At 60.6% G+C, this 51089-nt stretch carries 44 protein-coding genes and 1 tRNA gene (1 of these 45 running past the window's edge); 27 read left to right on the plus strand and 18 right to left on the minus strand.

Going from position 1 to position 51089, the window contains the following annotated elements; all coding sequences use genetic code 11:
• Together DW899_RS02720 and DW899_RS02725 are read left to right on the plus strand one after the other, a co-directional pair.
• On the plus strand, positions 1-700 hold the final stretch of the coding sequence (locus DW899_RS02720; RefSeq protein ID WP_117799927.1) for an elongator complex protein 3. Its footprint begins 1205 nt before the window's first position; only the last 700 of its 1905 coding nucleotides appear in the window; its start codon lies beyond the left edge, outside the window; it ends in the stop codon at positions 698-700.
• A complete protein-coding gene (locus tag DW899_RS02725; RefSeq protein WP_117629643.1) occupies positions 701-1576 on the plus strand; it encodes a spermidine synthase in 876 nt (291 codons plus the stop codon).
• A gap of 185 nt (positions 1577-1761) precedes the next feature.
• On the opposite strand, the gene DW899_RS02730 is transcribed toward DW899_RS02725, so the two are convergent.
• From DW899_RS02730 to DW899_RS02770, 9 genes are all read right to left on the minus strand, one after another.
• On the minus strand, positions 1762-4206 hold the full coding sequence (locus DW899_RS02730; protein WP_117629644.1) for a DEAD/DEAH box helicase: 2445 nt from the start codon (positions 4204-4206) through the stop codon (positions 1762-1764).
• Between the two features lie 116 nt (positions 4207-4322).
• Positions 4323-5627 (minus strand): ATP-binding protein, encoded by a 1305-nt coding sequence (locus tag DW899_RS02735; RefSeq protein WP_117790672.1) that lies wholly within the window; start codon positions 5625-5627, stop codon positions 4323-4325.
• Entirely contained in the window at positions 5620-7359 is a 1740-nt protein-coding gene (locus DW899_RS02740) for a TerB N-terminal domain-containing protein (RefSeq protein ID WP_233539879.1), read from the minus strand. The genes DW899_RS02735 and DW899_RS02740 overlap by 8 nt, the downstream gene beginning before the upstream one ends.
• Positions 7360-7446: 87 nt before the next feature.
• The gene (locus DW899_RS02745; RefSeq protein ID WP_172622415.1) at positions 7447-8163 is read right to left on the minus strand and encodes a DUF554 domain-containing protein; all 717 of its coding nucleotides are present in this window, start codon (positions 8161-8163) and stop codon (positions 7447-7449) included.
• A 118-nt stretch (positions 8164-8281) separates the two neighbouring features.
• On the minus strand, positions 8282-9712 hold the full coding sequence (locus DW899_RS02750; protein WP_117799928.1) for a hypothetical protein: 1431 nt from the start codon (positions 9710-9712) through the stop codon (positions 8282-8284).
• An 18-nt stretch (positions 9713-9730) separates the two neighbouring features.
• Positions 9731-10009 (minus strand): hypothetical protein, encoded by a 279-nt coding sequence (locus DW899_RS02755; RefSeq protein ID WP_117629647.1) that lies wholly within the window; start codon positions 10007-10009, stop codon positions 9731-9733.
• On the minus strand, positions 9993-10592 hold the full coding sequence (locus DW899_RS02760; protein ID WP_089573324.1) for a hypothetical protein: 600 nt from the start codon (positions 10590-10592) through the stop codon (positions 9993-9995). The genes DW899_RS02755 and DW899_RS02760 overlap by 17 nt, the downstream gene beginning before the upstream one ends.
• Before the next feature lie 90 nt (positions 10593-10682).
• A complete protein-coding gene (locus DW899_RS02765) occupies positions 10683-11192 on the minus strand; it encodes a hypothetical protein (protein ID WP_117629648.1) in 510 nt (169 codons plus the stop codon).
• Complete coding sequence (locus tag DW899_RS02770) at positions 11189-11485, minus strand: hypothetical protein (protein WP_089573322.1); 297 nt, start codon at positions 11483-11485, stop codon at positions 11189-11191. The genes DW899_RS02765 and DW899_RS02770 overlap by 4 nt, the downstream gene beginning before the upstream one ends.
• A gap of 345 nt (positions 11486-11830) precedes the next feature.
• On the opposite strand from DW899_RS02770, the gene DW899_RS02780 reads away from it, so the two are divergent.
• Genes DW899_RS02780 through DW899_RS02790 form a run of 3 tightly spaced genes read left to right on the plus strand, consistent with a single transcriptional unit; the run spans position 11831 to position 15456 of the window.
• Positions 11831-13432: an FAD-binding oxidoreductase gene (locus DW899_RS02780; protein ID WP_117799929.1), complete on the plus strand. Its 1602-nt coding sequence runs from the start codon at positions 11831-11833 to the stop codon at positions 13430-13432.
• Positions 13433-13434: 2 nt separating this feature from the next.
• Positions 13435-14250, plus strand: a complete 816-nt coding sequence (locus DW899_RS02785; RefSeq protein WP_117563500.1) for an electron transfer flavoprotein subunit beta/FixA family protein — start codon at positions 13435-13437, stop codon at positions 14248-14250.
• A complete protein-coding gene (locus DW899_RS02790) occupies positions 14251-15456 on the plus strand; it encodes an electron transfer flavoprotein subunit alpha (protein ID WP_117629651.1) in 1206 nt (401 codons plus the stop codon).
• On the opposite strand, the gene DW899_RS02795 is transcribed toward DW899_RS02790, so the two are convergent.
• Entirely contained in the window at positions 15453-16265 is an 813-nt protein-coding gene (locus DW899_RS02795) for an HD domain-containing protein (protein WP_117776077.1), read from the minus strand. The genes DW899_RS02790 and DW899_RS02795 overlap by 4 nt on opposite strands.
• 162 nt (positions 16266-16427) lie before the next feature.
• Between DW899_RS02795 and DW899_RS02800 the strand changes: the two genes are divergently transcribed.
• The 4 genes from DW899_RS02800 to DW899_RS02815 all read left to right on the plus strand — a co-directional run bounded on the left by DW899_RS02800 (position 16428) and on the right by DW899_RS02815 (position 19903).
• Positions 16428-17084, plus strand: coding sequence for an AzlC family ABC transporter permease (locus tag DW899_RS02800; protein WP_255413157.1), 657 nt, complete (start codon positions 16428-16430; stop codon positions 17082-17084).
• Positions 17074-17397, plus strand: coding sequence for an AzlD domain-containing protein (locus DW899_RS02805; RefSeq protein WP_117799930.1), 324 nt, complete (start codon positions 17074-17076; stop codon positions 17395-17397). Before DW899_RS02800 ends, DW899_RS02805 begins: the two co-directional genes overlap by 11 nt.
• A 150-nt stretch (positions 17398-17547) precedes the next feature.
• Positions 17548-18570: a 2-keto-3-deoxygluconate permease gene (locus DW899_RS02810; protein WP_117799931.1), complete on the plus strand. Its 1023-nt coding sequence runs from the start codon at positions 17548-17550 to the stop codon at positions 18568-18570.
• A 190-nt stretch (positions 18571-18760) separates the two neighbouring features.
• A complete protein-coding gene (locus DW899_RS02815; protein WP_158566555.1) occupies positions 18761-19903 on the plus strand; it encodes a diguanylate cyclase in 1143 nt (380 codons plus the stop codon).
• Positions 19904-20002: 99 nt separating this feature from the next.
• Here DW899_RS02815 and DW899_RS02820 read toward each other — a convergent pair whose 3' ends face one another.
• Both DW899_RS02820 and DW899_RS02825 read right to left on the minus strand, forming a co-directional pair.
• A complete protein-coding gene (locus DW899_RS02820; RefSeq protein WP_117799933.1) occupies positions 20003-20938 on the minus strand; it encodes a DMT family transporter in 936 nt (311 codons plus the stop codon).
• A gap of 99 nt (positions 20939-21037) precedes the next feature.
• Positions 21038-24784: a phosphoribosylformylglycinamidine synthase gene (locus tag DW899_RS02825; protein WP_117799934.1), complete on the minus strand. Its 3747-nt coding sequence runs from the start codon at positions 24782-24784 to the stop codon at positions 21038-21040.
• 184 nt (positions 24785-24968) lie between these two features.
• On the opposite strand from DW899_RS02825, the gene DW899_RS02830 reads away from it, so the two are divergent.
• Positions 24969-26531, plus strand: a complete 1563-nt coding sequence (locus DW899_RS02830; RefSeq protein ID WP_117799935.1) for a cation:proton antiporter — start codon at positions 24969-24971, stop codon at positions 26529-26531.
• Between the two features lie 280 nt (positions 26532-26811).
• Here DW899_RS02830 and DW899_RS02835 read toward each other — a convergent pair whose 3' ends face one another.
• Both DW899_RS02835 and DW899_RS02840 read right to left on the minus strand, forming a co-directional pair.
• Positions 26812-27561, minus strand: a complete 750-nt coding sequence (locus DW899_RS02835) for an SDR family NAD(P)-dependent oxidoreductase (RefSeq protein ID WP_117799936.1) — start codon at positions 27559-27561, stop codon at positions 26812-26814.
• A gap of 214 nt (positions 27562-27775) precedes the next feature.
• A complete protein-coding gene (locus DW899_RS02840) occupies positions 27776-29119 on the minus strand; it encodes a homoserine dehydrogenase (RefSeq protein WP_117799937.1) in 1344 nt (447 codons plus the stop codon).
• Between the two features lie 499 nt (positions 29120-29618).
• Here DW899_RS02840 and DW899_RS02845 point away from each other — a divergent pair, with 499 nt between their 5' ends.
• The 5 genes from DW899_RS02845 (at position 29619) to DW899_RS02865 (ending at position 34480) form a co-directional block, all read left to right on the plus strand.
• Positions 29619-30806: an ABC transporter substrate-binding protein gene (locus tag DW899_RS02845; RefSeq protein WP_117799938.1), complete on the plus strand. Its 1188-nt coding sequence runs from the start codon at positions 29619-29621 to the stop codon at positions 30804-30806.
• Positions 30807-30945: 139 nt separating this feature from the next.
• Positions 30946-31827, plus strand: coding sequence for a branched-chain amino acid ABC transporter permease (locus DW899_RS02850; RefSeq protein WP_117582912.1), 882 nt, complete (start codon positions 30946-30948; stop codon positions 31825-31827).
• Between the two features lie 9 nt (positions 31828-31836).
• Complete coding sequence (locus tag DW899_RS02855; protein WP_117640571.1) at positions 31837-32916, plus strand: branched-chain amino acid ABC transporter permease; 1080 nt, start codon at positions 31837-31839, stop codon at positions 32914-32916.
• Positions 32906-33766, plus strand: coding sequence for an ABC transporter ATP-binding protein (locus DW899_RS02860; RefSeq protein ID WP_089573307.1), 861 nt, complete (start codon positions 32906-32908; stop codon positions 33764-33766). The genes DW899_RS02855 and DW899_RS02860 overlap by 11 nt, the downstream gene beginning before the upstream one ends.
• A 12-nt stretch (positions 33767-33778) precedes the next feature.
• Positions 33779-34480: an ABC transporter ATP-binding protein gene (locus DW899_RS02865; protein ID WP_035137222.1), complete on the plus strand. Its 702-nt coding sequence runs from the start codon at positions 33779-33781 to the stop codon at positions 34478-34480.
• A gap of 510 nt (positions 34481-34990) precedes the next feature.
• On the opposite strand, the gene DW899_RS02875 is transcribed toward DW899_RS02865, so the two are convergent.
• The 3 genes from DW899_RS02875 to DW899_RS02885 are packed head-to-tail and all read right to left on the minus strand — an operon-like array spanning position 34991 to position 36208.
• Entirely contained in the window at positions 34991-35254 is a 264-nt protein-coding gene (locus DW899_RS02875) for a hypothetical protein (RefSeq protein WP_089573305.1), read from the minus strand.
• Between the two features lie 14 nt (positions 35255-35268).
• Complete coding sequence (locus DW899_RS02880; RefSeq protein ID WP_117655177.1) at positions 35269-35901, minus strand: DUF1700 domain-containing protein; 633 nt, start codon at positions 35899-35901, stop codon at positions 35269-35271.
• Complete coding sequence (locus DW899_RS02885; protein WP_187362357.1) at positions 35888-36208, minus strand: PadR family transcriptional regulator; 321 nt, start codon at positions 36206-36208, stop codon at positions 35888-35890. Before DW899_RS02885 ends, DW899_RS02880 begins: the two co-directional genes overlap by 14 nt.
• Before the next feature lie 284 nt (positions 36209-36492).
• Between DW899_RS02885 and DW899_RS02890 the strand changes: the two genes are divergently transcribed.
• Together DW899_RS02890 and DW899_RS02895 are read left to right on the plus strand one after the other, a co-directional pair.
• Entirely contained in the window at positions 36493-37170 is a 678-nt protein-coding gene (locus DW899_RS02890; RefSeq protein WP_117799939.1) for a copper homeostasis protein CutC, read from the plus strand.
• Positions 37171-37173: 3 nt separating this feature from the next.
• A complete protein-coding gene (locus DW899_RS02895; protein WP_117799940.1) occupies positions 37174-37971 on the plus strand; it encodes a DUF4931 domain-containing protein in 798 nt (265 codons plus the stop codon).
• Between the two features lie 30 nt (positions 37972-38001).
• Here DW899_RS02895 and DW899_RS02900 read toward each other — a convergent pair whose 3' ends face one another.
• On the minus strand, positions 38002-39000 hold the full coding sequence (locus DW899_RS02900) for a bile acid:sodium symporter family protein (protein WP_117799941.1): 999 nt from the start codon (positions 38998-39000) through the stop codon (positions 38002-38004).
• A 276-nt stretch (positions 39001-39276) separates the two neighbouring features.
• On the opposite strand from DW899_RS02900, the gene recJ reads away from it, so the two are divergent.
• The 10 genes from recJ to DW899_RS02950 all read left to right on the plus strand — a co-directional run bounded on the left by recJ (position 39277) and on the right by DW899_RS02950 (position 50909).
• Positions 39277-42564 carry a single-stranded-DNA-specific exonuclease RecJ gene (recJ, locus tag DW899_RS02905; protein ID WP_117799942.1) on the plus strand — a complete coding sequence of 1096 codons (3288 nt, stop codon included), beginning with the start codon at positions 39277-39279 and terminating at the stop codon, positions 42562-42564.
• Between the two features lie 15 nt (positions 42565-42579).
• Positions 42580-44940, plus strand: a complete 2361-nt coding sequence (locus DW899_RS02910) for a bifunctional (p)ppGpp synthetase/guanosine-3',5'-bis(diphosphate) 3'-pyrophosphohydrolase (RefSeq protein ID WP_117799943.1) — start codon at positions 42580-42582, stop codon at positions 44938-44940.
• 84 nt (positions 44941-45024) lie between these two features.
• Positions 45025-45708 (plus strand): MBL fold metallo-hydrolase, encoded by a 684-nt coding sequence (locus DW899_RS02915; protein ID WP_117799944.1) that lies wholly within the window; start codon positions 45025-45027, stop codon positions 45706-45708.
• Between the two features lie 195 nt (positions 45709-45903).
• Positions 45904-46770, plus strand: coding sequence for a class II fructose-1,6-bisphosphate aldolase (gene fba, locus DW899_RS02920; protein WP_117799945.1), 867 nt, complete (start codon positions 45904-45906; stop codon positions 46768-46770).
• 250 nt (positions 46771-47020) lie between these two features.
• Positions 47021-48454, plus strand: coding sequence for a transglutaminase-like domain-containing protein (locus DW899_RS02925; protein ID WP_117799946.1), 1434 nt, complete (start codon positions 47021-47023; stop codon positions 48452-48454).
• A gap of 39 nt (positions 48455-48493) precedes the next feature.
• A tRNA-Leu gene (locus DW899_RS02930) sits at positions 48494-48580 on the plus strand.
• Positions 48581-48828: 248 nt separating this feature from the next.
• Positions 48829-49398, plus strand: a complete 570-nt coding sequence (gene infC / locus DW899_RS02935; RefSeq protein WP_006234423.1) for a translation initiation factor IF-3 — start codon at positions 48829-48831, stop codon at positions 49396-49398.
• Positions 49399-49430: 32 nt separating this feature from the next.
• Positions 49431-49622, plus strand: a complete 192-nt coding sequence (gene rpmI, locus DW899_RS02940) for a 50S ribosomal protein L35 (protein WP_006234422.1) — start codon at positions 49431-49433, stop codon at positions 49620-49622.
• 46 nt (positions 49623-49668) lie between these two features.
• Positions 49669-50028 carry a 50S ribosomal protein L20 gene (gene rplT / locus DW899_RS02945; RefSeq protein WP_022094123.1) on the plus strand — a complete coding sequence of 120 codons (360 nt, stop codon included), beginning with the start codon at positions 49669-49671 and terminating at the stop codon, positions 50026-50028.
• A gap of 272 nt (positions 50029-50300) precedes the next feature.
• Positions 50301-50909 (plus strand): helix-turn-helix transcriptional regulator, encoded by a 609-nt coding sequence (locus DW899_RS02950; RefSeq protein WP_117799947.1) that lies wholly within the window; start codon positions 50301-50303, stop codon positions 50907-50909.
• Positions 50910-51089 lie beyond the last annotated feature (180 nt).

Below are 51089 nucleotides of genomic sequence, written 5' to 3' on the forward strand. Positions count from 1 at the left end.
GGTCAAGGTCTACCCGTGCGCGCTCATCGAGGGCTCGCGCCTGGTGGGCTGTTATGAGCGTGGCGAGTGGCGCCCCTATACCGAGGACGAGCTGCTCGATGTGCTGGCAAACGACATCGTGGTGACGCCGGCGTTCTGCCGCATCAGCCGCATGATTCGCGACTTTAGCTCCGACGACATTATGGTGGGCAACAAGAAGCCCAACCTGCGTCAGCTCGTCGAGAACCGCTTGGCGGCTCGTGGAGAAGGCGCGACGGTGCGCGAGATCCGCTATCGCGAGATCAGCACCGCGGGCGCCGACCTGGACGAACTGTCTCTTGATGAGGTCGCTTACGAGACGCCGGTGACGCGCGAGCGCTTTTTGCAGTGGGTGACGCCGCGGGGCAAGATCGCGGGCTTTTTGCGCCTGTCCCTGCCCGATCGCGCCTTTGTCACCGCACATGCGGACGAGTTGCCGACGACGCCGGACGAGGCGATGATTCGCGAGGTGCACGTGTATGGCATGGCGGCGCGCGTGGGGGATCAAGGCCAGGCGGCGCAGCATCACGGTTTGGGGCGTTTGCTCGTAGAGCATGCATGCGAGATTGCCCGGGATGCGGGTTATGCGCGCATCAACGTGATTAGCGCGATTGGCACACGCGAGTACTATCGCCATCTTGGATTTTATGACCATGGCCTTTATCTGCAAAAGGAGCTCTAGATGAACAAGCCGAGTGTTTCTGCCGGCGTCGTTGCCGGCGTTGCTCTGGGAGCCGCGGCGCTTGGTGCGGCCGCTGTCGCTGTTCGTGCTGCCTGTCTGCAGGTTGCGCGAACTCGCAATGGGTTGGCGCGCGTGAAGCGCATGCACGATGAGAGCGGTGACGAGGTCCGTGTGCTCGTGCAGGGCGGCGTCTACCAAAGCGCGAGCTACGTTGGCGAGCGTTGGGCAGAGCCCGTCTTTACGTACTATCGCGCGTTTGATGACGTGTTTGAGGCCGAGGGCGCAATGCGTGACGCTTATGGTCACGGTATCGACCGCATGCTTATGCTGGGCGGTGGCGGGTTTGCCTATCCTAAGTTCGCTCTGATGTCGCACGAGGGCTTGCGCATGGACGTTATTGAGTATGACGGAGAGATTACGCGCCTGGCGCGCCGCTGGTTCTACCTAGACGAGCTGGAGCGCGCGGTGGGTGACCGCTTGCGGGTGATTACCGCTGAGGCTCGCTCGTATCTGGGCGTGACGAGCGTGGGTCATCGTCGCTACGACGTGGTCGTGAGCGATTGCTTTGGCGGTGCCGAGCCCGTGCGCGAGCTGGCAACCGTTGAGGCGTTGCGTTTAGTGCGGGGTAGCTTGAACCCGGGCGGCATCTACGTGGCTAATATTGTGAGCGCGAACGAGGGGAGCGACGTGACGTTCCTGCGCGATTGCGCCGCCACGGCGCTCGAGGTGTTCGACCACGTTTGGGTGGTCCCATGTGGCGATACGGAGTTCGGCGGCGAGGAAAACCACCTGCTCATTGTCAGCGACGGCGACTACGCCTTTGCCGAAGCCGTGCCCTTCGACGCCGACTTTCTCGGCGCTACCCTCCATGACTAGCGCGTTTCCCTGCGACCAGTCTTTCTGGGACGGGGCTTTTTTAGCTACGGGCATGATTTTTCTGGGACGGGGATTATAAAATCATTAGGTACAGAATGATTTTTTAATCCCCGTCCCAGAAAAATCATGCTGCCGGCGCCTGGCCAAGAAGTAGCTCAACAAGCCCCGTCCCAGAAAGACTGGTCTCAGGCGTGGTCGCGCCAGCTGCGGACACGCTGCTTCATGCCCTCTATGTCGAGCACGCCTTCGGCAAAGCCCTTGCGCACGAGCTCTTCGGGAACAAACTCGTCGTAGCGGTCAAAGTAAGGCACCTCGCCAGGATAGACGAGCTCGATGGGATCGAAGTCCTTTTCGGCCTCGGCGGCGAGCACCTCAAAGAACGTCTCCTCGTCGGCCTTCATCTTAAACTGCATAAAGTACGGGCGTGACGGGTCGAGTCCGCGAAGGCCCAGCTCAGCGGCGCATTTGATTTTAAGCATGCGCTCGAGTGCTAGGAAGGCGTAGCTGCCCAACCAGGGGAAGAGCACCCAGGTGTCGCCACCCAGATTGATGAGCGGCTTAGTTCCCGCGCCCGAAATCTCGGCGGTATGACGAGCCTGCGCCAAGCGAGCCCGTGCGTTACCCATAAGGTACGGATATGCTGCGTGCTCAGTGAGCGCTTGGCGCATACGCTCGAGCACATGCGTGTTAATGTCGCCGGGGCAGTCGCCAAAGTAGGCCGGCACCCGGCCCTTGACCTGCGTGGCAAAGACAGTGTGGCGCTTCCAGTCCACTTCCTCGACAATCCAGCAGTGTCCGGCGATGGCGATGCGCTCACCGGGCGGGGGCGGATTAACGATCGTGCCCAGCTCGGCCGATTCGCTCCGGACGGTAAACTCCTCGTTTTCCTGGAACACGGCGTAGAACTTAAAGTTGTTGATGATGCGCTCGCCCGCGAGACCCACGATGAGCCCGCCACCTTCGGTGACCTGGATATGGTCGATCTTAATGAGGTGACGTAGCAGCACACGGTAATCGTCTGCCGAGACACGGTGGAAATAGCTGAGCGTGAGCACGCGCTGGGCAAGTTCGGCCGGCGTGAGCTCGCCGGTGCTGGCGAGGGTCGACATAGTCTGGTGATAGAGCAGGCTGTAGGGGAGACGATCGAGCTCGGGTGGCTCGACCCACTTTTCCTCGCGATAGAGTTGTACGAGCGCGATACCCTGCAGGAGCTTCCAGGGAATGGTTTCGGGCATCATCGTGCGCGGCTCGGGCTCTTCCTCGCGCATGACAAACCACATCTCGGGCGGAAGATCGCGACGGCCTGTGCGCCCCATGCGCTGCAAAAAGGAGCTGACGGTAAACGGCGCGTCAATCTGGAAGGCGCGCTCCAGGCGGCCGATATCGATACCGAGCTCCAGCGTAGAGGTGGTGACGGTCGTCTGTGTCTGTTCCTCGTCGCGCATGAGCTCTTCTGCCGTCTCGCGCAGCGATGCCGAAAGATTGCCGTGGTGGATGAGAAAGCGGTCGGGCTCGTGCCGGCTCTCGCAGTAGCTACGCAGCATGGAGCATACGGCCTCTGCCTCCTCGCGCGAGTTGGCAAAGACCAGGCATTTGCGGCCGCGGGTGTGTTCGAAGATATAGCCCATGCCGGGGTCGGCGTTGTCGGGCGCCGTGTCGGTGGGGTTGAGAAGCGCCTGCTCGGTCGCTCGTGGGATGTCGACTTCGCCCTCGGGGGCCGAGGAAGTTTGGCGGTCCTTGGGAGCGGCCTTGCCCCGTGCCCGCTCACGACGTTGATGGCGCTCCTCTTGTGTGAGCTGTCCGCTGTGACGCATGTCTTGGGCGCCGGCGGGCAGCGCCGCGGATGCCGCTGCCTCGATGCGCTCGCACGCGAGTACTTCGGCCTCTTGAGGACCTGTGCCCATGAATCCCCGCTGCTGAGCCTGGGGGCCCGAGTTGTAGAAGTGCTCCATGGAGATGCGCCACACGCGGCGCGGTTCCTCAAAGCGGGGGATAACGCAGTCGCGCCCCGTTCCCTGCGAGAGAAAGGCGCCCGTGCGCTCGGGGTCGCCGATGGTGGCCGAAAGGCCAATGCGGCGGGGCTGCACGCCTGCCATGCGCGAGAGGCGCTCGATAAGACAGAGCGTCTGCCCGCCGCGGTCGCCGCGCATGAGCGAATGGACTTCGTCGATAACCACATAGCGCAGGTCGCAAAACATGCGCGGGATCGCCATGTGCTTATGGATCAGGAGTGCCTCGAGCGACTCGGGCGTAATCTGTAGGATGCCGCTCGGTTTTTTGATGAGTTTGGCCTTGTGTGATTGCGAGACATCGCCATGCCAGTGCCAGACGGGGATATCGGCTTCTTCGCACAGGTCGTTGAGGCGGAAGAATTGGTCGTTGATGAGCGCCTTGAGGGGGCCAATGTAGAGGGCGCCCACGCTTGCGGGCGGGTTCTCCCAAAACTCGGTCAGGATGGGAAAGAAGGCTGCCTCGGTTTTGCCGGAAGCCGTGGATGCCGTCAGGAGCACATTGTCCTGTGTGTTGAAGATGGCATCTGCCGCCGCAACCTGGATAGAGCGCAAGCTCTCCCAATCGTGGGAGTAGATGAAGTCTTGGATAAACGGGGCGTAGCGGTCAAAGGCGTTCACGGGGCCTCCTTTCAACAACGAATCTCTCAACGCGGCTGGCAACGGCTTGCTGCATTACTGCTTCAACGTTTGCCCAGATAAAACCTGCCAAAATAAACCTGTCCCTTTTTGGTGGGTTAGATGGTGAACTCGGCGAAGTTGCGGTCGCCGCCTGCGGTGCCGGTGTCGCCTGTTGCGGTTGCCGGCGCCAACGCGTCGCCGCCGACGCTTTGCAGCAGCTCGGCCACGTTGGCGTCGGGGTTTTGGCATAGGATGTCGAGCAGCTCGATAAAGTCACGAATGACTTCACGCGGCGTCAGATGCGTGTCGGCTCCCACGCGACCGAACTCGATCTTGAGGAAGTCCACCAAGTCGTTCTCGGTAAGCGTGGGCGTCCAGCCAAAGTAGCCGGCGTGAATTTGCATGAGTTTTTCGATCAGCACCAGCAGCTCCTCGTAGGTGAGTGGCTGCAGGCGGATGATGGGCGCGAGCATGTCCTTAAGGTCTTCGCGCGCAAAGCGGCCCTGAGCGAGTCGGCTGCGCAGGGCCTCGTAGGAGAACACGCCGCGGCGGCGGTCTTCGATGGAGGTTGGCGTGCCGCCCATGATCATGCCTAGGTACTGCGCCTTGCCCTGGAGCGTGTCGTTGTACATGGTCAGGATCTTCTCGTAGTTGTATTGGCGCGTGATGGCGTTGGGAATCTTATACAGATTCACGAGCTCGTCGATGAGCACCAGCATGCCCTTGTAGCCACTGCAGACCAAAAAACGCGCGATGAGTTTGACGTAGTCGTACCAGTCGTCATCGCTGATGATGGTTGAGGAGCCCAGCTCGGCGCGTGCCTCGCTCTTGGTGCGGTATTCGCCGCGAATCCATTTGGTCACGCGGCTCATGGTCTCTTCGTCGCCCCCGGATGCGGCCATGCGATAGCGGCGGAGCATGCGGGTGAAGTCGAAGCCGTGGACCATCTCCTCGAGCGGGGCCAGTTGGGCATTGACGACCGATTCGTCGACGTCGGCACACGAGGCGACCCAGCGATCCAGAATAAGGTTGAGCGCACCGCCCTCGGGGCGCGTCTTGGTCGATATATTGCGGATGAGCTCGCGGTAGGTGGCAAGGCCCTGCCCCTGACCGCCCTGCAGGCGTCGCTCGGGCGACAAGTCGGCATCGGCGACGACGAATCCCTCGCCCATGGCGTGCGTGCGGATGGTCTGGAGCAAAAAGCTCTTACCGGCGCCGTAGCGACCGACTAAAAAGCGGAAGCTCGCGCCGCCATCGGCGATGAGACTTAAATCGGTGAGCAGGGCGCGGATCTCGACCTCGCGCCCTACGGTGATGTAAGGAAGGCCGATGCGCGGGACCACGCCGCCCTTGAGCGAGTTGAGAATGACGGCAGCGACGCGCTTGGGCACGCGGGGTGCTGCGGATGCGGTATCACTCATGGTCTAGGTATCCTCTCACGTCTGCTTCGTAGTCCTCGATAATCTGCGGCCCTGCCGCGCCGAATTCGATAACGGTGTCTCCCACCAGGTCAAAGAGCGCCTCGTTGATGGTATCGACAAGCATGTCCTCACTCTTGCCCGACTGCGCCACCGCCGATGCCGTCTGCGCTGCGTTTTGCTCGAGTAGTGCTCGAAGATAGGCGTCTGCGGCGGGATCGAGTGCGGACGCGGTGTCAGCGGACGTGGGTGCTGGTGCGAGGAGCGGGGCCACGACGCCAAACTGCTCGGTGGAGATGGTCGGCTCGCTAGCCTCGTCCTGCTGCATGGTCGTCGCGACTGGTTCGGCGATCGTGCCGGCCACGGGCTTGGCTTCCCGTCGTTCGGCAACTGTCACCTCGGCATCCGCAAGCGTGCCGTCCTCGCGTTCCTCGTCGATCAAAAGCGCTTCGCGCGTTTGTGCGGCAGCGCTCCGAATGTGCCCCAGCTGGCTCAGATCGATATCGATCTTGACGGGCTGGTGTGCGGCGTCCCACGAAAGCCATGCCACAATCTCGTCATCGATAATCTTGGCCAGATATTTGGGGACCTTTTCTTCCTTAAGGGGATGGGCAGGGTCCAGGGCCAGGCGCAGGCGTTGGTCGCAGGCGCGCATCATCTCGCCAAGTTTGCTGCTCTTTTGTCTGCTGCCGTGAATCCGCATGCATTCCCAAAAACCGTTTTGGCAACGGTAGATATGGATGGGGTCCAGACGGTATTCGCAGTCCTCGTGGCGCTCGGGCGCAAAGAATACGGCCGAGGCAAACATGGTGTAGGGCATGGCCGTCTCCTCCCCAAATAAACTTGCCACGATGCCGGTCTTTCGGTGCGTGTCATAGTAGCGCGCCATGCGGACATACACGGCGCACGCCACGTGGCGCAGATCACGGTGGTGGCTGCGGTCGAGCCGCGAGCTACTTAGGTTGTACGTGGAGAGGGCGTTGATGGCGGCCATGAGTCGCTCCTCGCGCACCTCATCGGGCGGAAGGGGGAGCGTGGGCTCGGAGGTTTTGCGACGCTTAGGGGTCTGGCCGGACGGTGCCGGTACAAGGTCTCGTGCCGCGCGCCGCAGTTCGATAAGGGCGTTATCGAACATGACGGTTTTAGAGTCGCGAAGCAGCTTGGGGTCGAGCCCGTGGAACACGGCGTAATCTTGCAGCCACACGCGCGCAAACCGGTCGATGCCGGGCTCGAGGGCGCGATAGACATCCCAAAAAGCCTTGATCTTGTTAAAACCATCGAGTGGATTATCTACGCCAATGCCGCAGATCAGCTCATAGAGATACAGAAAGGCAAAGGACGTAGACGTTTCCTCGACGGTTCCGCGGCGCACTTGGGCACGCCAGGTAAAGTAGCCGCGCAGTTGCCGGTCGCTCATGGCGTTGTAGGTGGGAAAGTACGACTTAAAGGTGCCGTTGTAGGGACAGTCGTCCTCAAAGTCGGCCATCAGCAGGCCCTGGCGGTAAAAAAGCTCGGCTTCCGAAAGCCAGCGGCCCGCACCGCCCTTGGGGTCATCCTGCCAGCGCGATATCTCGCGCATTTTACGGTACTGGTCGGGGAGGAAATTCTGCATCTGTCGGCCGGTTTTGAGAATCGGCTCGTCTGCGTAGGTTTCGTTTGAGAAGCGGGCGGACTGATGGGTCCGGGCCTCGGCCATAATGCGCTCGATGAGCATCTTGATGTCCTGGTCGGCCACCGCTCCTCCTCTCGAACGCAGCTACGGTGACCTCATATCATAGCACAGCATCAAACAGATGTTCGAGATACCGCTGCGTTGCTAGATTTAGAACAGGAGGGCGTATATGACGGCGATGACGACGGAGGGAAGCATATTGGCCGTGCGGAAGGTCTGAGGACGGATGAGGTTGACGCCGACGCAGAAGATGAGCATGGAGCCTACGAGCGAAAGGCTGTTGAGGGCTGCTGTGGTCATGATGGGGGAGAGCGCGCCGGCAAACAACGTGATCGTCCCCTGGAACACGGCGACGGGCAGGGCGGAGAAGATGCAGCCGCGGCCAAGCGAGGCCGTCATGGTGCAGACGATGATGCAGTCCAGTGCGCCCTTGAGGGCAAGCGTTGACCAGTCGCCGAGCAGGCCGTCCTGGATCGATCCCACAATGGCCATGGCGCCGATGCACACGGTGAGTGAAGTCGAGACAAAAGCGTTGGTGAACTCGTTATCGCCCTCACTGCCAGTCTTGCGCTTGAGCCATTCGCCAAGGTTCTCGATGGCGGCCTCCAAGTTGATGGCCTCGCCGATGAGCGAACCGAGCGCAAATGAGACGATGAGCATGGTGGTACCGGTGGTCGCTAGCGCCTTTCCATCGATGATGAGCATCTTTTGCATGGTGCCGCCCAGGCCGATAAACAGGACGCACAGCCCCGATGCTTTCATGAGCGTGTCTTGGATGCGCGGTGTAATGAAGCGGCCGCCCGCTAATCCCAAAAGACCGCCCGCAACTAAAAGCGCAACGTTGATGATTGTTCCCAAGCCCGGCATGAGCCCTCCTGTATTGATGCCAACGTGGCAATCGTAGCAGAACGAAATGCGAGGCACATCGCGACTCATCTAATACGTTATATAAGTGGTATTAGGAATGATGCGCAGCATTTAAGCCTCAGGTGGTTGTCGGGACATAGGGGTAGTAGTCAAAGCGCAGTGTCATAAGCCGCTGCGGGGATTCAATAGCCGCGGCGATGATATTGGCATCGCGGGCACGATCAAACCCTTCGAGTTCGATCTGATACGAGACGTCTTGCATAATGTCCAGACGTCGCCAGGCTAGAAGTGTGTCGCCATCGAATTCCAAGGTCTTGCCTCCGTCTGGGGCAACGGCGTATAGACGCAGTTTAGCGGTGGTTGCAGGGTCGACAACCGTGACCTTTTTAATTTCGTTTCGAGTATTCTTGGCGCCCAACAAGGTGAGCAGTGTTGGGGCCACGACCTCGCCCGATGGCAAAAAGACGACTTCGATGGATTCGGGAAATGCGATGATGGCCGACTTGCGGACGGGCTGATTGGCGGCGGCAACTTCGATGTTTGCAGCATCGATGACCTCTGTGTGGTCGAGGGCGGCAAGCACGCAGCAGTTACCTTCATCGATCTCCTGAGGATCAGCAAGTCCCAGACTGTCCGCGAGCTCGGGATCGTTTGGACCGGTAGCGGGCTCATTCGGTGCTTCGAAAGAAGCTGGGACGCTGTTTGTCGGCGACGGCGTGTCGCCCGCACCTGCTTCTTTGTCCGTGCTCTCTTCTTGTATGGTTGCGTTGATGGGTTCGTCGTTTGAGGGGAGCGTCTTGGCGTCAAGCGCGGAGGGGACAATCCCGATGGCTCCGGATCCGTTCCACTCCATTTCGAGAAGCGCCGGGTCGGCAAGAATGCGTTGCCTGCTTTGCGCGTGGGCATCGATTTCAATAGGGCCTGCCTCTATCCCTCGTGTAAGGCTGAGTGATCCGGCTGGCTTCTCGAAATGAGCGTCTGTGTCTTTGGTGCTGACGGCGTAGAACAGCAGGGATGCTTCTCCCGCCGCGATGGCATCGGTGCCCGCCTTGGTCAGCCGCAGCGATGCCGTGAATGAGAGGGTGGGCTGCACATCGTCTGCATTCGCGGCGGCGCAGCCCAGACATATACCGCCTCCTTTCTCGAAAAACGCACCGTCGAAGGCGACCTTCGCTCCGTTCGCCGAGTCATCGACCGAAGCGATATCGATGCGCAACCCCAAATCGCACGGATCGCCATCTGCATCGAGCACAATCGAGCGCCATGTGCAGACGGCGCACCCCGCCTGGGAGCCGTTTGCCTTGTTCGAACGATTGATATCCACGACTATCGAGCCGTCCGTATTACGACGAAGGCATCCCGAGGTTGAGATTGCGGCCTGTGCGAACGAAAAACGCTTGCACGCAATGGCGCTCGACGGATTTGGTGCGGAGCTTAGGGCTGCTGGTAAGGAGTCTGCCATGACGGGAGTCGCCCAAGCGGCGACAGGCGTTCCGGTTGCGAGCGCGCCGCAGAGTGCGACGACGGGCAAAAGGTTCTTCGATGCCATGGGGTCTCCTTAGCTAATTTAGTGCGGCCTGTCCGTGTTTCGTTTCTGGCTGCGTTTGATGTGCAGACCGAGGCCGGCGGTTCCCGCACCTGCTGCCGTGGCGCCTGCTGCCAAGAGCCATCGTCTGTCGTCTGTCTGTGCCAACGGTTCCTTGCAGTTGCCGCGGTCGAGCTCCGAGAGGTCGACCGTCACTTGCGTGGCGGCCTGCGCCTGTTCTTGCTGGGCAAAGGCCATGGCTGGCCCAAACGCTAGGATACTGACGGCGGCCAGGGCGACGGCCTTATGCCGTGTGCGCACCGGGCTCGACCGTCCAGGTGATCGTTGCAACCTGATCGCCTTCGCCGGTTACGCGGAAGATGTCGCGCGTGACGCGGGCGACGTTTCCGCTTGTCTTGAGCTTAATTTTGTCCGTGCCGCCGGCAATGCCCTGGTAGCCCATGTCGAAGGCTGCATTCTTGGAAAGATCGAGGCCCGTCTCCTGCATTGCGGCGCTGGCGTTCTGGAGTGCGCCGTCGGGGCCGACCTTAAAGTCGATGGAATTCTGCGCGGTTCCGGCCTTGGCGTCGGCGGCAATGGTCCAGGTGTTCATGGCGTCGATCTTCATGTTGGTGACATGGATGCCGTAGGCCGAATGATTGTCGATGGTGGTCGCGTCTTCTGAGGGGCCCTGAAGCGTGCCGTCGGCCTTGGCGACGAAGGGAATAACCGTCGGAACTTTGAACTCTACGTTGTCGATCTCGGTCCTGACCATTACTTTCGTGGTTCCAACGCGCCCGGCTGCCAGAGCTGGCGTCGGGGCGGCGCCCATTGCGAGCGCGAGCGCGAGCCCTGCGCCCACGACGAGCGCTCTGGCTCCGTTCATGTTCCTGGTGATGTCCATGGTCGTTCCTTTCTATTCGCCGCGGGCCGTCCCCGCGATGATTGGACGAATGCTGGTGAATTGCGTGCGGTGTCGCGTCGGCCGAAAAAGCTAGTTCTCGGCTTGCTCAACCCGTACCTTGACACGTGTCGGATTGCCGTGGCTGTCGAGGGTCTTGGCATCGAGTGCCTGGATCTCGATGTATGCCTCGCCTTCTTTGATGTCGCCGGCGGGGCACGTCTCGATTGTCTTGCCGGTCTCGACCACACCGGATTCGTACATGGTCTCGTCGTTTTGGATGACGCGGAATCGCTGGGGAAATTTATTGTCTTGGACGTTTTGCACGTTGACGCGCAGCTTGCCGTCCTCCTGTAGCTGAGCGACCGGCGCGACCGAAATCGTCATCATGTTGTCGCGGACGATGGCATCGAGCTCATCTTGGATTTCTTGTCGCGATTTACCCTCTGCCGTCGTGACTGAGGCGCCCGCTTCGGGCACGGGCTGCGACTGCCAGGCGTATAGCCCTACGGCGATGAGGGCGCAGGCGATAGCCAGGCAGACAACGACGAGTTTCTTGCGACGCCCCAGTCCTGCGAGGCGGGGCGGCTTCTTCGCACTCATGCGGCGTCCTTGGTGGTGTAGACACGTGCGAACGTGGACGGGTCCGCTCCAAAGAGCATGTGAAGCATCAGGCGGCGCGAGTAGATGAGCTCGTCAAAGTCGTGAGGGAGCTCGATGTCGTGGATACGCGCGATGTGGTGGGCGAGCGCCGAGAACGACTCGGGGTCGCAGATAACATCGGTGGTGACGTGGTAGACCGCCGTATCGGGGAACGCCTCTTCGTCGAAAGGCAGGAGATAGGGATCGTCGTCGACCTCGATGGCGACGCCGTACTGGGGCCAGTAATATGCCATGGGAACCTCCCTGCTTCTGGGGCCAAAACTTCTATCGGTTTTGGCTGTCGACGCCGACCGTATCAGCCGCTACTTGACCAATTTCTGACCAAATGCTTGACGGTTTGACATCTCCGCAGGTAAAAGGTGGAAAAATTACTTCAACTTTTTTCGAGCGACAATCGAGCGGTCGGCGACGGCGGGGCGATATGTGTCAAAAGCATCGTCTGCCGAGGAAGCCTTGCCGTTCGCCGAATTGCACAAACGTAAAAATCGCCAATTATGGAGACGGTCTCGAACACGTCGACGAAACGATGCGGTAACATCTCCCTGCAAACACTGTAGTTAGCTAAAGGGGGAGTTCGCGTGTCTGCAACCATTAAACCCTTCACCGATGAGTTCGAAGAGTATGGCCGCGATGAATCTCGTGCATCGGGCGAAGCATCGAGCATCTCGTTTCCGACAACGGAAGACGAGGTCCGTGCCATTTTGGAAACGCTCCATGCCGAGCGTGTCCCGGTAACGGTTCAGGGCGCCCGAACCGGCCTTGCCGCCGGTGCCGTGCCCCACGGTGGGCATATCCTCAATACTTCCCGTATGAATCGCTACTTGGGCCTTCGCCGCGATGAACAAGGCCAATTTCTGCTGCGCGTGGAGCCGGGCGTTGTGCTCTCGGAGCTGCGTAAGCAGCTGAGCAAGAAGGTACTGCCGACCGCTGGTTGGGACCAGGTATCGCTTGAGGCCTACGAGGAGTTCCAAGAGTCCCCCGAGCAGTTCTTTCCCACCGATCCCACCGAGGCATCTGCCTGTCTGGGTGGCATGGCGGCATGCAACGCCTCCGGCGCCCGCAGCTACGCTTACGGCCCCATGCGCCCGCATATCACGGGACTCCACGTCGCGCTGGCTGATGGCGATTTGCTTGAGCTTCAGCGCGGCGAGGCTTTTGCCCAGGGCCGCCACCTGTCGCTCGTGACGGCAGAGGGTCATACATTCGAGCTTGATCTTCCTGACTACACCATGCCCAAGACCAAAAATGCCTCGGGGTATTTTGTTGCGGACGATATGGACGCCATCGATCTTTTTATCGGTGCGTGCGGCACGCTCGGCGTCATTACCGAGCTCGAGATCGCCCTGCAGGCGGCACCTTCGGTCGTATGGGGTGTGAGTTGCTTTTTCGATAGCGAAGACAAGGCCGTGTCCTTTACCGATTCCGTGCGTCCCGTGCTGTCCCATGCCGCCGCTATTGAGTATTTCGATGCTGGCGCCCTGGATATCCTGCGTCGCCAGCGCGAGCAGTCGACAGCGTTTGCCTCGCTGCCGGCGCTCGACGACGAGGCAAAGGTCTGTGTCTACGTGGAGCTCGACTGCGATGACGAGGCGCAGGCGACCGAGGAGCTGTACCACTTGGGATGGGTGCTGGAGCTTGCGGGCGGCCGCGACGATGCGACATGGGTCGCCCGCAACGAAGTCGATCGCGAGTGCCAGCGGTTCTTCCGCCACGCGGTGCCCGAGAGCGTCAACATGCTCATTGACGAGCGTCGCCGCACCGACCCCACCATTACCAAGCTGGGATCGGATATGTCGGTGCCCAATGCACGCCTTGCCGATGTCGTGGCCCTCTATCGCCGCACGCTGGCCGAAAGCGGGCTTGAGTCTGCTGCCTGGGGACACATCGGGAACAACCATCTGCATGTGAACATCCTGCCGCGCGATGCGCAAGACTACCGTCGTGGTGGAGAGCTCTTTGCCCAGTGGGCTTCCGAGGTCACGGCCATGGGCGGTGCCGTTTCTGCCGAACACGGCGTCGGCAAGATCAAGGCGGGCTTCTTGGAGACGATGTACGGCCACGAGGCCATGGTCGAGTCGGCGCGTCTCAAACTCCAGCTTGATCCTGCCGGCCAGCTGGGTCGCGGCAACCTGTTTACGGAGAAGCTCTTGGATGAACTCGTCCAGAAAGGGGGCGCGTGAAGATGAGTGATTTCCATATGGTGGTGTGCGTCAAGGCGGTGCCCGGAAGCACCGAGGTCAAGATGGACCCCAAGACCAATACTATCGTGCGTGATGGCAAGCAGGCGGTCGTTAATCCCTTCGATGCAAGTGCCCTCGAATGTGCGCTAGCGCTGAAGGACGACTTTATCGGCTTTGGCATGGACGTGCGTGTGACGGTGGTGTCGATGGGCATCCCCGCGACCGAATCGCTGCTGCGCGACTGCATCGCCCGCGGTGCCGACGACGCGCTGCTGCTGACCGATCGCGCCTTTGCGGGCGCCGATACCCTAGCCACCACCTATGCCCTCAAATGCGGCATCGAGGCACTCGATGAGGACTTTGACCTGCTCATCTGCGGCAAGATGGCAGTGGACGGCGATACGGCCCAGATCGGCCCCGAGCTGGCCGGCGCCTTTGGGGTCCCCTGCGTGACCGACGTGAGCTGTGTGCAGAGCGCGGGATTTACGACGTGTGGCTCGCTGGCGCTCGTTCACGGCTGCGATGCCGGCGAGGAGACGGTGTACCTGGAGATGCCGTGTGCGATGACGACCGCCAAGGAGATTGGCCAGCTGCGCATGCCGAGTATTGCCGGTATTCGCGCGGCCGAGGATGCAGACGTGCGTGTGGCCAGCGCTGCCGACGTAAACGCCGATCCCTCGCGTTGCGGCCTTGCCGGATCACCGACGCAGGTCGTGCGCTCGTTTGTGCCCGACCGTGACCAAACGTGCGAGGCCGTTGAGGGAACGGCGTCCGAGCAGGCGGTAAAACTTGCCAAGATTATTGAGGGGATGGCATAGATGAGCGGGCTGATTATCGATAGCGAAGCCTGTATCGGCTGCGGTCGCTGCGTTCGCGCCTGCGCCTCGGGCGGCATTGTGGTGGAGGGTGAGCGCCCCAATCGCTGTGCCCGCGTAACCGACGGCTGTATCCTGTGCGGTGGGTGCGTCGACGCCTGCCCCGTCAACGCCATCTCGATTGAGCGCGACGAGGCCGCCGGCGCGGCAGACCTTGACGCATATCGAGACATCTGGATCTTCGTGCAGACTGACGAGCACGATGCCGTTGCATCCGTGGCCTTCGAGCTCATGGGCAAGGGGCGCGAGCTTGCCGATGCCCGCGGCTGCCGTCTGGTGGCACTGGTCGGCATGAGCCCCGAGGGCTCACTCGGGGACCTGGAGCATCTGATTTGCGCCGGTGCGGACGAAGTTCTGGTCTGTCGTGACGAGCGCCTGCGTCAGAACGACGCGGAGGTCTACGCTCGCTTGATCTGCGATTTGGTAGCCGAGCGCAAGCCCGAGGCCATTCTGTACGGCGCGACCGCCTTTGGTCGCGAGCTGGCGCCCGGTGTGGCCGTGCGCTTGCAGACGGGTCTTACGGCCGATTGCACGGTGCTTTCTATGGATACGGAGACGGGTCTGCTGCAGCAGACGCGCCCGGCGTTTGGCGGCAACCTGATGGCCACCATTATCTGCCCCAACCACCGTCCTCAGATGGCAACGGTGCGCCCCGGCATCTTTAAGGCGCCCGAGTTTGACTATAGCCGCTCCGGCACGATTACCCAGGTAGTGCTTGCGGATGACGTTAAGGCCCGCGTCGAGATCTCGATTCCCGCCGAGGAGTGGGGACAGCAGGCCTCAATTGCCGATGCCGAGCGTCTGGTCGTGGTGGGCCGCGGCATCGGCTCCAAGAAGAATCTGCCCCTGATGCGAAAGCTCGCCGATGCCCTGGGTGCCGAGCTTGGTTGCACGCGTCCCATTGTGGAGGCAGGCTGGTTGGAGTATCGCCACCAAATTGGCCAGACGGGTGTATCGGTCTCGCCCAAGCTCCTCGTGAGCATCGGTGTCTCGGGCGCTATCCAGCATCTCGCCGGCATCGGTGGGGCGGAGTGCATTGTCGCCATCAATGAGGACCCGGATGCCCCCATCTTTGGTGCCGCCCAGTACAAGGTCGTCGGCGATGCCGTTGAGATCGTCGAGGAGCTGCTGGCTCAGCTTGAGCGCTAAGCGCGCGTCAGCCAGTCGCGCATCTCGTCCTTTAGGCGGCTCCAGGTTGCCTGCGTGGCGGGGTCGGTAAAGGGCCGCGTAATGCCAAAGGGCGCGTCGAGCAGGCGGTGGATATCGCCCTGTTTGCGCGCCAGCGCGCGGCTCGCTGGATAGACGAGCTCAAACATAAAGCAGATGAGTCCCACCAGGTAGTCTGCGGGCTCATCGCGCTCATCGCGTGCGACGCAGCGGTGCTCGTCAAAGGCGGTAAGCGCCGGTGTCGAGAAGTGGCTGGCGAGAAACGTGTCCTCATCCACCTTGAGGATGGTGTCGACGGTGCTGTCGGCGATGGTGCGCATAATGTCGATCTTGTCGCCATCGCGCACGATCTCGCAGAAGCTCCGTGTACGGGTGTCGAGTTCCGTGGGCAGGCGAAAATCACTGTGGTGGGCGATGCTCGCGCGGATCAGTTCGTCCTCTGCCGGGTCATCGATAAAGTCGCGGATGCTCGTTACGGCGGGTGCATCGGCGGGATTCTCGCCAAAGAGGACCTCGATGCCCAGCGCTGCATGGCTCATGCTCTCGGCGTCCTTAAAGGTGTCCCAGTGCCGCAACTGCTCAAAGCGGCCCATATCGTGTAGCAGGCCGCAAAGCCATGCCAGGTCAATATCTTCTGACGACCAGCCCTGCTCGCGCGCTACGGCATCGCATGCCTCGGCCACGTGGTACGTATGCTCGATTTTGAGCGCGATGCGTGGGTTGGTGGCGTCGTAGGCATCGGTGTAGCTTTTGAAGGCCGCGCGCGCCCGGTCTCGATCGATAGCTGTCATAATGACTTCCTAAAAAGTTGTGTCTTTCGATCCGGTGGCAATTGTAGGTGAACTTTATTGCCACCGGTTGATATTTCTGCTGCGTTGCAAGGCGCGCTGCAGACGACTTACCAGAATGGGAGTGGCATGGTCCTTAGGATCTTTAAAATCGTCTGGCCAGTGATGCTTACCTATATTGCAATAGGCGCGCCGTGCGGAATGATCATGGGGCAGACGGGAATGGAGCCCTGGATGGTCTTTGCTCTGAGCAGCACGTTTGTGACGGGCAGCGGCCAGTTTATGATCTGCAATCTTTGGCTGGCGGGCGTGCCTGCAGCATCGATCGTCGCGAGCGTTGCTGCCATCTCCTCGCGCTTTGCGCTTTACTCGGCATCGATCGCGCCGCATCTGACGGGTGCCTCGAAGCGTCAGACGCTGGCTGTTGCCGCGACACTTACCGAGGAGGCATATGGCATCTCGCTTGCCAAGTTGGTTGAAGGGGAGGATTGGGGCCCGCGCGAGTCCTTCGTGCTCAACGTGATCCTTATCGCAACATGGGGCGTTTCGTGTACGATGGGCGCCATCGTCGGCGCCGTTGTCGATGTTCCCACCGCCATTGCAGCCTTTGTCTGCACCTCGCTCTTTATCTGCCTGCTCTTTTCGCAGCGGCTGTCGCGCGGCAACGTTGTCGCGGCGGTTTCGGGCGCGGTGTCCGTCGCCGTATGCAAGTTCTTGGGCCTCACGAATATTGCCGTGCCGGCAAGCGTCGTGGCCGGCATTGCCATTGCGTTGGCGTGCGATGCTGTATTTGACGGAAGAGGTGCCCGCGATGCCCGTTAACGAGTTCTTGGTTCTGTGGCTGTCGTCGTGGGCTGCTATCGCGTTCTTTCGCATCGCGCCGGCGTTTGCCTTGCGCGGGAGAACGCTGTCGCCCCGCATTACCGAGGCCCTGGGTTATATCCCGCCCGCTGCCTTTGCCGCGCTGGTCGCCAACGACTTGGCGAGCCCCGGCGCGTTCGACGCGGGACCCTGGCCTGCCTTGGTTCCCTGGATTGCGGCTGCCGGCGTCGTGGCCGTGGCGGTCAAGACAAAATCGATGCTTTGGTGCTGCGTCTCGGGCATCGTACTCTATATCGTCTTGAGCCTTATATAGGGGTGGCGTCGCGGGCGCCGAATCTCGTTCCATCCCAACTTGTCGAATTTTTCACCGAGCTGGTCTATTTCTTCTGGTACCATGGTCAAACTTTACTGTAGCAAAGCGTGACGTGGGCTTTTGTACCCCGTCAGCGGAAATGGGGGTTTCATGGCACAGGAAGCGACCGCCAACGAGCAAAAGAAATTCAAGGTCCCGCGCATCCCGGGCGACATCATGATCTATCCGATGATCGTCGGTCTTTTGCTCAACACCTTCTGCCCGCAGGTTTTTGAGATCGGCGGATTCTTTACGGCTGCCTGCCGCGGTGGCTCCAATACCATCGTCGCCGCGATCCTGCTGTTTGTGGGCGCCGGCATCAGCTTTAAGTCCACGCCGGGCGCTATCAAGACCGGCATCGTCGTGCTGATTCCCAAGCTGGTCGTCGCAGCGGCTCTCGGCCTGGGCGTGGCATATTTCTTTAACGACAACTTCCTGGGTCTGAGCTCCGTGTCTATCATCGGCGGCATCACGTTTTGCAACATGGCGCTCTATACGGGCATCATGGGCGAGTTCGGCGATGAGTCTGAGCAGGGCGCCGTCGGTATCCTGTTCTTTACGGCCGGCCCCGCCGTCACGATGATCATCCTCGGTGTTTCCGGCCTCGCCAACATTCCCATTGGCACCATTATCGGCTCCATCTTGCCACTCGTTATCGGCATGGTTCTGGGCAACCTGTTCCCGTTTATCAAGAACCTGCTGGTTCCCGGTGCCAATCCCGCGATTGCCGTCATCGGATTTCAGCTCGGTGCGTCCATGAGCCTGTCGAGCTTTATCACCGGCGGTATTTCCGGCATCTTGCTGGGCCTTGTCACGCTGTTTGTCGTCGGTCCCATCACCTTTGCGTTCGAGCGTCTGTGCGGCGGCAATGGCAAGGCCGCTGTGGCTTGCTCCACCATTGCCGGCACGGCTATGACCACACCGGTTGCCCTCGCCGAGGTCGCACCGCGCTACGCCGAGCTTGCGCCCACCGCGTACGCTCAGATCGCCACCGCCGTTATCATCACGGCGGTCATGGCTCCGATTCTGACTGGCTGGGTCGACAAGAAGTTCTGCCAAGGCAAGGAGGATTTGTCGCCTGTCGGTGTCGAGGCCATCGAGGAAGCCGTCGCGACTGACATCGATGGCGAGTAGCAATCGATACCTATCAATGATGCCGGCGTGTGCAATTCGCGCCGTATGGGCGCCCGAACAGAAACTGTTTTGCAGTGATGTTCGGGCGCTCTGCTATTATCCCCTTTACCCCTGCGGAGTAAAGGGGTGTTTATTGCCCTGATTCGAATTGGGCGATTCTGACCACTTGGGTATTGAAGGGATGGCGCTAGTGGTTAAGGCACTTAAGATTGAGATATTCGTGCTATGCATGATTGTTCTTATCGGGCTTGCCGTGCGAAGTCGTCGCTCCTTGTTCTCGAGCACCCAGCAGCTATTGTTTAGCATGCTTGGCTACACCTCTGCCGCGTACATATTATTCGATATGATCTGGACGCTTTCGGACGGTGTGGACGGCACGTTGGGCATTGCTGCCAACTGGATTTCCAACGCGGTTTCGTTTTCGCTCTTTGCTATCGCGTGTCTCATTTGGTTTATCTATTCCGAGACGGTGCAGGGTTCTCGCCTTTTGACCTCGCGCTATAGGGTGGTGCTTGTAGCGTTGCCTACGGCTCTGGTGGTCGTGCTGGCGTTTACCAGTTACTGGACGCACGCCCTGTTCTATATCGATTCGCAGGGCGTGTATCGTCGCGGCTTTGCCTATATGATCCAGCCCATCGTCAGCTACTGTTACGTTATACATACGTCCCTGCATGCATTTGTGCAATCTCGCAGGGTCGAGAGCCTGCAGACGAAGGCCATCTATCGAACCTTGGCATTTTTCGCCATTCCGGCCCTGGTGGGCGGTACCTTTCAGGTCGTATACTCGGTGCCCGGCCTTTGTGTCGGCATAATGATTAGCATGTTGCTGCTCTACATCATCTACCAGGAGCAGCTCATCTCGACCGACCCGTTGACTGGACTTAACAATCGCAACCGTTTTGAGACCTATATGCTGTCGCTCTTCTCAAATGTGGATCAGGCCGAAGATGTATATCTGCTTATGATGGACGGCGACGGCTTTAAGCAGATTAACGATCGCTATGGGCATGTGGAGGGCGACCACGCTCTTCAGGTCATATCCGCTGCGCTCAAAGAAGTCTGCTCGGCGTCTGGCGGCTTTATCGCACGTTATGGTGGCGATGAGTTCGTGGTGCTCCAAAAGGCAGTGGCGGAACAGGATATCATGCATCTGTGCGCGACAATCAACGATGAGCTCGCGCGCGCCGAGGTTCCGTATCTGTTGCGGATGTCCATCGGCTACGCACGGGTTGGTGATGGCGTCGATACCTGGCAAGACTTGCTTCGCGCTGCCGATGCGGAGCTCTACCGTGTCAAGGCCGAGAAAAAGAAAGCTGGCATCCAGATACGCTAGATAAAGGGGTGCAAGCTTGCGTGCATGGCGGCCCTCGGCTCTCCGATGTACTCCATTAAGCTAAAGTGTGCGAACATCCTCCCTAAAAAGGTGAGCTCGCTAGGCCTTTTTGGGCCTGTTGACGATGATGATGCCGCCGCAGACCAACAGCAGGGCAACAAGTACGGTAACAGGGCTCGTGCCAGCGCCCTCGCCGAGCAGCAGAGCGCTCAACAGTACGCCAAAGACTGGATTCATAAAGCCAAAGACCGACACACGGCTGACGGGGTTGACGGCAAGCAGGCGCGACCATAGCGAGTACGCGACGGCGGAGATGAGTGCCATATAGATAATGAGCGCGATGGCGGGGATGATCGCGGTGGGGGAGAGCGCGCCGCCCATCAAAAACCCGATGGCGGTGAGGACCAGGCCGCCGACCAAGAACTGCCACCCGGCAAGCAAGACACCGTCGTGCTCGCGCGAGAAGATGCCGATCAGGCAGGTCGACAGGGCACCCGCGACGGTGGAGGCCAGGATAAAGCCCTCGCCGTCGAGCGTAAAGCCAAAGGTGCCGTCCGCGCCCGAAAGGTTGACGAGCGCGACGCCGGCAAAGCCCAGTGCACAGCCGAGCACCTTGGCCGTACTGAGCTTTTCGGTGCGAAACGCCAGGGCGGCAAAGAGGATTGCGAGGAAGTTGGCGCTGGCCTCGATGATGGAGCTCGACATGGCACTGGCGCGCGAGAGTCCCAGGTAGAAAAAGAAGTACTGCCCGATAGTCTGGAAGAGTGACAGGATGCAGATGGGCTTGATATCGCGTACCTGTGGGACGAGCGGGCGGCGCTGAGCTGTGCTCATACCGACGATAACCAGGATGCCGGCAAGCGTGAAGCGCAAACCTGCAAAGAGTAGCTGCGAGGCGCTATCGTGCGCCGGGATCCCAAAGAGTGCGTAGCCGATCTTGATGCAGGGAAAGGCCGATCCCCAGAGTGCACAGCAAACAAGACAGCCCAGGATGAGTCCGGGCAGGGTGGCGAGATACGGCTTGCGGCTTTCCATGATGTCCTTCCTACATGCGCGAAGCAAAAAAGAACCCGCCACCGGATGTGTCGGTGGCGGGTGTTGTTACCCGAGGGGATTGTACCCGATGGGAAAGGTTTAGGCGAAGTAGGCTACGCCGCTCTCAAAGATCGGCATGAACTTATCGCCGGGGACATGCTCGGGCACGTTGCGGTACAGGTTGTCGCCGCGACGCTCGGCATGGCCCATCTTGCCCAGGACGCGGCCGTCGGGGCTCGTGATGCCCTCGATGGCGAGTGCGGAGCCGTTGGGGTTGATGGAAAGGTCCATGCTCGGCTTGCCGTCCTCGCCCACGTACTGCGTGGCGACCTGGCCGTTGGCGATCAGCTGGGCGAGCACCTCGTCGTCGGCGACAAAGCGGCCCTCGCCGTGGCTGATGGCGACGGTGTAGGGGTCGTCGAGGCTGCACTGCGACAGCCACGGGGACAGGTTGGACGAGATGCGGGTGCGCACCAGGCGGCTCTGATGGCGACCGATGGTGTTGAACGTCAGCGTGGGCGCATCGGGCGTGGCGTCGACGATGTCGCCGTAGGGCACCAGGCCGAGCTTGACCAGAGCCTGGAAGCCGTTGCAGATGCCCAGCATCAGGCCGTCGCGGGCCTTGAGCAGGTCGCGGACTGCCTCGGTGACCTCGGGAGCGCGGAAGAACGCCGTGATGAACTTGGCGGAGCCATCGGGCTCGTCACCGCCCGAGAAGCCACCGGGGATCATGACGATCTGGCTTGCACGGATGCGGCGGGCGAGCTCGTGGGTGCTCTCGGCGACGGCCTCGGGCGTGAGGTTGTTGATCACGAAGGTGTCGGCCTCGGCACCGGCGGCACGGAAGGCGCGGGCGCTGTCGTACTCGCAGTTGTTGCCGGGGAACACGGGGATGATTACGCGCGGGCGGGCGATCTTGGCGCCGCCGTACACGTGGATATCCTTGGCGCGGAAGTCGATGGTCTCGACCTCGGCGGTCTCGCCGGTGCTGCGGTAGGCGAAGACGCCCTCGATGCCGCTCTCCCAGGCCTCCTGGAGCTCAGCGAGCTCGATGACTTCGGAGCCGGTGTCGATGACATAGCCCTCGACGGTGGTACCCAGGGGCTCGACGACAACGCCGTCGGCGACCTCGGGCAGCTCGGCGTCCTCGGCGAGCTCGACGATAAAGCTGCCGTAGAGCGGGGTGAAGAGGCTCTCCACGTCCACGTCCTCGGCAAGCTCGATGCCGATCTGGTTGCCGACGCACATCTTAAAGAGGCTCTCGGCGCCGCAGCCGTAGCCGGGCGTGGAGACGGCCAGGGCGTCGCCGTTGGCGGTGAGCGCCTCGACGGCGTCAAACGCGGCGAGCAGCTGCTGAGCGTCGGGGCGGTAGTCCTCACCATAGGTGGCGGGGGCGATGCGCACGACGCGATGCGTCAGACCCTTGAACTCGGGCGAGACGGCACGGGCGGCCTTGCCCACGGCCACAGCGAAGCTGATCAGGGTCGGCGGAACGTTGAGCTCACCGGCCTCGTCCTCAAACGAGCCGCTCATAGAGTCCTTGCCGCCGATGGCACCGGCACCCAGATCGACCTGGGCCATAAGGGCGCCCAGGACGGCTGCCATGGGCTTGCCCCAGCGCTCGGCCTCGGTGCGCAGACGCTCGAAGTACTCCTGGAAGGAGAGATAGGCACGCTTGTGCTCAAAGCCGGCAGCCACGAGCTTGGCGATGGACTCAACCACGGACAGGTAGGCGCCCGCAAACTGGTCGGCCTCCATCAGGTAGGGGTTGAAGCCCCATGCCATAGCGCTCGCCGTGGTGGTCTCGCCGTCCACGGGGAACTTGGCAACCATAGCCGAGCTGGGGGTGAGTTGCGTCTTGCCGCCAAAGGGCATGAGCACGGTCGCGGCGCCGATGGTGGAGTCGAAGCGCTCGGAAAGGCCCTTGTTGGAGGCGACGTTGAGGTCGGTGACCAGCGAGGTCATACGCTCGGCAAGCGTGGTGCCGGCCCAGCTGGGCTGCCACACGCTGCGGGCGCACACGTGGGCGACCTGGTGCTTGGGCGCACCGTTGGAGTTGAGGAACTCGCGGGACAGGTCGACGATGGCGACGCCGTTCCAGGCCATGCGCATGCGCGGCTCGGCGGTAACCTCGGCGATAACGGTTGCCTCCAGGTTCTCCTCGGCGGCGTAACCCATGAACTCATCGACGTCACCGTCGGCGACGGCGCAGGCCATACGCTCCTGGGACTCGGAGATAGCGAGCTCGGTGCCGTCCAGGCCGTCGTACTTCTTAGTCACGGTGTCCAGGTCCACGTACAGGCCGTCGGCAAGCTCGCCCACGGCGACCGAGACGCCGCCGGCGCCAAAGTCGTTGCAGCGCTTGATCAGACGGCAGGCGTCGCCGCGGCGGAACAGACGCTGCAGCTTGCGCTCGACTGGGGCGTTGCCCTTCTGGACCTCGGCGCCCGAGGTTTCGATGGACTCGGTGTTCTGGGTTTTGGAGGAGCCGGTGGCGCCGCCGATGCCGTCGCGGCCGGTGCGGCCGCCCAGCAGGATGATCTTGTCGGTGGGGGCGGGGCACTCGCGACGCACGTGGTTTGCCGGGGTGGCGCCCACGACGGCGCCGACCTCCATGCGCTTGGCCACATAGCCGGGGTGATAGAGCTCGTTGACCTGGCCGGTGGCAAGGCCGATCTGGTTGCCGTAGCTGGAGTAGCCGGCGGCGGCAGTGGTCACGAGCTTGCGCTGCGGCAGCTTGCCCTCGAGCGTCTCGGAAACCGGGACGGTGGGGTCGCCGGCGCCGGTGACGCGCATGGCCTGGTACACGTAGCTGCGGCCCGAGAGCGGGTCGCGGATGGCACCGCCCACGCAGGTGGCGGCACCGCCGAAGGGCTCGATCTCGGTCGGGTGGTTGTGGGTCTCATTCTTAAAGAGGAACAGCCAGTCCTGGTCCTCGCCGTCGACATCGACTTTTACCTTGACGGTGCAGGCGTTGATCTCCTCGGATTCGTCGACATCGGTCATGACACCGGTCTTCTTAAGGTACTTGGCGCCGATGGTGCCCATATCCATGAGGCAGACGGGCTTGGCGTCACGACCGAGCTCGTGGCGCATCTCCATGTAGCGGTCGAAGGCCTGCTGCACCACGGCGTCGTCGATCGTCACGTCATCCAGGACGGTACCGAAGGTGGTGTGGCGGCAGTGGTCGGACCAATAGGTGTCGATCACGCGGATCTCGGTGATGGTGGGGTCGCGATCTTCATCGCGGAAGTACTGCTGGCAGAAGGCGATGTCCGCCTCGTCCATGGCAAGACCGCGATCGGAGATAAAGGCGGCAAGACCGGCCTCGTCGAGCTCGCGGAAGCCGTCAAGCACCTCGACGGGCGCAGGCTCGGGGGTCTCCATGTACAGCGTCTCGGGCAGGTCGAGCGAGGCGATGCGCGCCTCGACGGGGTTCACCACGTAGTGCTTGATGGCCTCGATGGCGGCCTCGTCCAGGGCGCCCGAGATTATATAGACCTTGGCGGAGCGTACGGCGGGGCGCTCGCCCTGGCTGATGGGCTGCACGCACTCGCTGGCGGAGTCGGCGCGCTGGTCAAACTGGCCAGGCAGGAATTCGACGGCAAAGACGGCGCCGTCGCTTGCGGGGAGCTCGTTGTAGGTCACATCGACCTGGGGCTCGCTAAAGACGGTCGGCACGCAGGAGCGGAACAGCTCCTCATCGATGCCCTCGACGTCGTAGCGGTTGATGATCCTCAGGGCCTCGATGCCCTTGATGCCGAGAATCTCGGTCAGCTCGTCCTTGAGCTGCTGAGCCTCGACGTCGAACCCGGGTTTCTTCTCCACGTAGATACGAGAGACCATTGGTTCCTGCCTTCCTGATCGGTTGGGCGTACGGTGCGGTATGCGGCAGCGGTCGGTTTGCGGGGCAAGCCTCGCGGTCGCCTTGAGCCACATACTTTTAAACCTCACTATGATACGACAGCTCGTGGCGCGTTGAGGACGGCGAGGGTGCTACAGTGGAGCGCAAACAAGAGAAAGGCATCACATGGCATTTGTTTCGCTCGCCATCATCGCACTCGTGGCCTTTGCAAGCCCCTTCATCGCCTCGGCGATTCCCGGAAAACCCGTTCCCGAGACGGTCTTTTTGCTCGTGTTTGGCGCGGTGCTGGGACCTCATATGCTCGGCATTATCCATGTGGATGCCGAGGTCTCGCTCGTGTCCGAGCTCGGCCTGGCCTTTTTGTTCCTGCTTGCCGGTTTTGAGATCGATCCCAAGAACATCACGGGCATCGAGGGGCGTTACGGCATGGCGACGTGGGTCGTCACGTTTGGCATCGCCTGGCTTGCCGTGCGCTTTACCCCGTGGTTCTCGGTCAGTCATTTTGATGGCATCGCCGTGACGCTGGCGTTGACCTCGACGGCGCTTGGGGCGCTCATGCCCATCTTGCGCGAGCGGTCGCTTGCCGGGACGCGCGTCGGCGATTCGATTCTTGCCTATGGTACGTGGGGCGAGCTCGGGCCCGTGCTCGCCATGTCGGTGCTGCTGTCCGCCCGTACGGGTGTCGAGACGCTGTTGATCTTGGGACTGTTCGCCGTGGTGTGCGTGCTGCTTGCCGTGGTCCCCAGCCGCTCCAAGCGTATCGGCAGCCGCTTCTTTGCCTTTATTCAGGAGCGCGCCGATACGACTTCTCAGACGTTCGTGCGCCTCACAGTGCTCATCCTGGTCACGCTCGTGGCGTTTTCCGCCATTTTTAGCCTCGATATCGTGTTGGGCGCTTTTGCCGCGGGCTTTGTCCTGCGCTATATCATCCCCGAGGGCAACCATACGCTCGAGCTTAAACTCGATGGCCTTGCCTATGGCTTTTTAATCCCGGTGTTCTTTACCGTGTCGGGTGCCAAGATCGACCTGACGGCTGTAGCATCGCGCCCTGGCCTGCTCGTGGGCTTTATCGTGGCGTTGCTGGTTATCCGCGCCGTGCCCATTGTCGTCTCCATGAGCATCTGCCCTAAGACGCGCGATGTTTCTGCCCACGGCCGCATTACCGTAGCGCTCTACTGCACCACGGCGCTGCCGATTATCGTCGCCGTGACGAGCGTCGCTGTCAATGCCGGCGCATTATCGCAGGGCGTTGCTTCGGTTATGGTGGCGGCCGGTGCCATCACGGTGTTCCTGATGCCACTGCTCGCGCAGCTCTTCTACCGCGTGGTCGATGCCGCGCCGGTCGCCGCCGTGGCGGAGGTTGCCGAGCATCCTTCCGATGCGCTCAATATCCTGCGCGCCCATCACGACCTTGCAAGTCTTCTCGCCCGCGAGCACGAGCTATTGACGTCGCATGGACATGGTCGCTCGCTCGACGGTATGCCCACGATTGATTCCATTGCTGACCGCCTTTCGGCCGAAGCGGCGAGCGAACGCATCGATGCCCGTATTGTCGATGCCGCCCATTTGCTGGCCGAGAAAACCTATGGCGATGAGATCGACCCGTCCAAGCTGACTGCGCGCGAGCGTCGCCGCCTAGAGCGCGCCAAGCTCGCCGTTCATGAGTACCGCCGCCGCATGCTGGAGCTCTACGCCCGCGATGAAGCCCAGGACGACGACGGCAGGTAGCCAACGTCGCCGCGGAAAATGCATCCCGGAATTGGCGCCCAGAGTGGGATGCGGTTTCCGCGAGGGGACCGTTTCGGAAAGCGTGTCCCAGAATCCGCGCCCAGAATGGGACGTAGTTTCCGAAAGATGGGCCTGAGGGAAACTGCGCCCCGTTCTGAGCTGAAATACCGGGACGCAGTTTCCCCTATAAACAGAGCAAGGCGCGCTGCCTGCGGTTGATGCAGGCAGCGCGCCTTTTGCGTTGGGCCTCGTTGAGGTTTGAAGTCGTGGCTTGCGACCTTTAGGAGCGGGCGGCTCCGTCGACGGGGAGCACGGCACCCGTAACATAGGAGGACATGTCGCTCGCCAGGAAAACAAAGGCGTTGGCGACATCCTCGGGCTCGCCCATGCGACCCAGCGGAATGGTGGCGATGATGGGCTTAATAACCTCTTCGGGCAGGTTGGCGACCATATCGGTCTTGGTTACGCCAGGCGCGACGGCATTGACGCGGATGCCCATGGGGGCGAGTTCGCGCGAGAGCGACTGGACCATGCCGTTGACGGCAAACTTGGACGTGGGATAGCCGACGCCGGAGGGCTGGCCATACTTGGCGACCATCGAGCTCGTGGTGGTGATGGTGCCGCCGTGGCCGGCCTCGGCCATGATCTTGGCGGCAGCCTGGTGGCCGTTAAAGACGGCGACGACGTTGAGGTCCATGACCTTTGCAAACTCCTCGGCCGTGTAGTCCAAAAGGGGAGAACGCTGGGAGATGCCGGCATTGTTGACGACCGTGTCCAGGCCGCCCATATCGGCGGCAGCCTGGGTAAAGGCCTCGGTTACGGCCTCGAGCGAGGTGAGGTCGCAGGAGCGGCCCCAGACCTTGGCCTCGGGATAAGCGGTCGTCAGTTTCTCAACGGCAGCGTCGGCAGTCTCCTGGCGCGAGCCAAAGACGGTGACGGCAGCACCTTCCTCGATAAAACGGCAGGCGATGGCATAGCCGATACCGCGCGTGCCTCCGGTGATGATCGCTTTCTTGCCCTCGAGCAACATGGTGCTTCCTCTCTTTGCGGGCGGATATACGCAGTACAGCGTAGCGGTAGCCGGAATCGGTCGCGTTTGCATATCGGTGAACGGTAGCCCGCGTTACCGATGAGCGGCTCGCGCAAATATGCTCTGCCGTTGTGCTTAGGGCAGGTGACAAAAGGGCTCCCGTCCCACGTCGGACGGAAGCCCTCAAAGTGCGTATTGCTGGGCGAGCGTTGGGTTAGTTGGCCATGACGCCTTCGGTCCAAGCCTCGACGTCCTCGATGCGCAGGACGTTGGCGACCTCGGCCACGCAGTCGACGCTGGCAAGCTCGGCGGCGGCAGCCTGGACGTCCTTCTCGAGCGCGCGGTGCGTCAGGAAGATGACCGAGCAGGCATCGCTGACGCCCGACTTGCCGTCCTCGACCTGGTTGATGAGCGAGATCGAGATGTTGTGCTTGGCAAAGATATCGACCGTCTCGGACAGGGCGCCCACGCGGTCGGCGACCTTCAGGCGCACATAGTACTTGGTCTGGAGCTCGTCCATGGGCTTAAAGGCGAGGTTGTGGCCATAGGGCTCAATCTCGGGCAGCGGAGCCACGCCGCGGCTGATCTGCTCGGAGAGCGACAGGATATCGCCCACGACGGCGCTCGCGGTGGGGAAGGAGCCTGCGCCGGCACCGTAGAACATGGTCTCGCCCACGGCGTCGCCTACCACGTAGACAGCGTTCATGGCGCCGTTGACCTTGGCGAGCATGTGGTCGGCGGGGATCAGCGTGGGATGCACGCGGACGTCGACGCCGGCGTCGGTGTTGCGGGCGATGCCCAGCAGCTTAATGGTGTAGCCGAGCTCGCGGGCCTGGGTGATGTCCTCGGCGCCGATGGTGCGGATACCCTGCTGGTACACATCGTCGGTGGTCACGCGGGTGCCAAAGCCGATGGAGGCGAGGATTGCCGTCTTGCTGGCGGCGTCGAAGCCGTCGACGTCTGCGGACGGGTCGGCCTCGGCATAGCCCTTGGCCTGTGCGTCGGCGAGCACATCGGCGTAATCGGCGCCCTCGGCGTCCATGCGCGACAGGATGTAGTTGGTGGTTCCGTTGAGGATGCCGGCGATGGTCAGGATCTTGTTGCCCACTAGGTCGTGCTCGAGCGTGCTGACAATGGGGATGCCACCGCCGCAGCTGGCCTCGCACTTAATCTGCACGCCGCACGCGCGCGCCTTTTCGGCGAGCGTCTCGACGTGACGGCCCAGCAGGGCCTTGTTGGCAGAGACGACGTGCTTGCCGTTCTCGAAGGCGGTGGTGAAGATCTCGGTTGCGGGATGCTCGCCGCCGATCAGCTCGACGACGATGTCGACGGCGGGGTCGGTGACGACGTCGTGCCAGTCACTCGTGAAGGCCTCGCGCTCAATGCCTGCCGCCTCGGCCTGCTCCCAGGCAAGCGCGCAGGCGCGGGTCAGCTTAAGGTCGATGCCGTAGGCTGCCAGGTACTCATCGTGGTGGCTCTTGATCAGACGGGCCACGCCGCCGCCGACGGTTCCCAGACCGATCAGACCGACGTTCACGGTGCGCAGGGATTCGCTCATAGATAGCTCCTTCGTGCATCTTGTGGATGAATTAACTGCTTATAGGTTGAGTGCATTCTAGCGTGAAGTGCGGGCGCGTGCTTGCCAGGCAGCCGGAGCTGTGCAAAACGCTACCCCCGAAACGCTGCGGAAATATTGGAAACACGCTCGCTACAAACGAACTCCCGTAACAAAATTGTCAACGTTTGCGCCATAAGGTTTGCCCTGTACCGCAAGACGGACGCGTCGCGGCCAGCGAAAAAAGGGGGGACACCATGTTTATTGAGAGCGGGGAACGCTTGTAACAGAATGGAAACATTACTTTTACATAATAAAGTGGCATTACTGCATAAAGTAGTAGGAATACGCAGAACTATGGATAAATGAACAAATCCAAAGAAAAGTTGAAATAATCGCCACTTTTCCTAACTAAAGCGTCTACTATTTTGCGAACGCCGAACACGGCGAAGGATGGCCTGTCGGGCAGCCAAAACCCGACGAGATTTGAGAGGAGAGCCGCATGTCGAGCCTCACCGGTAAGTCATTGAACCCTGTTATGAATCGCAGGAGCGTTATCGCGAGCGCAGCAGGTCTGGGGGCGATGTCCATTCTAGCTGGCTGCTCCTCCAACGGCGGCGACAGCGGTTCCGCTTCGGGCGACGCTTCGTTTAAGATCGGCACCATCGGCCCGCTGACCGGCGCCAACGCGTCCTACGGCAAGTCCGTTACCCAGGGCGTCGAGCTTGGCTGCAAGGACTTCTCCACCAAGGAGCTGCCGCTTGCCAGCAAGGCCGAGGACGACCAGGCCGACGGCGAGAAGGCCGTCAACGCCTTGAATACCCTGCTCGACTGGGGCATGCAGGCCCTCGTCGGCCCGACCACCACGGGTGCGTCGGTTGCCGTTGCCGCAGAGTGCGGTAACGACCCCAAGACGTTCATGATCACCCCGTCCGCGTCCTCTGAGGATGTCACCGACGGCAAGGATTGCGTCTTCCAGGTATGCTTTACCGACCCCAACCAAGGCGTCAACGCTGCCAAGTTCCTGGCGCAGAAGTATGCGGACGAGAAGTTCGTGCTGTTCTATAACTCCGGCGACGCTTATTCTGCGGGTGTCGCAGATTCCTTTAAGGCCCAGGCCGCTGAGTCCAAGCTCGAGGTTGTTGACGAGGAGACCTTTAAGGACGACTCCGCCACGAGCTTTACCAACCAGCTGACCAAGGCCAAGCAGGCCGGCGCCACCATGATCTTTGCGCCGATCTACTACACCCCGGCGTCCGTCCTGCTCAAGAACGCCAAGGACATGGGCTACGACGTCAAGATGATGGGCTGCGATGGCATGGACGGCATCCTGGGCGTTGAGGGTTTCGACACCTCTCTTGCCGAGGGTCTGCTGCTCATGACCCCGTTCTCCGCCGACGACGAGAAGAACGCCGACTTCGTTAACGCTTACAAGGATAAGTACGGCGATACCCCCGACCAGTTTGCCGCCGACGCCTACGACGGCGTGCACGCGGTGGCCGAGGCTCTTAAGGAGGCCGGCCTGGGCGTCGACGCCGACCCCACCGAGGTTGCCGAGAAGCTTCCCGAGGCTATGCTCAAGATTACTGTTGACGGCCTGACTGGCAAGCTCTCCTGGAACGACAAGGGTCAGGTCCAGAAGGACCCGACGGCGTACGTCATTACCGACGGCAAGTACGTACAGGCCTAATAGGCCGCCTTACATAGAGCGGTTTTGATCCCAAGCAGGGGAGGTTTTGGCCTTCCCTGCTTGCTTGGTATCTAGGGACGATGTAACGTCCCTGTTTCATACATCAACTGGAAACCTATTCGAAAGGGGGATGTGGAACATGACGGTCTTTATCCAATACCTGGTCAACGGCCTGTCCATGGGCAGCGTCTACGCCATCATCGCGTTGGGCTACACCATGGTCTACGGTATCGCCAAGATGCTCAACTTCGCTCACGGCGACGTCATCATGGTCGGTGCCTATGTCTCGTTCTGCGCCACGTCGTATCTCGGCCTCCCGGGCTGGGCATCTGTAATTCTCTCTTGTGTGGTCTGCACGGTTCTCGGTGTTCTCATCGAGGGTCTGGCATACAAGCCGCTGCGTCAGGCGGGCCCGCTGGCCGTTCTGATCACGGCCATCGGCGTGTCCTACTTCCTGCAGAACGCCGCGCAGCTCCTGTGGGGCGCCACGCCCAAGAACTTTACTTCGCTCGTCACCTTCCAGGTGCCGGAGTTCTTGGCCAAGTTTAACGTAAGCGCCGTCTCGCTCGTCACCATCGTCGCCTGCCTGGTTATCATGGCCGGCCTGATGTTCTTTACAGGTAAGACCAAGATGGGCAAGGCCATGCGCGCCGTGTCCGAGGACAAGGCCGCCGCTCAGCTCATGGGCATCAACGTCAACCGCACCATCTCGATGACGTTTGCCATCGGCTCTGCCCTTGCCGCCATCGCCGGCGTGCTCCTGTGCTCCTACTCGCCGGTGTTGCAGCCCACCACGGGCGCCATGCCTGGCATCAAGGCCTTCGACGCTGCCGTTTTCGGCGGCATCGGCTCCATCCCCGGTGCCTTTGTCGGCGGTATTCTCATCGGCATCATCGAGGCGATGGCTCAGGCTTACATTTCCACGAGCCTTGCCAACTCCATCGTCTTTGGTGTTTTGATTATCGTCCTGCTCGTCAAGCCTGCCGGCCTCTTGGGCAAGTACGTCCCCGAGAAGGTGTAGGTGAGCGTTATGAAGTTCCTTAAAGACAAGCAGACGCGTCACGACTTTGTCACGTACGCCATGTGCATCGTGGCATTCGCCATCGTGTTCTTTATGCAGTCCAACCATATGATCCCGCGCATGATCGCCGGTCAGCTGGTTCCCATCACGGCCTACATCGTTATGGCCATCTCGCTCAACCTCGTCGTCGGTATTGCGGGCGACTTGTCGCTGGGCCACGCGGGCTTTATGAGTGTCGGCGCCTATACGGGCATCGTTACCGCCGTCGCGCTGGAGAGCGCCGTTCCGTCCGATCCGATGCGCCTGATCATCAGCATTGTGGTCGGCGCTATCGCTGCCGCCATCCTGGGCTTCTTGATCGGCATCCCGGTCCTTCGCCTGAGCGGCGATTACCTGGCTATCGTGACGCTGGCCTTTGGCGAGATCATCAAAGAGATCGTCACCTGCCTCATTGTGGGCGTCGATTCCCGCGGTCTGCACGTGATCTTTAACATCACGGGCAACTCTACGATCGACGACCTGCACCTGCTTGAGGACGGCACCGCCATCATCAAGGGTGCCCAGGGCGCATCGGGCGTGTCGACCTATTCGACCTTCCTTGCCGGCGCCATCCTGGTTATGGTCGCGCTCGTGATTGTACTCAACCTGGTTCGCAGCCGTACCGGCCGTGCCATCATGGCCGTGCGCGATAACAAGATTGCAGCCGAGTCCGTAGGCATCTCCGTCACCGAGTACCGCATGATCGCCTTCGTGGTTTCCGCTGCCCTCGCCGGTGCTGCCGGAGCTCTCTTCGGCGGTAACTTCTCGCAGCTCTCCGCCACCAAGTTCGACTTCAACACGTCGATCCTCATTCTGGTGTTCGTGGTCCTGGGCGGCCTGGGCAACATGCGCGGTTCCGTCATCGCGGCGGCGTTGCTCACGGTGCTTCCCGAGCTGCTCCGTCAGTTCTCGGACTACCGCATGCTCATCTACGCCATCGTGTTGATCCTGGTCATGATCTTTACCAACAACCCGCAGCTCAAGGCGTTCTTCGCACGCATTAAGGACCGCTTTGCTTCCAAGAAGGAGGTGGCAGCCGATGCCCAGTAAATTTGAGTTCAACAAGGGTAAGATGGTCCCGTATCCTTCTGGCGCCATCGTTCCCGATCGCGATCTGGGCCAGCGCCCGGCACTCGAGTGCATCCACCTGGGCATTGAGTTCGGTGGCCTTAAGGCAGTCGACGACTTTAGCCTGACTATCGGCAAGACCGAGATCGCCGGTCTGATCGGCCCCAACGGTGCCGGAAAGACCACGGTCTTCAACCTGCTCACCAAGGTGTATCAGCCCACGCACGGCACCATCCTGCTCGACGGTGAGGACACCTCGGGCAAGTCGGTCTACCAGGTCAACCGCATGGGCATTGCCCGTACGTTCCAGAACATCCGCCTGTTCAACACCATGACGGTGGAGGACAACGTCAAGGTCGGTCTGCACAACCAGGAGCGCTATTCCGGTTTTGAGGGCGTGCTGCGCCTGCCGACGTACTGGAAGCACGAGAAGGCCGCCCATGAGCGTGCCATGGAGCTGCTCTCCATCTTTGATATGGAGCATCTGGCAAACGAACAGGCCGGCTCGCTGCCTTACGGCGCTCAGCGCCGCCTGGAGATCGTCCGCGCGCTTGCCACCAACCCCAAGCTGCTGCTGCTCGACGAGCCTGCCGCCGGCATGAACCCGTCCGAGACCGCGGAGCTCATGGAGAACATCGTTAAGATTCGCGACACCTTTGGCATCGCCATCATGCTTATCGAGCACGACATGTCGCTCGTCATGAATATTTGCGAGGGTATCTGCGTACTCAACTTTGGTAAGGTCATCGCCAAGGGCACGGCAGAGGAAATCCAGAACAACGACGCCGTTATCGAGGCATATCTGGGCAAGCAGGATAAGGGGGAGAACTAAATGGCAGAGCCGATGCTTTCCGTCTACAACATCAACGTCTGGTACGGCGCCATCCACGCCATCAAGGACATCTCCTTTAACGTCAACGAGGGCGAGATCGTGGCTCTGATCGGTGCGAACGGTGCCGGCAAGTCCACAACGCTCAAGACCGTCTCGGGCCTGCTGCGCTCCAAGACCGGCTCCATCAAGTTTATGGGCGAGGACATTACTCATACGCCCGCCGATAAGCTGGTTGGTAAGGGCCTGGCCCAGGTGCCCGAGGGCCGTCGCGCCTTTTTGCAGATGACGGTCGAGGAGAACCTGGAGATGGGCGCCTACACGCAGCCCAAGTCCACGGTTGCTCCGGGCCTTGAGCGCGTCTACGAGCAGTTCCCGCGCCTGAAGGAGCGCCGTCGCCAAGTCGCCGGCACCCTTTCGGGCGGCGAGCAGCAGATGCTCGTTATGGGCCGCGCCCTTATGAGCAACCCCAAGCTGCTCATGCTCGACGAGCCTTCCATGGGCCTGGCGCCGATTCTGATTGAGCAGATCTTCCAGATTGTCGAGGACCTGCACAAGGCCGGCACCACGGTGCTCCTGGTCGAGCAGAACGCGCAGATGGCACTTTCCATCGCCACACGCGGTTACGTGCTCGAGACCGGCAAGATCACCATGACCGGCACCGGTCAAGAGCTCCTGCACGACGACAACGTCCGCAAGGCTTACCTGGGCGGCTAGGGACTTCCGCCGTTCTGCCGAACGGCGGACCGGCCGACGCTGCGCGGGCGCCCTGATCGACGTGCCGAAGCTCCTCACCCTTGGGGCTATGCCGCGGTACGAGGCCAGGTGGTCATGGTCCGGGAACCTCGCGATGTCGAATGACACCGCGAGGTTCGCCGCCGTCCTCGGCGGCCTCGACCCCCGAGTGGGCGATCCCCACGCGCTAACGCCTGCAAACAAGGGGATTGCCAAGACGCCGCCGGGCACCTCCGTCATAGACGTGGAAGTGCGGCCGCGCTGAAGCACTGCGCGGTGTCTGCTCGCTTATGTGCGCATCACGAAGGAAGACCAGATCGGTGAGCGGGATTGGCCCGAAGTCGAGAGATTCCCATCAGCCTCTCGTCGGTCGATGACCGGTTCACCACGCAGGAAGAGCGTGACGGAAGGTCTCGCAAAAAGGCTCCGAGCGCGGCGTGCTCATGCCCGTCGTGGTGCGCCCGAAGGGGGGGACGGCTGCTACGAGCTCGATCATTTGCGAGGAGAAGACGAACCAGTCGTTGCAGATCCAATATGGATCTCGCCGACCTCGGCAAGCTGCTCGATGAGTGGAAGCCCTGTCGGGTCGTCTATTTCAACACCACCCAGAATGATGGTGTCATCGCGCAGGTCGATCTGCGTGTTGAGCACAGCGAGGTTAAAGCCGGAGGCCACAAATCCGATAGCAGCCAGGACGAGCCCCGTGGCAACAAGCCCACCCGCTACGGCAAGGTAAATCCTTTTTACGCTGGACATGTTTGCACTCCTTCCTATGCCGTGAGCGGCGCCGCTTCGGCGCCCATGCGGCTCTTATTGCCTCGATCTTTCCAGAAGGGCGAAACGGCTTTCTTCGCCCAAAGGGCAGAGAGGCGCGCGATCTGCTTGGACGCCGTCCAGGCGCCGGCTCCCGTGAGGAGCGCCACACCGATGGAAGCGAATCCCATTCCCATCGAGGCCAAAACGTACGGAACATGCCCGATAATGATGCCGTCCACGGCGAACAGGAGCCCTACCAGGCCCGCGCCCCCGAATGCCGCGGCCACGATCCACACGCAGAGCGCAAGAACCCAAATACAGATGTAGACTGCAGCGGCAACGGCGACGAACGCGAGCAGCAGCGGAATCCATACCGGAGAGCCCACGATGGCGAGCGCCCATAGAAGTGCCGTGCTCTTGCGCTTGGTCCTCGCGATCGCGCGCGGCACGGCGGGCAGTTCGTCGAGCGTTGCCTCGGCGACCTCACCGGGCGTGCCCATGGCGGCCACAGCCTCGGCCTCCGTCATGCCGTCCTCCATACGGTCGGCGATGGCCTCCGCGTAGAACTCCTGCGTTTCCTTTACCTGATCTGCCGGCAGGCAGGCCAGAAGCTCGCCCAGCCGGTTCAAGAACTCATCGCGCGTCATGGTGCGCCCCCTCCACGTAACGGTAGATCTCCTGCACGGATGGCCATTCGGCGAGGAACTCGGCGATACGCTCGCGCCCGGCGTCCGTGATGCGGTAGTACCTCCGCAGCCGCCCGTTGTGCTCGGCGGAGCGCGCGGTGATGCAGCCCGCCTTCTCCAGGCGCTTGAGCAACGGATAGAGCGTGGATTCCGTGAGCCCCATACTCGCGGGCACGTCCTTCACGATCTGATAGCCGTAGGATTCCTCGCCCGAGACGGCCGCGAGCACGCAGGCCTCGAGGAAGCCGCGCTTCATCTGTGCCTCCATCCGCACACCTCCTTTCGTAGTATACTGTGTAACACCTACTATATGACACATAGTATATGATGTCAACAGTTGTCGTATAGGGAGTCCGGTCTGTCTGTCCCCTGCGGGTACTCATTGGGGACGTACTTAAATGAGTACCCATCGCTCAAGGTGGCACCTGGGGACGTTCCTTATGTGCCGGCACTTTGGGACACTCCTTGTCAAGGTTTTGTTCCATCGTGCGGGTTGCTATTTAACGTGCGACAATGCCGTGTGGAAATCGAAATGTCTCCTGGGGGCTATCTATGCTGTACGAGTTTTGTGCCGAGAGCTTTGAGCGTGTGCCGGCGGCTATCGATGCCGGTGCTAAGCGCATCGAGTTGTGCGACAACCTTGCCGTCGGTGGTACCACGCCCTCGGCCGGCGTTATCAGCACTACGGTCAGCTATGCTCACGAGCATGACGCGCGAGTGATGTGCATGATTCGCCCGCGTGGCGGTGACTTTCACTACAACCAGGACGAGCTGCGCATGATGGAGATGGACTTGGGTCTTGCCGTGAGCGCCGGCGTTGACGGCCTGGTCTTTGGCTGCTGCAAGCCCTGTGCCGGCGGCTGGGCGCTCGACGAGCTCACCCTCGGCGCCCTCGTGATGGCTACGGGCTGCGCGACCGAGGAGTGCAAGCGCGGGGCCATCGATATCACCTTCCACATGGCCTTTGACCAGCTCTCGCTCGAGGCTCAGCTCGATGCCATTGACACACTCGCCGACTGCGGCATCACGCGCATCCTGACGCATGGTGGTGCTGCCGGAACGCCGATCGAGGACAACCTGGAGCACCTGTCGCGTCTTGTCGAGTATGCGGGCGACCGCCTGACCATTCTTCCCGGTGGCGGCATTTCCACGGCCAATCGCGATACCGTGGCGGCGGCACTGGGCGTCTCCGAACTCCATGGCACCAAGATCGTGCCGCTGGAGGTATAACCCGTGGCGCTGGTATTTGACGTCCAGCAGGCGAGCGGTAAGCCCGACGATAATCGTCGCCCTGGCACCGCGTGCCCCTTTTGTGACACGGAGGGGCTCGCCAACATCATCCAGCGCGATGGTGACTGCATCTGGCTCGAGAATAGGTTCAAGACCTTGCGCGCCACCCGTCAAACCGTGTTGATTGAATCGGCAGATCACGATGCCGACTTGGTGACCTATGAGCCGGATGAACTCCACCATGTGATGCGGTTTGCTCTGGGCTGTTGGCAGCAGATGATCGATTCCCAGCAGTACCGCAGTGTACTCATGTATAAGAACAAAGGTCCGCTTTCGGGCGGCAGCCTCGTCCATCCACACATGCAGATTGTGGGCTTGGAACAGGAGGACGGCTATGCGGCGCTGACCTTAGCCAACTTTGAAGGCATCGCTGTCTGGCAGCAGGGGAGAATCTCGGTCAACATCTCAACCGAACCGATTATGGGATTCTTTGAGGTCAACGTCTCGGCTCCACAGGGAATCGCCGCCAGCGACGACGCCCGCGACCAAGCCGAAGCGGACCTGTTTGCCGATGCGATTCAGGTGGCCCTGCACTATATCCTGCACGAGCACCACGGCGGCCGCGCGGAGTCGTACAACTTGTTCTTCTACCACATGGACGGCCGGACCATTGCCAAGGTGTTGCCGCGTTGGGTGGTTTCGCCCTACTTTGTCGGTTATCGTTTGGCCCAGGTCAATGCCGAGACCACGCTCGATATCGATGCAGAGCGCCTGCGTGCGCATCTGGAAACGCTCGTATAGCAAGACTATCACCCGCGTAATGCGGACAGTCTAGCGTGCCATGGCGTCGCGGCCGGCCTCGACGCGCTTGCGCTGGGCGGCGCGCTCCTCGCCGGTCAGTCGCTCAAAGAGATGTCCGATAACCGAGGCGAGCACCTGCTGAAACAGCGTTCCGCACATGACGGGAAACACGACCTCGCCGGGAAAATACTGCGTGGCGATGACGGCGCCCGAAGAGATATTGCGCATGCCGCAGGTAAAGCACATGGTGGTCGTCTCGCTATACGGCAGGTGCAACGCGTGGGCGACCAGAATGCCGACGACAAAGCCGCTGATGGCGAAGGTCAAAATAAAGAGGGCGACTTCCAGGCGCACCGCATTCATGTGCAGCACGTACTCGCTCATGGCGGTGGAGTTGGAGGCGATGACACCCATCATCATGAACTTGCAGGCGGGCGAAAGCGCGTGGGAGAGTTTCTCGTGTCCCCATCCGCGCGTGAACTCGTTGACCACGATGCCGAGCACGGCGGGGATGGCGATCATAAAGGCCATGTTCTGCATCATACCCGGAACATCGATTGCAACGGTGGCACCCAGCAGGAGCTTAAGCGTGAGCGGAATCGTGACGGGCGAGATGACCGAGGACGTCAGGATGATGGTGAGCGCGAGCGGGCCGTTGCCGCCAAACATGCTAATCCACATAAAGGCGGTGACTGCCACGGGTACGCTGTACTCGAGCACGATGCCGCAGACAAGGTTTGGGTTGGAACCAAAGAACAGTGAGCCCATGGCATACGCCGCGATGGGGATGAGCACGGCCGAGACAAATAACGCCAAAATCAAATGTAGGGGACGGCGGAACACCTCGGCCACCTGGTGAAAGGTGTTGCTGAGCGCACCTTGGAACGTCATAAAGGCAAACAGGGCGGGAACGATTGGCTTGAGCACGCCGATCTGCTGGGGAAAGAGCACGCCGAGCGTCACGCAAATCGGAACGATGACCTGCATGTGCCCCGCGAGAAATTTGCCCAGTCCAACCCATTGCTTCATATGCGCTTGTGACTCCCTTTGTTCGTGAATCCGTTTTGAATGGATATGCTAGACGCTCGCATGCGTCCGTGCGTCAGAAACGCTCGAATATTTCGAGGCTATTACCGGCATCGTTTACCGAAACCGCGGCGTGCTGCGGCGATTGGCGTCCGCGCTGCACGGTATAATAAATCCGTTCAACAGATCTGCCTGCCGAAGCGGGCATACACAGAGGACTCATCGCTATGAACCGTGAGAGGTATCGCGGCGACCTGCCCCTATCGGGGGTGGGCGCCTATGTCATCGCTTAAGACGACGCATCGCTGGGCGGTCGCTCAGCAAAACCCCGAGCTCGAAAAGGAGCTTTCGGTTGGCCTGGGCATTCCCGGGCTGGTGGCGCGTATTATGGTTGCGCACGGCATTACATCCATCGAGGAAGGCCAGCTGTTTTTGACGCCTTCGCTCGATCGCGACTGGGCCGACCCACTCATTATCCCAGGCATGTCGGTCGTTGCCGACCGCGTCGAGCGTGCTATTCGCAACCACGAGCATATCGCGGTCTTTGGCGATTTTGACGTTGACGGTATTACGTCGACCTGCCTGTTGACCGAGGCGCTGCGCACGTTTGGAGCCGATGTCACGCCGTTTATTCCGCATCGCTTTGACGAGGGCTACGGTCTTTCGCGAGCGGCGCTCGACCGCGTTAACGAGCTCGCTCGCCCCCAGCTGATCGTGACCGTCGATAACGGCATTGCCGCCAAGGAAGAGGTCTCCTATCTGGAGAGCCTGGGGATCGATTTGGTGGTCACGGATCATCACGAGCCGTCCGACCAGGTGCCGCAGGGCGTGCCTCTGACCGACCCCAAGCTCGAGGACGAGGGTCCTTCGCGTGAGCTTGCCGGTGCCGGCGTGGCGCTCAAGCTGGTGCAAGTCCTGGGCGAGCGTCTGGGCAAGCCGTCGTATTGGCGTTCGCTGATCGAGGTTGCGGCGCTTGGTACCGTGTCCGACATGATGCCGCTCACGCCCGAGAACCGCGCGCTGGTCGCCGAGGGCATCCAGCAGATGCGCGTGACCGCCCGCCCCGGCTATATCGCGCTGGCCGCGCTCGCCAAGGCCGACCTTTCCACCATTACGGCCGATGGCCTGTCGTTTTCGCTCATTCCCCGCTTGAATGCCGCCGGCCGCATGGCCGATCCCAAGCTGGCACTCGACCTGCTGCTTGCTCGCGACCCCATCGAAGCGAGCGCGCTTGCCGCCGAGCTCGAGGAGATCAACCGCCAGCGTCGCGAGATCGAGGCGGAGCTCACACGCGATGCCATGGCAAAGGTCGAGGAGACCTATGATGGCGGTCGCGCAATCGTCGTGGGTGGCGAGGGCTGGCACGAGGGCGTCAAGGGTATCGTGGCGAGCCGCCTGACCAACCGTTATCACGTGCCGGCGCTGCTGTTCTCGATCGAAAACGGTATCGCTCGCGGTTCGGGTCGCTCGGTGGGCAAGGTCAACCTGTTCGACGCCGTAGAGCGCTGCTCCGATCTGCTGATTCGTCGCGGCGGGCATGCGGGTGCGGTGGGCGTGACCATCGAGGCGTCCAAGCTCGACGAGTTCCGCCGTCGCCTTTCCGCCGTGCTGTCCGAGCTTCCCGCCGAGGACTTTGAGGACACCGACGAGGTTGCCGCCACCGTTGACCTCTCCGAGCTAAATATCGAGACCATCGAGCAAATCTCCCGTCTTGAGCCGTTTGGCCAGGGCAACAAGGTGCCGCTGTTGGCGGCCGAGGGCGTGACAATGTGCGATCGCGCCGTGGTGGGCAAAACCGGCGAGCACATGCGCTTCGTGGCGACCGATGGCGCTGCGAGTGTGCCGGCCATTATGTTCCGCGTGCCGCAGATCGATAAGCTCATCAATTGCGATAGCGCCGTCGACCTGGTATTCGAGGCCGTGGCCGAGCATTGGCAAGGCCGCGTAAAGCCCAAGCTCATGATCAAGGACGTCTTGGTCCGCGATACCACGGTGTCCAGCGTTGACGACCCGGCATGTGAGCTTCGCCGCGGCGTGGAGCCTGCGGACGCCGGCCTTCGTCTGGAGTCCCGCAAGCGCCAAACGCTCGCCCAGCTTTCCTATACCGAGCTGACGCGCTCGCTTATCCATATCTTTATCGGCTCGAACCAGCCGCACCGCGCGCAGGTCGAGGCGCTCGATGCTCTGGCCGATCACCAAAGTGTTCTGGCCGTTATGGGAACGGGGCGCGGCAAGTCGCTCATCTTCCATGTGCATGCTGCGCGCGAGGCGGTCCTTCGCGGGCGTGCGAGCATCTTTGTCTATCCGCTGCGTGCGCTCGTTGCCGACCAGGCCTATCATCTCTCGTCGACGATGGCCGCGCTCGGCATTGGCGTAGGCGTGCTGACCGGCGAGACCGTGGAGGCGGCGCGCGATGACGTGTTTGCCGGCCTGGCTTCGGGCCGCACCGGCATCGTGCTCACGACGCCCGAGTTCCTGTCCATTCACCGCGACCGCTTTGCGCGTTCGGGACGCATCGGTTTTGTCGTTATCGATGAGGCGCATCATGCCGGTCTTGCCAAGGGCGGCGACCGCAGCGCCTATCTCGACATGCCCGATATCCTCAAGGCCCTGGGCGACCCGGTCGTTCTGGCTACGACTGCCACCGCAACGGCTCCGGTTGTAGCCGAGCTCGCCCGCGTGCTACCGATTACCCGTACGGTGGTCGACGAGACGGTGCGCGAGAACTTGCAGCTCGAGGACGACCGAGATCTTGCAAGCCGCGAGAACCGCCTGGTGTCAATCGTGGCGACGGGGGAGAAAACCGTCATCTACGTCAACTCGCGCGACCAGTCCGTGGCACTTGCTAAGACGCTGCGCAAACGCGTTCCCGACTACGCGTCGCATATCGCCTTTTACAACGCGGGCCTTACGCGCACCGATCGCCATCGCGTAGAGGAGGCGTTTCGAGACGGCAGCCTCAGCTGCATCGTCTCGACATCTGCCTTTGGCGAGGGCGTCAACCTTCCCGATATTCGCCATGTCGTGCTCTATCACATGCCGTTTGGCGGCATTGAGTTTAACCAGATGAGCGGCCGCGCCGGTCGCGATGGCCAGCCCGCCGTGATCCATCTGCTCTATTCGTCGCGCGACGCCCGCATTAACGAGCGCCTGCTCGACTGCTATGCGCCCGAGCGCGACGAGCTCGTCACGCTCTATCGAGCGCTGCAGACTATGTGGCGCTCCAACCGCGGCAAGACCGGAGACGACTCGTTTAGTGCGAGCGATATCGACATCGCGCAGATGTGTCTTGCCATCGATGCCCGCACGCCGGTTGACGAGCGCTCGGTGGCAAGCGGTCTGGGAATCTTCGAAGAGCTTGGTTTCTGTCGCGTTTCGGGGTTTGATGACACCCGTCGCATCGCGATGGCAGAAAACCCCGGCCGTGTGCAATTGAGCAGGTCAATTCGCTATTTGGAGGGCTTGCGTTCGCGCATGGAGTTCTCGGCTTTCCGGAGCTGGGCGCTCGATTCGTGCGCTTCTGATATGCTAGCCAAAGTTAACCGCCCGATCGTACCGCGGGCCTAGGGGAAGGGGACCTCGATGGATGCCGCAGCCCGTACCGCCCATGATTCCACCCTCCAGCCGTTCTCGGAGATGGAGCACTATAAGCATGCCGATGAGCTGCCGCCCGAGATTATGGCGGACAGCTACGACAAGCTGGAGCGCCTGTGCCTCAAATATATGAATGAGGACGACTTTTCTAAGGTGGAGCAGGCCTATTGCTTTGCCGCCGAGAAGCACTGCAACCAAAAGCGCCGCTCGGGTGAGATGTACATCAACCATCCCGTCGAGGTGGCCATCATTTTGGCCGATCTCAAGATGGACTGCGATGTGGTGTGCGCCGCGCTGCTACACGATACCGTCGAGGACACCGAGACCTCGCTTGCCGATGTTTCCGGCCTGTTTGGCGATACGGTGGCCGAGCTCGTCGATGGCGTGACCAAGCTCACCAACATCGAAGTCGACAGCATGGACGAGAAGCAGGCCCTCACGCTGCGCAAGATGTTCCTCGCCATGTCCAAGGACATCCGCGTCATTATCGTTAAGCTTGCCGACCGTCTGCACAACATGCGCACCCTTGCAGCCCTGCGTGAGGACCGTCGCCTGTTTAAGGCCCGCGAGACCATGGACGTGTATGCGCCCCTGGCCGACCGTCTGGGCATGAGCTCCATTAAATGGGAACTCGAGGACCTGTCCTTCTTCTATTTGGAGCCCGACGCCTACCAGCGCATCGCACGCATGGTGGCGGAGTCGCGCGAGGTCCGTGAGCGCTATCTGGCCGAGACCATCAAGACGCTCACCGACGAGCTTAACCGCATTGGTCTGGAAGACTTCCAGATCAACGGCCGTTCCAAGCACTATTGGTCCATCTACCAAAAGATGAAGCGCAAGGGCAAGGAATTCTCCGAGATTTATGACTTGGTGGCGCTGCGCGTTATCACCCATTCGGTGCGCGATTGCTACTCCACGCTCGGTGCGGTGCATACGCTGTGGCACCCCATGCCCGGGCGCTTTAAAGACTATATCGCCATGCCCAAGGTCAATAACTACCAGTCGCTCCACACGACGGTTATCGGCCCCACGGCTCGTCCGCTCGAGATTCAGATTCGTACCTACGAGATGCACGAGCAGGCCGAGTACGGTATTGCCGCCCACTGGCTCTATAAGAAGTCGGGCGGATCGTCTGCGGCTAAGACCAATGATGCCCAGCGCTTGGACGACCAGATTAACTGGCTCAAACATTCGCTCGATTGGGCTGCGTCTGATGAGATCACCGACGCCAAGGAATACCTGCATTCGCTGAAGGTCGACCTCTTCGATCAAGAGATCTTCGTCTTTACGCCCAAGGGCGAGGTCATGGCGCTTCGTGCCGGCTCCACGCCGCTCGACTTTGCTTACGCTGTCCATACCGAGGTGGGCAACCACTGCGTCGGCGCTAAGATCAACGGTGCGGTGGCCCCGCTCACGCACGAGATCAAGACGGGCGACCGCGTTGAAATCCTGACCAACAAGAGCTCCAAGCCGTCGCGTGATTGGCTCAAGATCGTCAAGACGCCTTCGGCCAAGTCAAAGATCCGCCGTTACTTCGCCGCTGCGACCAAAGACGATGACGCTGCTGCCGGTCGCGATATACTGGCCAAGGACCTGCGCAAGCGCGGGTATGGCATCTCTACGCCGCGATCCACGCGTGCGCTCAACGCCGTGGCGGAGCAGTTTAATTACAAGCAGCTCGAGGACCTGTTTGCCGCCGTCGGCGCCGGCAAGGTTGCCCCGCGCGCCGCGGGTAACAAAGTCGAGCAAATCTTGGACCCCAAGCCCGAGGAACAGCTCACCAAGGCCGAGGCTATCGCCGAGGTCGTGAAGCAGCCTGCCCGCGGCTCCAACCGCAAGCCGCAAAAGCGCGGCAAGAGCGCCAGCAACGGCATTATCGTCAAGGGCGAGAGCAACAGCGGTCTGCTGGTCCGTTTGGCGCATTGCTGCAATCCGGTGACGGGCGACGACATCGTCGGCTTCATCACGCGCGGTCGCGGCGTCTCGGTGCATCGCGCCAACTGCCCCAACGTCAAGGGTCTTATGGAGCATCCCGAGCGCATGATCGAGGTGGAGTGGGACGGCGCTGCCGACACCCTCTTCCAGGTCGAGATCGTGGTCGAGTGCCTGGACCGCATGGGCCTGCTCAAGGATGTCACCATCGCCATTGGCGATGCGGGCGGCAATATCCTTTCTGCCGCCACGTCGACCAACCGCGAGGGTATTGCAACCCTGCGCTTTATGGTCGAGATTTCGGACGCGAGTGGTCTGGATCCGCTGCTGGCCTCCATCAGCAGCGTTGACTCGGTCTACGACGCGCGCCGCCTGATGCCCGGCGAGGGTGGAGCCCAGCTTAAGCGCCGCGTTTAGTCGCGACGAACGTGCCACATTATCGATATTCGCTACACTCGAGGCATCGTTTGATGCCTCGAGTTCTATAGAGAGGAGAGGGACATGAGTGCTGTGTCCTTGGATTTAACTCCCAAGGGATCGGTCGAGATTGAGACGCTCGTAAACGGTCCCATTCAGACCAATAGCTATGCTGTTATTTCGGACAATGAGTGCGTGATTATCGACCCTGCGTGGGAAGGCGAGCGCCTGGTGGAGCATATTCGAGCCGAGCATCCCGGCGTACGCGCGCTTGGCGCCGTATGCACTCATGGCCATGCCGATCATGTTGGTGGTGTTGTCGGCGTACGAACCACCGTTGGCGAGGGCTGTCAGTATGAGCTGTGTGCTAAGGATGTGGCGGTGCCGCATGCGAACATCGAGGAACAGCGAGCTATGTGGGGCATTGAGACGCCCGACCCCGGGGAGCCGACGCGCCTGCTCGCCGAGGGCGATGCTATCGAGGTGGGCGATATCTGCCTGCAGGTGATCGAGACACCAGGGCATACGCCGGGCGGGATCGTCTTGTTTGCTGCCACCGAGCAGGGGAACATTGCCTTTGTGGGCGACACCCTGTTTCCGGGTGGGCACGGCCGTACCGATCTTTCCGGAGGAGACGAGGCGGCGATTCTGCGCTCGCTCTCCAAGCTCGCCCGGCTTCTCCCGCCCGATACCGTTTGCCTAACCGGCCATGGCGATTCGACCACCATGGCACGCGAGCTCATACAGAACCCTTTCATGCAGGTGTAGCTTAATAGTCGGCTTTTGAAGCACGAGAAGCGTCCAAACGTCAAGCTATTTTTCCCCAACGGGTCGATTCCGTAGGGCAAACGGTCAAAAAAAGTCTGTTTGGACGATATTCGTGAACAAACGAACGTTTATGCCCGGGTGCGCCGTGGTAAAATCTCAGGCGTTATCGGAGCAACCTTACAGGAGGTTTCTTTTATGCTCGTCAACGCAGCAGACATGCTCAAGAAGGCCGAGGCCGGCAAGTACGGTCTCGGTGCCTTCAACACTAACAACCTCGAGTGGACCCTGGCTATTCTCCAGGCCGCCGAGGAGGCCAAGTCTCCGCTGATCCTTCAGTGCACCGCTGGTGCCGCTAAGTGGATGGGCGGTTTCAAGGTCTGCGCCGACATGGTCAAGGCTGCCGTCGAGGCCACGGGCGTTACCGTTCCCGTCGCCCTTCACCTCGATCACGGTTCTTACGAGGACTGCTTCAAGTGCATCGAGGCCGGCTTCACGTCCATCATGTATGACGGCTCTCACGAGGAGACCTTCCAGCTTAACCTCGACCGCACCAAGGAGCTCGTTGAGCTTGCCCACTCCAAGGGCATGTCCATCGAGGCCGAGGTCGGCGGCATCGGCGGCACCGAGGACGGCGTGACCTCCAACGGCGAGCTCGCTGACCCCGCTGAGTGCAAGCAGATTGCTGACCTGGGCGTCGACTTCCTCGCCTGCGGCATCGGCAACATCCACGGCGTGTATCCCGCCGACTGGGCTGGCCTTTCCTTCGAGCGTCTGGGCGAGATCAAGGCTCAGACCGGTGACCTGCCCCTCGTCCTGCACGGTGGTACCGGCATCCCCGGGGACCAGATCAAGAAGGCCATCTCCCTGGGCATCTCCAAGATCAACGTCAACACCGACCTGCAGCTCGTCTTCGCCAAGGGCGTCCGCGAGTACATCGAGGCTGGCAAGGATCAGCAGGGCAAGGGCTTCGACCCCCGCAAGCTCCTCAAGCCTGGTCGCGACAACATCGTTGCCCGCACCAAGGAGCTCATGGAGGAGTTTGGCTCCGTCAACAAGGCGTAAGCGTCGCTAAACTTCCCGCCGGAAGCCCCGTCCCCCTACACTGTTTCCTTTGCGCTCACCTGGCTTTGCCAGAAGTCGCGCCAAGGAAACAGTTCCGGGGGACGGGGCTTCCTTCGTTTAACGCCGCAGGGTTACGAGGCTGAATTATTTATTTGACTACCGTTCAGCGGTGTTGATGGCTCCCTTGTTGGGGCTTTCTTTTTATCTCGCTACAATGGGCTTCAAACGTTCTAGTGACTTGGAGTTTGGTATGGCTGTTATTGATGTGCTGCCTTCGGATGGGAAGGTTATTGACGAGGGTCCTGTTGGTTGCTCTGTTGATGTTTGCTGTGATGACTTTCGTCATCTCGATATTGGTCTGCCGCCTGAGATTCTTCGACTCAAGGATGCCGGCTATTTGACGCGGGCTGTTGCGGCTTGTGATCGCCTTTTGGAGCAGAACCCTGAACCTTCGCTGGCTGCTTGTGTTCGTGCCGAGCGGTATCGCATGCTCGAGACGCCGCTTCATTTTTCGGTGTCGCGTGATCAGGCTATTGCGATGATTCGCGAGGAGTGGCCAGAGTTTACCGAAGAGCAGTTTGATGACCTGATTAATCGTAAGCGTATCGATTGGCGCTTTATCGATGGCGAGCTGTTCGTACTCGACAACTTCCTCGATTCGCTTCGCGTGTACCCCAAGGAGGTTCCGGGCCTGCGTCCCGATTCTACGGACGGTATAGCACTGCGTAACCAGATGCTCAGGGAGATGGAGTCGCAAAACGGGTTGACTCGCGTCATCACGCTTAAGGCATCCGTGTCTGTTCCCGGGGCTCTGGAGGGAGAGGCTGTTCGCGCCTGGCTGCCCGTTGCCGCCGCCTGTCGTCAACAGTCTCATATCGAGGTTCTCGATATGACGTCGGGGGGTACCGTTGCCTCTGAAAACGTTTCGGCTCGTACTGCCTCTTGGACATCTTCGACTGAACATTCATTCTCGGTGACCTATCGCTATCACATAGATGCCGCCTATTGCGATATCTATGGTGGCGCGCTCCCATCGCATACGTGCATGGACACGCCACTGCCCGAGGACACTTCCGAGGACCGTCCGCACATTGCGTTTACGCCGTACTTGCGACAGTTGACGGAGCGTGTTATTGACGGGCTCGAGGATCCGCTCGATCGCGCTCGTGCTATCTATGATTACCTGACGCAGCATATCGACTATCGCTATCAGCCACCGTACCTGCTTTTGGGATCTATTGCCGACGACTGTGCGCATTCGCTCCGCGGCGATTGCGGCGTTATGGCGCTCACGTTTATCACCATGTGCCGCATCGCGGGGGTGCCTGCTCGTTGGCAGAGCGGCCTATATGTTGCGCCCGATTCGGTGGGACCGCACGATTGGGCTGAGTTCTATACGCCACAGACCGGTTGGCTTAACGCCGACGTATCGTTTGGTTCCTCGGCACGCAGGATGGGGGAGGAGTGGCGTCGTCGTCACTACTTTGGCAATCTCGACCCGTGGCGTATGGTGGCCAACAACCGATTCCAAGCTGAATTTGTGCCTGCTTTCGATGGTATGCGCGGGGATCCCTATGACAACCAGATGGGCGAGGCCTCGGTTGACGGACGTGGATGTCGTAAGCGGGAGATGTTGCGCAAGGTTGAGCTTATCGAAATGCTCGAAGTTCCATTTTCGGACTAATCAACAGAAAGCTGTGATAAACTAACTCACGCATTACGTGCCCGAGTGGCGGAATTGGCAGACGCAGTGGACTCAAAATCCACCGTTGGCAACAACGTGCGAGTTCGAGTCTCGCCTCGGGCACCATACATGCAGCTGAGCGTTCAAGGGGGTCAAGACCCCCTTTTTCGTGTACGTAATGTGATAGCGCGTTGTACGTGTTATTATTCGCAAGGCGTTGTTCCCGCAATGCCCTAAAGAGGAACCCGAGGGCTCCCACCTTTTGGCGCCAATGAGCAGCTGACTGGTCATACAACTTAGATTCCCTTCCTCATACCGAGGATGTCTATGTTTACGACCTGGTTGCAAAGAAGCGCCGGGTTATTTTTTTATGAATGGAGGTAGGGAAAATAGCTAAGTCTGATGACACCCGCATCAACGACGAGATCACTGCATCTTCGTGCCGTTTGATTGGCGTCGATGGCTCTCAGCTCGGCCTGTTCGCCATCCGCGATGCCCAGCGCGTCGCTGACGATCAGGGTCTCGACTTGGTCGAGATCGCTCCCAACGCGGAGCCGCCGGTCTGCAAGGTCATGGACTACGGTAAGTTCAAGTACCAGCAGGCCATGAAGGCCAAGGCCGCTCGTAAGAACCAGTCCAAGGTCGAGGTCAAGGAAATGAAGTTCCGACCCAAGATTGACGTTGGCGATTACGAGACCAAGAAGGGCCACGTTCTGCGTTTCCTCAAGAAGGGCGCACGCGTTAAGATCACCATCATGTTCCGCGGCCGTGAGATGGCTCACCCGGAGCAGGGTCTTAACGTTCTCGAGCGTCTCGCCGAGGATCTCAAGCCTTACGCTACGGTCGAGTCCAAGCCTAAGATGGAAGGCCGTAACATGCTTATGCTGCTCGCCCCAATTAAGGGCGCCTTCGATGAGGATAAAGCGGCAAGCGATACCAAGTAACTAGTGTTCTGTAACCGATTAAGGAGTATTTCATGCCTAAGATGAAGTCCCACAGCGGCACCAAGAAGCGTTTCCGCAAGACTGGTACCGGCAAGCTTATGCGCGCCAAGGCTTTCAAGAGCCACATCCTGAGCAAGAAGTCCACCAAGCGTAAGCGTGGCTTCCGTCAGGAGACCGAGATCGCCGCTGCCGACCGCAAGGTCATCAAGTCGCGTCTCGCCTAAGTTCGCGTTCCCGTTTTTCGTTTTACCGTCTAGGAGTTGATAGAACATGGCACGTATTAAGCGCGCTGTTGCCGCCAAGAAGAAGCGCCGTACCGTTATGCACCGTGCGAAGGGTTACTACGGTGCCGCTTCGCGTACTTACAAGCATGCTAAAGAGCAGGTCCAGCACTCCCTGCAGTATCAGTATCGTGATCGCCGCAACAAGAAGCGCGAGATCCGCTCTCTCTGGATCACCCGCATCAACGCTGCCGCTCGCCTGAACGACATCTCTTACTCTCAGTTCATGCACGGCCTGAAGGTTGCCGGCATCGAGCTCGACCGCAAGGTTCTGGCTCAGATGGCTTACGAGGACATCGAGTCCTTCAACGAGCTGGCTGCCATTGCCAAGAAGGCTCTCGAGGCTTAATTGCTTCTTGCATCTTAAAGGGGCGCTTCCAATCCGGAAGCGCCCCTTTTTGATTGATTAGGGATGTGATCGATTTGGGACGTAGCCAAACCGATCAATTCGATAGCGTCCGAGTTGCAAGAAAGAGCAGGTAGCGTATGTGTCAAAGATTTTTGACACTCTAATCTGCGCGCAGCCATCCGTATGGGTTTGATTTTGGGATTACGCTTTGCTTGCCGGCTTCTGTTGTGTAGCCGCCCAATAAGAGTTGAGATGCATTCGAAGGGAACGCCATGCAGCTGCCAAAACACCTTAAACAGTATCGACTCGATGCTGGTTTGTCCCAGGAGGATCTTGCAAGGCGCATTTTTGTAACACGTCAGACCATCAGTAATTGGGAGCGCGGTAAAACGTACCCCGACATCCAGAGTCTCCTACTGCTGTCTGAACAACTGGATGTAACGATTGACGAGCTTGTTAAAGGCGACATTTCAATAATTAGAGAAAGGGTTGAACGCGATAGGGGCACGCTCTATCGCTTGGGTGCGGGGATGTTGGCTGGGCTTCTTGCGTTTACCGTCTCTATGGCCTGGCTCATGTGGCAACAAAACCACGGGTGGGGGATGGTCCAGTGCGTTCCGACGATGGTGTTGGCAGGCGTCTTTGGTGCTGGCGCAATGTGCTGCGCGCTTGCAGCGGAACATATCAAGAAGAAGAATGATTTGGTGACGTATCAAGAGATATCCGACTTCTTGGACGGAAAGAAGGCGGACAGCGAAGAGACGAGGAGGGGCTGGGCTTATGAGCATCCACAGCTTGCGAATGCCATCAAGTTTGCCGCAGCGGCTCTTATTGGACTAATCGTTTTTGAACTCGTTAACGCTGCTTTGTCCCATTTCTAATGGGTATACAGCCATTAATGCGGCCGAAGCTTAACCGTTGGAAAACCGAAGGGCCGCTCTAATAGGGGAGCCGCGGCCCTGTTCTTTCTAGGCTCTCACAGAGAGGGTCCCATCCTCATTTGTGTAGGAACCGTGGAGGCCCAGATTCCCGCCCCCGGCGCCCCTCGGGTCTGGCAATAT

The sequence above is a fragment of the Collinsella sp. AM41-2BH genome (assembly GCF_003468085.1).
GTDB lineage: Bacteria > Actinomycetota > Coriobacteriia > Coriobacteriales > Coriobacteriaceae > Collinsella.

Excerpts from the sequence above, each read along its gene's own strand:
- DW899_RS02860 (WP_089573307.1), top strand. The coding sequence starts at position 32,906 with ATGCCCAGTAAATTTGAGTTCAACAAGGGTAAGATGGTCCCGTATCCT.
- DW899_RS02890 (WP_117799939.1), top strand. The coding sequence starts at position 36,493 with ATGCTGTACGAGTTTTGTGCCGAGAGCTTTGAGCGTGTGCCGGCGGCT.
- DW899_RS02805 (WP_117799930.1), top strand. The coding sequence starts at position 17,074 with ATGCCCGTTAACGAGTTCTTGGTTCTGTGGCTGTCGTCGTGGGCTGCT.
- DW899_RS02750 (WP_117799928.1), bottom strand. The coding sequence starts at position 9,712 with ATGGCATCGAAGAACCTTTTGCCCGTCGTCGCACTCTGCGGCGCGCTC.
- rplT (WP_022094123.1), top strand. The coding sequence starts at position 49,669 with ATGGCACGTATTAAGCGCGCTGTTGCCGCCAAGAAGAAGCGCCGTACC.
- DW899_RS02765 (WP_117629648.1), bottom strand. The coding sequence starts at position 11,192 with ATGAGTGCGAAGAAGCCGCCCCGCCTCGCAGGACTGGGGCGTCGCAAG.
- fba (WP_117799945.1), top strand. The coding sequence starts at position 45,904 with ATGCTCGTCAACGCAGCAGACATGCTCAAGAAGGCCGAGGCCGGCAAG.
- DW899_RS02735 (WP_117790672.1), bottom strand. The coding sequence starts at position 5,627 with ATGAGTGATACCGCATCCGCAGCACCCCGCGTGCCCAAGCGCGTCGCT.
- recJ (WP_117799942.1), top strand. The coding sequence starts at position 39,277 with ATGTCATCGCTTAAGACGACGCATCGCTGGGCGGTCGCTCAGCAAAAC.
- DW899_RS02865 (WP_035137222.1), top strand. The coding sequence starts at position 33,779 with ATGCTTTCCGTCTACAACATCAACGTCTGGTACGGCGCCATCCACGCC.
- DW899_RS02830 (WP_117799935.1), top strand. The coding sequence starts at position 24,969 with ATGGCATTTGTTTCGCTCGCCATCATCGCACTCGTGGCCTTTGCAAGC.
- DW899_RS02950 (WP_117799947.1), top strand. The coding sequence starts at position 50,301 with ATGCAGCTGCCAAAACACCTTAAACAGTATCGACTCGATGCTGGTTTG.
- DW899_RS02725 (WP_117629643.1), top strand. The coding sequence starts at position 701 with ATGAACAAGCCGAGTGTTTCTGCCGGCGTCGTTGCCGGCGTTGCTCTG.
- DW899_RS02795 (WP_117776077.1), bottom strand. The coding sequence starts at position 16,265 with ATGACAGCTATCGATCGAGACCGGGCGCGCGCGGCCTTCAAAAGCTAC.
- DW899_RS02810 (WP_117799931.1), top strand. The coding sequence starts at position 17,548 with ATGGCACAGGAAGCGACCGCCAACGAGCAAAAGAAATTCAAGGTCCCG.
- DW899_RS02880 (WP_117655177.1), bottom strand. The coding sequence starts at position 35,901 with ATGACGCGCGATGAGTTCTTGAACCGGCTGGGCGAGCTTCTGGCCTGC.
- infC (WP_006234423.1), top strand. The coding sequence starts at position 48,829 with ATGGAGGTAGGGAAAATAGCTAAGTCTGATGACACCCGCATCAACGAC.
- DW899_RS02800 (WP_255413157.1), top strand. The coding sequence starts at position 16,428 with ATGCTTACCTATATTGCAATAGGCGCGCCGTGCGGAATGATCATGGGG.
- DW899_RS02760 (WP_089573324.1), bottom strand. The coding sequence starts at position 10,592 with ATGGACATCACCAGGAACATGAACGGAGCCAGAGCGCTCGTCGTGGGC.
- DW899_RS02885 (WP_187362357.1), bottom strand. The coding sequence starts at position 36,208 with ATGGAGGCACAGATGAAGCGCGGCTTCCTCGAGGCCTGCGTGCTCGCG.
- DW899_RS02925 (WP_117799946.1), top strand. The coding sequence starts at position 47,021 with ATGGCTGTTATTGATGTGCTGCCTTCGGATGGGAAGGTTATTGACGAG.
- DW899_RS02825 (WP_117799934.1), bottom strand. The coding sequence starts at position 24,784 with ATGGTCTCTCGTATCTACGTGGAGAAGAAACCCGGGTTCGACGTCGAG.
- DW899_RS02875 (WP_089573305.1), bottom strand. The coding sequence starts at position 35,254 with ATGTCCAGCGTAAAAAGGATTTACCTTGCCGTAGCGGGTGGGCTTGTT.
- DW899_RS02850 (WP_117582912.1), top strand. The coding sequence starts at position 30,946 with ATGACGGTCTTTATCCAATACCTGGTCAACGGCCTGTCCATGGGCAGC.
- DW899_RS02820 (WP_117799933.1), bottom strand. The coding sequence starts at position 20,938 with ATGGAAAGCCGCAAGCCGTATCTCGCCACCCTGCCCGGACTCATCCTG.
- DW899_RS02845 (WP_117799938.1), top strand. The coding sequence starts at position 29,619 with ATGTCGAGCCTCACCGGTAAGTCATTGAACCCTGTTATGAATCGCAGG.
- rpmI (WP_006234422.1), top strand. The coding sequence starts at position 49,431 with ATGCCTAAGATGAAGTCCCACAGCGGCACCAAGAAGCGTTTCCGCAAG.
- DW899_RS02900 (WP_117799941.1), bottom strand. The coding sequence starts at position 39,000 with ATGAAGCAATGGGTTGGACTGGGCAAATTTCTCGCGGGGCACATGCAG.
- DW899_RS02840 (WP_117799937.1), bottom strand. The coding sequence starts at position 29,119 with ATGAGCGAATCCCTGCGCACCGTGAACGTCGGTCTGATCGGTCTGGGA.
- DW899_RS02785 (WP_117563500.1), top strand. The coding sequence starts at position 13,435 with ATGAGTGATTTCCATATGGTGGTGTGCGTCAAGGCGGTGCCCGGAAGC.
- DW899_RS02790 (WP_117629651.1), top strand. The coding sequence starts at position 14,251 with ATGAGCGGGCTGATTATCGATAGCGAAGCCTGTATCGGCTGCGGTCGC.
- DW899_RS02915 (WP_117799944.1), top strand. The coding sequence starts at position 45,025 with ATGAGTGCTGTGTCCTTGGATTTAACTCCCAAGGGATCGGTCGAGATT.
- DW899_RS02855 (WP_117640571.1), top strand. The coding sequence starts at position 31,837 with ATGAAGTTCCTTAAAGACAAGCAGACGCGTCACGACTTTGTCACGTAC.
- DW899_RS02745 (WP_172622415.1), bottom strand. The coding sequence starts at position 8,163 with ATGCCGGGCTTGGGAACAATCATCAACGTTGCGCTTTTAGTTGCGGGC.
- DW899_RS02910 (WP_117799943.1), top strand. The coding sequence starts at position 42,580 with ATGGATGCCGCAGCCCGTACCGCCCATGATTCCACCCTCCAGCCGTTC.
- DW899_RS02770 (WP_089573322.1), bottom strand. The coding sequence starts at position 11,485 with ATGGCATATTACTGGCCCCAGTACGGCGTCGCCATCGAGGTCGACGAC.
- DW899_RS02835 (WP_117799936.1), bottom strand. The coding sequence starts at position 27,561 with ATGTTGCTCGAGGGCAAGAAAGCGATCATCACCGGAGGCACGCGCGGT.